Genomic DNA, 44307 nt, shown 5'->3' on the forward strand with positions numbered 1-44307 from the left:
CGTTTACGGTGCTGCTAGCTTTCATCCCCTGCCTGAAGTACGAAATACGCAACTACGTTGCTGTTTCTCAGGGGTTTTCAGCATCTCCCTTATAAATCTCACTACGATGTCCTACTTTAATTACAGTTACTATTAAAACATCGTCATCTAGTTCATAAACAACACGATAATCTCCTACTCGAATACGATATGAGTTATCATCACCTTGCAATTTCTTTACCCCGTTGGGATGCGGTTCTATTGCTAAGTCGTTGATTTTAGTTTGTATGCGCTCTTGTACGTCTAGAGGTAGTTTCCTAAACTGCTTTTTTGCACCCTTTGAAAATTTAACTTCGTAACTCACGCAACATCCTTATTTATGTCATTTCTTATTTCGTTTTGAATTTCATCCCAAGACACAGTACCATTAATGCGTATATCTTCTCTAGCTTCTTTAATGGCTTTTAAGTCTTCGTCATCGTCGATATCATCGATTCTTTTTAAGAGTGCGTGAATTTCATCTAAAGTACTGTCATAAGCTTGAGTTAGCAGTACGTTAATATCTTTAATTAACTGTTCTCTCTGGTGTGCTGATTTCATTTTTAATCATCCGAGCGTGGTTTGACTTTTTTTGTCCCCATCTCTAGTTTCGTCTAAATACTATCTTCTTATCAATAAGACCCACTTTTTAAGTGAGTTAGAGAATCTCTTCTGGGTAAGTTATAAATAGGACTTACGCAAACAAGAGCTAAAACCCCGATTTTTAGGTAGGGGCAATTCATGAATTGCCCCTACAGCGTGTAGTTTTGCGTAAGTCCTAATAAAAAAGGGAGAAGCAGGGAGAAGAGTTTCCCCTCTGCCTCTTTCCCCTCATCTCCTTTTAATACGGCCACTTCCAGTCACGGATTTCCGGTACATCGTCGCCGTATTTCTGAACGTAGTGCTTGTGTTCGATCAGCTTATCCTGCATCTGCTGTTTGACATAAGCAGCCTTAGATCCTAGTTTGGGGACGCGATCGATTACATCAATTACTAAATGGAAGCGATCTAGATCGTTGAGAACAACCATATCAAAGGGAGTAGTGGTAGTTCCCTCTTCCTTGTAGCCACGCACATGGATGTTTTGATGATTAGTGTGGCGGTAGGTTAGGCGATGAATCAGCCAGGGATAGCCATGAAAGGCAAAGATAACGGGTTTGTCGGTGGTGAAAATTGTGTCAAAATCTTTTTCACTCAAACCGTGGGGATGTTCGCTTTTTGGCTGGAGTGTCATCAAATCGACTACGTTCACTACCCGCACTTTTAAATCTGCGAAGTGCTGACGCAGGATGTCTACAGCCGCCAAGGTTTCTAAGGTGGGAACATCCCCAGCACAAGCCAGCACTACATCTGGATCGCCGCCTTCGTCGTTGCTTGCCCATTCCCAAATGCCGATGCCTTTGGTGCAGTGCTTGATGGCTGCATCTATGTTGAGATATTGCAATGCTGGCTGTTTCCCAGCAATGATGACGTTAACATAGTTGCGGCTTTTGAGACAATGGTCTGTTACCGACAGCAGAGTGTTGGCATCGGGGGGCAAATAGACGCGAACAATCTCGGCTTTTTTGTTAAGTACATGGTCGATAAAACCGGGATCTTGGTGAGAGAAGCCGTTATGATCTTGTCGCCAAACGTGAGAGGTGAGTAGGTAATTGAGAGAAGCGATCGGTCTACGCCAAGGAATATGTCTGGTGGTTTTCAACCATTTGGCGTGTTGGTTGAACATGGAATCAATGATGTGGATGAATGCCTCGTAACAAGTGAAGAATCCGTGACGACCTGTGAGGAGGTAGCCTTCTAACCATCCTTGGCAAGAAGTTTCGCTGAGAACTTCCATCACCCGACCGTCGGGGGAAAGGTGGTCATCTTCGGGGTAAATCTCGGCTTCCCAAACCCGGTCTGTAACTTCTAACACAGGGTCTAGGCGATTCGATGCTAATTCATCGGGGGCGAAGATGCGGAAATTGCGACTTTCTTGGTTAAGCCGCATGATATCCCGCAGGAATTTGCCAGTCACTTTGGTAGCTTCTGCGATCGCCTTCCCCGGTTGAGAAACATCTACAGCATAGTCTCGAAAGTCCGGCATCTTCAGGTCATGGAGCAAAATACCGCCGTTGGCGTGGGGATTATCACCCATGCGTCGATGCTTTTTGGGGGCTAATTCTGCTAGTTCAGGAATTAGCTTACCGTTAGCGTCAAAGAGTTCTTCTGGTTTGTAACTCTTCATCCAATCTTCTAGGAGTTTCAGGTGTTCTGGCTGTTTGGCGATGTTGCTTAAGGGGACTTGGTGCGATCGCCAATAACCTTCGGTTTTTTTGCCATCCACTTCTTTTGGCCCTGTCCAACCTTTGGGGGTTCGCATGACAATCATCGGCCACTGGGGACGTTCCGTGAAACCATGTACACGGGCTTCTCTCTGGATACTTTGAATTTCGGCGATCGCTGTTTCTAAAGTCGCCGCCATCTGCTGGTGAACATCTGCGGGATCTTCACCTTCGACAAAGTATGGTTTGTAGCCGTAGCCTACAAATAAACTCTCTAACTCTTCATGGCTAATCCGTGCGAGTACCGTCGGATTAGCAATTTTATACCCATTCAGGTGCAGAATCGGCAATACAGCACCATCACGAACAGGGTTAAGAAACTTGTTGGAATGCCAGCTAGTTGCTAAAGCACCTGTTTCGGCTTCACCGTCACCGACAACAGCAGCAACGATTAAGTCAGGGTTATCAAAGGCAGCACCATAAGCGTGGACGAGGGCATAACCTAATTCCCCCCCTTCATGGATCGAACCAGGAGTTTCCGGTGCTACGTGACTGGGAATACCACCGGGGAAAGAGAATTGTTTGAAGAGTTTCTGGATTCCTTCCGCATCCTGGGAGATGTTATGGTAATACTCAGTGTAAGTACCTTCTAAGTAGGTGTTGGCTACCAGTCCAGGGCCTCCATGACCGGGGCCAGCAATGTAAATTGTATTTAGGTCATATTTTTTGATGAGCCGATTCAGGTGAACATAGATCAAGTTCAGCCCTGGCGTTGTTCCCCAGTGCCCCAAAAGTCTGGGTTTGACGTGTTCTAGCTTGAGGGGTTCTCTGAGTAGCGGATTGTCCAGTAGATATATTTGCCCAACGGAAAGATAGTTAGCTGCACGCCAGTAGGCGTTGAGCTTACCTAATTCTTCATCTGTTAAAGGCTTTGTTTGTGGAGTCGTTGTTAATGTCATGCTCGACACTCCATTCCAAAAGGTTTTTGATGGATTCATCCGTAAGTAATCTTACCTGTTTTCCAGATGATGGCCACCTACCCATGATAGATTTTTACACCCTTCTTAACTAAATTCCTTAGTTTTGGGTACAGGATGGAGTAAGCTGATGTGCAGCTAAATTGTATAATACGAAAACGTAAAATTATTGTAGTGCGGGCAACATGAGCGCATCGCATATACAAATTAAATACGCAACAGCTTATTAATTTTGAATTAAGAGGTTGTTTGAAAAGTGTTTGTTTGTAAGTTTTAGTACTGATTGATACCCCCTAACCCCCCGCTCAATTGGGGGAAGAATCAAAGTCCCCCAATTGAGCGGGGTATTTAGGGGGATCTACAACTTTTTGCTACCGATAAGAGGACTTTTCAAACATCCTCTAAGGGACTTCCAATAAATTATCCAAATAAACGTAGACGCAAAGCGGCTTGCCGCAGGCTACCACAGAGACAATAGAGTTGCCAGTGCATTGGGCGGGTTCCCCGACTTGTACCCCTCCGGGGATCTTGCTACGCGTAGCGTCTCCCCCTGGGAGAAGCAACTGGCGCAACACAGAGAAAGGAGAAATAGAGAGGGTTTTTGGGTCAGTTTTGGGACATTTTTTTTATTTGTCAGTCCCTAATATGAAAGATTACCCGCTTGAAAAATCTGTTGAACAGTTAGATTTAACTCTGGAAATGTTGGGGATTGGATGCGGTTTTTACCACTAAATTTGCTAACTTGATATTCACCTTCATCCAAAGAGCAAACTAAGATAGTAGGTTGTTTTGGTTTACCAATAAACTCCCTACCGCCGAAAGCGGCATAATCAACAATCCAGTATTCAGCAATTCCCATTTCCTCATAATCAGCGTATTTTTTGAGATAATCATCACGCCAATTGGTACTAACAACTTCAACAATTATAGGAATTGATGCGGGTTGACTAACAGTAGATTCTTTTTTCCAAAGAGATTCATTTATCAAATTCGGGCGATTCAACAACAGTACATCTGGCGAGTAACCTGATTCATTTACAAATGGTTTGACTAGAACTGTCTTGGGTATGAAGTCAGGGAGATTTAAACGCATACATTCTCTAGTCAGTTCAAAGGCTAAAAATCCTGTTACCTCTTCATGATCTCCTACAGGTTGAGGCATTTTAACAATTGTTCCATTATGCAATTCATAGCGCTCATTCTCTGGCTTCCATTTGACAAATTCTTCAAAAGTTACGATTTTTCGTAAAGCTTGAGTCACGTCGCTTCCCTCCGAATTAAAAATTAAAAATTCACATTCAATTAATGACCTAATTATTAATTTCCAATAACCCAGGCGGTGGCGTGATTTCAATGCGGTTAGATTTCAAGTCTACTACTGGTGCGATCGCTTCTACAAATGGAATCAAAACAGTTTTTTGTCCTTTGTCATTTGTCATTTGTCCTTTGTCAGTGGTAAAAGATGGGTGTAATTTTACTTCTAACAAATCATTGCCGGCGGGAATGATATCTACCACCGTACCCACGAGTTCGCCAGATGTTTGCATGAAGACTTCCAAACCAATTAAATCGAGGACATGATATTCATCTTCGCCTAATTGGGGGCGATCGCTAGCTGGCACCATTAACGTACAACCGCGCAACGCCTCCGCTTGATCGCAATTTTCTACACCAGCTAATTTAATCACATACAAGTTTTTGTTACTGATATAACGTCCTGTCAATAATTCGATTGGTTGTGGTTCCGTGTCACCTGAACGCAACAACCAACGTTTTCCCGGCACCTCAAATCTTTCGGGAAAGTCTGATACAGGATAAACCCGTAATTCTCCAGACAATCCTTGAGGGGAAACAATTTTACCAATTTCTAGCCAATTATCTGATTTGTCATTAGTCATTAGTCATTAGTCATTAGTCATTAGTCATTAGTCATTAGTCATTGGTTATTGGGCATTGGTTATTCTCCTCATCTCCCTCATTTCCCCATTCCCCATTCCCCACTCCCCTAATCAAGCACTCACAACTGCACGCTGATAGGCTTCTTCAGCCACTTTTGCTAAACGTTGCATCGCAGTGGCAATTTCCTCATTGCTACCGGTGAGGCTGATGCGGAAACATTGGTGTTTGTGCGCCCACTCTTCCTCTAAACCAGGGAAGAAGGTACTTCCAGGGACAATAATCACACCTACTTGCTTTAATTGCTGGTAAAATTCCCAATCACTGATGGGTAAATCCTCTAACCATAACCACGCAAAAATTGCCCCTTCACCGCGATGGAGATACCAAGGTAAATTCTTGGGCATCGCTTGTTCTAAGCTGGTTTCTAAAACGGTAAACTTATTTTGGTAAAAGGGACGGATGACAGTATGAGAAATTTCTACTAAGGCACCAGAATTGATTGCATAAGCTGCGATCGCTTGGCCGTAACGTGAAGAATGGAGACTCATATTTGCCTGAAAACACTCCAGCACTTCAATCCACCTTTCATCCCCAATGGCTATACCAATTCTTTCTCCTGGTAATCCGGCTTTCGATAAACTCATGCAGTGCAGAATGTTATCACCAAACACTGGTGTCATTTCCGTAAAATTTAATGCTGGGAATGGAGGCGCATAAGCGGAGTCAATTAGCACGGGTAGATTGTAAGGCGCAGCTAGGGCAGCAATCTTTTTCACCTCATCATCTGTGAGGACGTTACCAGTGGGATTACAAGGGCGAGAGAAGAGGACACAACCAGTGTTTTCTGTAATCGACAGTTGGCTGAAGTCGGGGCGATATTTAAATCGGTGGGCGGCGGCATCGATATCGAGAGTCGGTTTGTAGGCGATTAGGGCTTTTGGAACTAAGCAGATACCGCCATAACCTGTGTAGTCAGGACTCAGGGGTAAAACGATTTGTTTTAACTCGCCACTGGGGGTGTAGCCACCGAAGCTATTGACAGCGTAGAAGTAGAGGCTTTGACTACCGGGGGTGATGAGGATATTGCGATCGCTTAAGTTTAACCCGTAGCGTTTGTTGAAGTCGTTAGCGATCGCTTCAATTAATGGTGCATAGCCCTGACTTGAACCGTAGCGACAAACTACTTCACCATATTCGGGACTAGCCAAAAGCTGTGCAGTGCAATCCCGCCATAATTGCTCTACCTCTGGCAAAATCAACGGATTACCAGCACTCAAATTAATAAACTGCTGCCCTGCACCCGCTCGTAATGTTTCGATAATATCCTTCATGATTGCTCTTACGCCAGTCAGGTTGGACATTTGAGCGCCAATTTGTGTTAGGGCAGGGTTCATAAGCTGTGACAAAATATATTAATTGAGGAATGGACAAATTATTTGGGGATTGCTGGTGACATCCAGTTTACATTGTTGTTAAAGCAGCTGTTACCACCTTTAACCAATCTAGCTAGAGAATGGTATTTTAACAAAGGTAATATTTATCGTTACAGGGGAGTAGGCAGTGGGGAGTAGATCAGGGACAAGAATTAATAACCAACGCCCAATGCCCAATGCCCCATGCCCACTTGCCCTGAGCGGAGCCGTACCACTTCGTGGAAGCAAGCTACGCGTAGCGTCTCCTAGAGAAGGGATGCCGAATGCCCAATGACAAAACTATACAGGAGCGCTGACATTGCAAGTTAAAGCAGCAGTAGCTTACAGTGCAGGTAAGCCATTGACGATTGAAACCGTTCACCTGTCGGGGCCACAAGCCGGCGAAGTGTTAGTTGAGGTGAAAGCAAGCGGGATTTGTCATACCGACGCCTTTACCTTATCTGGTGATGATCCCGAAGGTTTGTTTCCGGCTATTTTGGGACATGAAGGTGCTGGTGTAGTAGTGGAAGTAGGCCCTGGTGTCACCAGTCTGAAACCAGGGGATCATGTAATTCCCCTCTACACTCCCGAATGCCGTCAATGTGAATATTGTCTAAGTTTCAAAACTAATCTCTGTCAAGCCATTCGCCTAACTCAAGGACGCGGTGTTATGCCCGATGGCACTAGCCGCTTTAGTATCGATGGGCAGATGATTCATCATTACATGGGTACATCCACTTTTGCCAACTATACAGTGCTGCCAGAAATCGCCTTGGCAAAAATTCGGGAAGATGCCCCCTTTGACAAGGTTTGTTACATTGGCTGCGGTGTGACTACTGGTATTGGTGCAGTCATCAATACCGCCAAAGTGGAACCTGGGGCAAATGTCGTAGTTTTTGGTTTGGGTGGTATTGGTTTAAATGTCATCCAAGGGGCGCGGATGGTAGGGGCGAATATGATTGTCGGGGTGGATATTAATCCCAACAAACGCGCCTTGGCAGAAAAGTTTGGGATGACGCACTTTGTCAATCCTCAAGAAGTAGAAGGTGATTTAGTTCCTTATCTGGTTGATTTAACAAAAGGCGGTGCTGATTACAGCTTTGAATGTATCGGTAATGTCAAATTGATGCGTCAAGCATTAGAATGCTGCCACAAAGGTTGGGGTGTCAGTGTGATTATTGGTGTTGCTGGTGCTGGGCAAGAAATCAGTACTCGTCCTTTTCAACTAGTAACTGGGCGCGTTTGGAAAGGTTCGGCGTTCGGTGGTGCTAGAGGGCGTACAGATGTGCCAAAAATTGTTGATTGGTATATGGAAGGTAAGATAAATATTGATGATTTAATTACCCATATAATGCCGATTGAGCAAATTAATGATGCTTTTGAGTTGATGCATAAAGGTGAATCAATTCGCAGTGTGGTGACTTTCTAATTCGTAATTCATAATTTGTAATTAAAAAGGGAGCATCCCAATTTTGCTTAAATCTTTTCCCTCACCCCCAGCCCCTCTCCCAAAGATGGGAGAGGGGAGACATAATTCTAGTTTCCCTTCTCCCAAAGATGGGAGAAGGGGTTAGGGGATAAGGGCTATCAAGGTTTTTGCACATTTAGGATGCTCCCATTAAAAAGGCTTTGTACCTGATGCTTGTGCAGATAGTCTTGTTTCAAATAAGGTTTAAATATCTACCTGAAACATAATTATGAATTATGAATTTTAAAATTATGTAGACTCTACAAACCTGAAAAACGACAAAAAACCTGATGCAAAACTTCTATGAAGCAGACTTGTACAGTTTGACTCAAGAACAGGTTAAGCTTTTGCGTCATCACCAATGGAACCAACTTGACCTACCCAATTTAATTGAGGAAATTGAATCTTTGGCAAGAAAGGAATGCCAAGAATTGAGAAATCGTCTTAGTATTTTAATTGGATATTTGCTCAAATGGGAATATCAACCAAAGCAACTAAGTCGTAGCTGGTGAGCCAGCGCGTTGCGGGGGTTCCCCCCGTTGTAGCGACTGGCGAACCCGAAGGGTTAGCGACAATTAGATTACAACGACGGGAAATTCTCAAGTTGTTGAAGGAAAATCCTAGGCTGAAGCCTGATCTTGAAGAAGCACTCCAGGAATTTTATGAAAATGCTAGGGATTTAGCGTCAGGAGAAACAAATCTGCCCCTCTCAACTTTTCCCAAACAATGTTTATATGCTTGCTTTTGAGAAAATTTTGAGCGATCGCTTTATCCCGGTGAGTCTGCCACAGATGATTTAATGGAATAAAAGCGATGTCTAGGACGGTCTACGCTTAAGTCATCCAACTTTTTCCCATTTGCTCCCACCCCTACTTATTGATCCGATACTTTGGGCGGTATCGGCGAAGGGTACTGTTAGCAATCGAATCAGCCGCAGGGAACCCGATCTATTTACGCAGAAGTCACGAGTGTGCGGCTTGTATAAATCAAAACTGATTAGTCAGCCTTTAGTTTCACTCCTTGGTAGCTGAATTTAAAGGGTGCAATTGGAAGGGGTTGAGTCTTTTGATCTAGTGGACTTTTGTTTAAGTTAAAGAAGTTAAATTTGCCGCTTCCATTTACTGCTCCAGTTCGCGGATTGAAGGTCAATTGATATTCAGTGAGTACAATGTTGCCCGCTAATGACCCTGATGGGAAACTGAAATTTAATGCCTTAGCAACAATTTTGTTATTTTCAGTACATTTCCAGCTACCTTGTATAACACCAAAGGGTTGGTCATTTGGGTTGGATGAACCCGGAACACCACCAGCGTTAGAGTCATTGGCAATGAGATTACCATCTGCGGTAAAAGTTATAATTTCGCGGTATGACGAGGGTTGACCAGAAGTGGAATTTGTTTGAGTACCTGTCGCTAGGTATGTGCCAACGACTCCTTGGCGACATAGGTTTTCCGAATAATCGTTAGCATCTGCTTTGTGCGGATTTATGAAAACCGGAATAGTCAGTGCCAAGAGACTACTAATCATTAAACTGGCAATAGTTCTGCTGTTTTTCATCACAAAACCTTCTGTAAGAGTAAGTATCAATACTAACTATTAGAGAATACACATACATCAACTATATTGTTGATAAATTTTTGATAAGAATGGAACAAAGGTGTAATTGTCATTCAGGGTAACTGAAAGTTTGAGCGATCGCTTTTATCCCGGTGAGTCTGCCACAGATGATTTAATGGGATAAAAGCGATGTCTACGACGGTTATGAACAATTGGATCAACGAAAACGATTAACTGCTGCCAAATTCTCTGAGTTGCTTTTGGATTTGTATTATGAAGACAACAATACCTGATCAACATGAACCAACCTGCTTGCCGATTTTTTCTAGTCAAAACCAGGGTTGGGAAAACATTCTGGTCTAGCAATTCCAATCTCCGCCAATTAAAAAGTAAAAAGTAAAAAGATAATCCCGATAAATAAATTTAGGGGATTTAATAATGACGTATTATATCATGTCCGCATAATTAGTTATGCCAACCACAGTCAATACACCCCACCCCCAGCCCCTAAGAGCTTGCGGGGAGGGGAGACAAAGCATAGCTTTGGCGGGGGTGGGGTTCTTCGGGTTTAATAAGCAATCAAGCGGACATGATATTATTTCTCTCTACGAGACGCAATCATGCGAACGCGCTACGCCACGACGCTCGATGACTCGCTTGCCGCCGGCGCTATCGTTATAAATGTTTTTATTTGATTCCATAAATAAATTTAGTTGCTCTCAAACCATTTTTCTTTTTCTTGATGAGTGCCTTTTTACTTTTTACTTTTGCCTTGTTCGGTGAGGTAAATTTTCGTTATCCCATAAGATAAATACAAATATTATCACTAAGGGGGATCTACTGTGATTACAGTCGCTGTGCCGTTAAGGAGACCGTAGAAATCGTTGTTTTTATTCGGAGCAAGGAAGTTATCTATAATTCCCACAGCCGTGATTTTGGCACTATTCTGGATCAAGTTATTAGGTAAAATCAGTGTCAAGTTTACCAGAGTGTCAACTCCATTTGCAGTCGTGACAGTTAGTTGTTTGCCGATACCCGAATTCACGATGGTAATTTTGTTCGGTGGATAGGTAACACCCTTGTATGTCAAAGAACCATTTGTTATGTATGTAATTCCTTCTTTCGGGAATTGGTAGGAAATTACTACAGAACTTGGCGCGGGAGTAACAACTTGGGCAAATACTCTCGGTGTCAAAACTCCCAGTGGCAGAGCTAAAGTCAATCCCATCCGAATCAGGTCACGGAAAAGGTTATTTATGTTCATACTTGACTCCCTTTATCCATTGTTTAGTTTGGCGACTAAAATTTGAAACTATTGCTGGGCATTGATTACAGAAATTAGATCCGTTTGCCCTGATCGTTAGCATCTGCCTTGTGCGGATTTATGAAAACCAGAATAGTCAGTGCCGACAGACTACTAATCATTAAACTCTACTGTTTTTCATCACAAAATTTCCTGCAATAGTAAGTATTAATTCTGACTATTAAATAATACATCTACATCAACAATATATTTGATAAATTTTTGCTGCCATAAAGTCTGGGGTTTTAGCGTGATTATTGGTGTTGCTGGTGCTGGACAGGAAATAAGTACTCGTCCTTTTTAACTGTTAACTTGATAATACTCCATCAAAGTATCGATCAATTTCTGCTGTCAATATTTCAAAGTCTACAGGCTTGGTTAAGTGACATTTGAAACCAGCCTGAAGCGCAAGCTGTCGATCCTCCTGGCTACCATAGCCGGTAAGCGCAATCAGAATTGAGCGACTAAATTTAGAGTCTTTACTCAATTCCTGTGCAACGGCAAATCCATCCATTTCGGGAAGTCCGATGTCACAAATAATCACATGAGGTTCAAGCTTCCTGGCAATTTCTACCCCTAAAATTCCATTCTTGGCAATGGAAACCTCATGTCCAAAATGCTCAAGTACTGCTTGTAAGGTTACGGCTGAATCCTCGTTATCTTCGATGACTAAAATCTTCAACGATTTTTTAGCCGCCTCTGTAATCTCTAGCTCATTGTCCAAGGCTCTAACTTCTTCGCATACCGGGAGAGTGACTTTGAATTCTGCTCCCAAATTGATCCCTCTACTTGAGGCTTCAACATTACCACCATGAAGTTCCACAAGACTTTTTACTACTGAGAGTCCTAAACCTAGCCCGCCTCTTGAACGGTCTAAACTGCGATCGCTTTGGGTAAATGGCTCGAAGAGTTCTGGTAATATTGTCGGATCTATCCCTATACCTGTGTCTCTTACGGATAAGACCGCCACACTACTTGAGCCATTCTTACCTGCAATAACTGAGAGATCCACCCAAATCATCCCACCTGGTTTTGAAAACTTTAAGGCGTTATCAAGAAGGTTCCCAAGGACTTGGAAGAAACGGGTGGAGTCAACATAAGCCCACACAGGCGTGTTTGGCAGGTCTTGGATGACGGTAAGGTTCAATTTCTTTATTGCTTGTGTATGGTCATTGATACTCTGACGAACCAAATCTACTACATTATACTTTTCCAGGTTTAATGAAATCTTTCCGTAGGTGATGGATGATATGTCGAGTAGCTCATCGATCAATTTCGAGAGGTGCTTAATTTGGTGTTGCATCATTAAAACTGTTTCCCCGACTGCGCCAGTCTCGCCCAGTTTCAACTTGAGTAGCTGAACGCCGTTGGAGATGGGGGCAACGGGATTCCTCAACTCGTGAGCTAGCATCGCAATAAATTTGTCTTTCAGGGCGTTTTGGTTCGTCAGTTTCTGAAAAAGTTGCACATTTGCGATCGCAACTGCGGTAGTGTCGGTCAAAATCTCAAGGAGTCCGATCTCTTGGGGCGTTGCTAGGTGTTGTCTACTCCAGTAGGCTCCGATCGCACCCAGTGGATCAGAAACCCGTATAGGAACCATCACTAAACTCTTGACAAAAGTTACTTTATAGGCATCAATAGGAATTCGCGCATCTTGGTAAATATCTTCAATGATGGCTGCTTGTTTATTGAGCATTGCCCAACCGGAGATGCAAGACTTGAGCGGAAAACGCATACCTTTCCAAAGTGGCCCAATGGCGTTTTCATCGACGTAGTGGCAACATTCACCATCCCGCAATACAAAAGTGACTCCATCAGCATTTGTGAGATCGCGAGCAGCCAAGCGCACAATCTCAATAATTTCCTCAATAGTCCGCACACAAGCCAAATCTTTCACCACCGAAAGCAGCCTGTTGTAAGACGAAATGCTATAGCTCTGATGTGAATTCTGTTCTTGAGAGATGGAGGTTTGTAATATATTTTTCATAAAAGACTCCGAACCAAAGGGATGTCTGTATAAAAACTCAGGGAAAACGGGTAGGTTTCAGCAACCTACTCTATATTAACTTTGATATTGAGATTACAATCTGTTACCGCATTTTTTGTCCTCCTCTTATGGTATAAATATATTACTAGTTGTTACGTAAATATTCGTATTTTACTCATATCTGCTAATAAAACTACTGATGTTTAATGTCCTAAAATTACGTAGTTAGTCAACTCGTTATTTGGCGATCGCTAAATAATACTCAAATCGCTCCCGGAGTTGTTCAACCGTTAAATTCTGAGTCCAGTATTCCACTAGGGCGTGACCAAATGCCCAGGCGTTGCGATCGGGTGAAGCGGAGTTTTCCAGCAATAACGGCCACAGAGATAACAATTCAAAGTTGAGCGAGTTGGGGTTGCTTGTATTCAACAGCGAGAAAAGCTCATATCCCATTTGAAGTTTGCCAATCACAATCGGTAACTGTTCCACGGGAATTTGCTCTGCCAGCATATATGCTAAGGCTGGAGATCCGGTTGAGAGGGTAGAAATAAACTGGAGGACGGGACTTTTGAGCAATGACGTTAGTCCCTGTGTTGTCGCCATTTGGAAGGTGTAGTGGTCGATGATTTTGGCGGCGGCGACGATGCGGGCTTCTAGATTACGCAAAAACCGGGCGAGACGCAGTTGTTTAATAGGTGCGATCGCATCTACTAATCCCAACGATAGCGCCTCCACTCCCCAAGGAACTCGATTTGTTTTGCTATCACCTGTAACCACGGGTAGAACTAGATTACAGAAGTTTCCCAACAATTTGGCGCGATATTCAGTAGCTTCTCGAATGGCAACTTCTTTGGTGCCATCGCCCCATTCCCAATCATAAGGGGGTTGCCATTCACGGATGGGACGCAGACGATCTACTTGAGTGACAATGGCGATCGCCGGCAAATCTGCAACTTCTGCTTTGATGTCTTGCAAAAAGTCCACATCCATTTGCAGAGCCGGATCGAGAGCCGGGGTAGCTAACAGCAGCAAATCTGCGTTGATGGCATAATCAAGCACCAGATTTCGCAGATCGGCACGGTTGACTTGTTCATAACCAGGTGTATCCAAAAGTGTCAGGGTTTCACCGCTTTCAGTCTGCCATTGATAATTCTGAATGCGATCGGTACTAGGTAGAACATCAACGACTGCTAAATCTGCCTGAAATAGCGTATTAATCAGGCTACTTTTTCCCGATCCCGTGCGCCCCACCAGCAGAATATTTACAGGTTTTTGCTCAACTACCTCGACTGGTTGAGCTTGAGTCAAGATTTCTCGGAGTGTTTGGGTTTTTGCCTTAGGTAAAGTTGCTGTAGGTGAGATTGCTGAAACCGGTAATGTGCTACGTCCGTAGAGTGCGATCGCCTGTCGGCATAAGTTTCTCAGGGCGGCTTCGCGGAATAACTGACTTAAATTCCCCAATAATTGCTGAGTTGCTTGGTTACTAGAACCCTGGCTAGCTTGTTTTGCCACCGCCGCCACCGGATTTAAAACCCACTGTGCCCAGTTCCAAACCCGCCAGAATTTCCGAGCCGATGGTTCCAACTTCCGGTAGACTTCATATCCTTGGTATGCTTGTCCAACCGTTACCTGATTGAGGACTGGGGATAACTTTTGCATCCATTGATCCATATCATCCACCGTTCCGCGAATCAGCCCGTAAGCTTGGGGGACGTAAATATTCAGCAGGGGATATTGAATTTGAGGATTGTAAATATGAGCGATCGCTACTACCAAATCTTGGCATCGCGTCCAAAAAGTTTGCCAGTCTTCCCAAATGGGGCGATCGCTTTGTGCAAATTGGAGAATTTCTTGGAGTGCTGTTTCTGCAAGCTTTGTGGTGTCACTTCCCACGGGTACTACAGTATCTTCTACCGTCGATTCCAATTCTTCGCGGACTTGGGCTAATACAGCTTCTACTTGGTTAATAGCAGGTTGAGTCCATTTGACCAATAGCCAACGCCAGCCAACGAATAAAAGGGTAAACACACCCCAAATCCAACTCATACCCCACGCGTGAATTTGCGAACCGGCGGATACCAGTAAGAAAATGATGATAAACGCGATCGGAATTGCTAAAACTACCCACTGCCAGGGTTTTAATCGCACCATTGCCACATACCTGCTTTGAAATATTAGGAAATTCGAGTTGTTGCGAAAATTGCTCTTATAAAAAGTTTATCGTCTCCAATCTAGGCAGGATGTTTAGCTATTACGCCTTAAATGTTAACACCGGACTCAACCGTGCCACAACATCCACCATTTCTGCCTCAACCTGCACATCAATCACAGACTGAATTGGTTTGTAGGCAGCAGGTGCTTCCTCAATTCGGCGTTCTTCACGCAGGGTGATGCAGTCTACCCCAGTTAATCCCAGTTCCGCCTCACTTTGAGATGCACCTCTGCGACTGAGATCGAAGCGAGAACGAATTCTTCCCGCCCCGTGTGAGGCCGAATTACAAAATTCTGGATTGCCTTTACCCACCATCAGATAAGAATAAGCACCCATTGAACCAGGGATAATTACTGGTTGCCCTAGATGGGCAGGACAAGCGCCTTTGCGTGTCACCCATCCCTGACCTTCTGGTAAGGTGATGTTATGGGGCAAGTCATAAACTAGAGGTGCTTCCACATCTTTGTATACTTCCCGCAAACGCAGACGTAGCAATTCCGCTAACAGTAGGCGATTGACAAAGGCATAGTTAGCAGCAGTAGCCTCAGCTTGCAGGTAACTGCCGACTAATTCCGGGTGAGAATGGCTAGAGAGAGGAAAAATCTGAGAATCAGGGTATTTCAAACCTTTTTGCCAAGTCGCCTTAGCTTTATCTCGCCACATTCCTCCAATATACTTACCCACATTTCGAGAACCAGAGTGAATCATCAAAGCTAGCTGTCCCTCGCGCACTCCCCAGGCGTGGGCAAGTGCGCGATTTTCGACTTTATCAACCCGTTGGACTTCGACAAAATGATTGCCACCACCAATGGTTGCCAGTCCGCCATCGCGTACTAGTCCAGCATCGGGAACCAATTCTTCAGGCGCTAGTTTCCAGTCACCATCCATTGAACCACCTAAGAAGATGCGTTCGCTCTCTTGGGCAAGTTGTTGCAAATCAGACTTGATTACACTCCCCGTAGGCTGATCTAGCATGGCATCCAGCCAACCAGGAACACCATACTGAAATAGCGATCGCATTGCTTGAGCAGTCATGGTCACATCACGCGTACCGAAGAAATAATCCCCCTTCATCCGTTCTACAAATTGGTCGCGTTTTGCCAAAAATTCGTCGATTGTCAAATCAACAACATGCAGACGCATCCCACAATTGATGTCAGAACCGACAGCGCCAGGGATGACCTGACCCACAGTTTCTACGACTGAACCAATGGCAACACCTGCATCACCTGGGTGAAAGTCAGGGGTAGCACAGGCACGACAAACACATCCACCTGATGGGTGGCGGACGCTTGCTAAATTCGCTAACTGCTTCAGTGCCTTAGCTTCTACGGGAAAGTCCTCCGGCAGCAACACTTCTGCTACAGGTGCATCAGGAGAATTAACTAGGCGGACAGAATAAGTGCGATTGTTATAAGTTACATCCAAACCCTGCCGCTCTAAAGCACGCAGGAGACGTTTCAAATTTTTTGGCTGCATGAAAACTCCAAATAAAGTCTTAAAAAAGACCCTTTGTTGTGAAGAGATTAGGAGACTTGGGTTCAGCAGCCGCGTCTCAAGTGGTGCGGAGGGTCATTTTCCCAGAATTGTGGGGAAAACAACAGGTCAATTCTGACTAATGTGGTTATATAGCCTTGATAACACACACTTTCATCGCATGACAAGTATTTTGTAGTACGTTGTATTTTTGATGAGAAACGGTGACTCAGCGAAACCAAAGTTATTTCTGACTTTTTATTTCTCAGCACTGGCTCAACCTTAGCTATCCGCTAACATCACCGAGGAGTGTTTTGAATAATGGGACAAATTGTATCCTGATGGTGGTCGCTGATATTCTTCCAGCCTGAAAGTAATTCCTTTATTTCAGTGCGTAAAGTTAACAACTGATCAATTTGGTGATCAATCTGCAAAACCTTCTCTTCAAGTTTTTCTTTGATTTCACCACAGGGAGTTTGTCCTTGGTCATATACCTGAAGAATATTTCCAATCTCTTCTAGCCTAAGACCAAGATTTTGTGCCCTTTTAATGAATGCTAGACGAGTTAGCACATCCAATGAAAACTGACGAAAGCCTCCCTCTGTTCGTCTTGATGAATTGATTAAGCCTAAACTCTCGTAATAACGAATTGTCCTGATGGGGATTCCGCTTAAATCTGTTACCTGACCAATTAAAAGCAGTTTTTTATCTTGAGTTAACACGGTATTTTTTTCCAACCTTTGTAATTATTATTACATATTTCAGTGATGGTTAATTTGTTTGAGAGGTTAGCAAAATATTACATCAGTAGTTGAAATTTTTATCTAATTAGAGATTTTACTAAGTTGTAAATTTTCAAATATCCATTCACAATAGATATTTGAAAATTGAGGTGATATTGAATTGACATAATTTTGACATTTTTAATAATATTTTTTCAACATTTTACCTGCTAATTTCATCCATTTATTGGGTAACTGTTTCTCATAGTACTGAAAGTAACTGTTTTTTTTTAGTTCCCATGTTACTTCTAGATCAACTGCTTCACTTCAAGTGAAACCACAAAAATGAATCTCAACTTGCAGACTTTTAGCTCAACCCGTAAACCTAAAAATTTTAATAATCCAGAGCGTTTTATTGAGGGATGGTATTGGGTAATACCCTCTCAAAATCTACGGGTGGGTGAAGTAAAACCTGTCACGATTTTGGGTAGAGAATTAGTAATTTACCGTGGTAAAGACAAAAGAGTAGTTACCTTTGATGCCTACTGTCCACACATGGGCGCTCATCTTGCTGAAGGCAAAGTTGAGGGTAATGCACTACGTTGTTTTTTCCACCACTGGAAGTTTGATGCTGAAGGGATGTGTATTGATATCCCATGTTTAGATACAACCCTTTCTGTGAAGTTACAAACTTGGCCAACTGCTGAAAAGTACGGGATGATTTGGGTTTGGACTGGAGAAATACCACAACAACCTCTACCTTTTGTTCCAGAGTTGGAACAAAAAGAGTGCGATGTGGCCATCCATTCTCACTTTGTGATGAACTGTCACCCCAATGTGGTGATGATTAATGCGATTGATGCTCAACACCTCAATACAGTTCACAAACTCCCAATAGAAGTTGTTTTTGAAAGGCGGGAACTGAACGAAAATGCTATTATCTTCAACAACATTACACCCATCAAAGAAAATTCGTCTTTCATTAAGCTCATCCGCCTTTTCTACAAAAATACCATAACTTACAGTATTTGCTATTGGTACGGTAGCCTTGAGATTATGACAGTTGGACCTGATTTCTTCCATGTCCATATCATGTTTGCAGTTCGCCTCCATGAAGGGGGAAAAACTGAGGGTCAAATCCTGTTGATGACTAAAAAACGTAAAGGATTTTTTGGTTGGTTATGTAATCGAATTGTGCTATGGCTGACTAAGATTGCAGGTAAGTTTTTTCTCATGGGTGATATCAAGGTTGTCCAAACAATTAAGTTTGATTTAAAAACTCCCATGAAAGCAGATCAGTCAATAATACAATTTATTAACCATCTTGAAAAACAGCAATCCCTAATGTGGGGGACTTGGCAAGAAGCGCGATCGCGCGATGTAGAGAACAAGCCCAAGCGTGAGAGATGGGAAGATACAATGAGTAATGACTAATATCAGGAGTCAGAATTCAGGAGTCAGGAGTAGAAAAAGCCTTTATATCTGGCTTTCAGAATAAAGCATTTTACTTCATTTAGTTGCAAATTGCTGTCATAACTAAATAAAAGTTAAAAGTTCAACGAAATTACTTTTAACTTTTTATTTATTTTTTAGTGGGCTACCAGATCAATAAAAAGAAGTGGCAAAGCCACTTCCTAATTCCCAGGTAGAACCTAAGTCATGAGTATAACGACTACAAAAATTTGAAATAGTATAAACAAACACCAATTAACTGAATATCTCTATTTTTATTGTTTTCTGGGTGGAAAAATCTTGATTTCCATACGCCAAATAACTGTATATTTACATAAATATCATGATTGCAATGCAGACTCAATTTTATCCAGTTCATCGCTAAGATATGCCAGTTTTGCCTCTTCATCAAGAAGCTGCTGTTCTAATTGAAACTTGACTGCCGTACCAGCCTCAATAGCTACAGCTTTTTTCATCTGCTTTAACTTCTCGCTACGGATGTCAAATTCTGCCTGAAGTGCGTCTAGTTTTTGTTGCGATCGCCGTCGTTGTCCAGGAGTTAAGCTAGTAGAAATTGGACTAGTTTCAATAGTTGCTGCTTCACCAGGCAAAAATTTACTTCCACCTGCGTAATAGCAAAGGGAAAAATTATCGCCCAAATCCAGCACTTTCTTTACAAAGGGGTGCTGCGGTCCTGATGCTCTTTTGGGTACTTGGTCAAACAAGTAAACTAAAATATCAAGAAAAAGTGAGAACAATGAACTACCATTTCAAAATGCAGTTCGGTTGGAAGTTTCAGGCATACGTAAGGGCGACAACAGCCGCGTCAAAGCTAGAGTTAAACAGAAACTTGAGCAGGTAAGTCCTACAGATGGTACACTTCCAGCATATATCGTGGTTGTGGAGTTCAGTAACCCTTTAGCATTCATCGTGAAAAAATGAGTCAAATTCAAGAGTTACATCAAGAGGCAATGGATTTGGCAGAGATAGCACAGGTTGCTAAACTTAGAGGTGACTTTAATTCAGCTTTGCAATTATCCAGGCAAGCATTTGAAAAAGAACGATTAGCGGCAGAATTAATCGCAGGTAATCTCGAAGCAGAACCAACCCGTTCAGTGTTGCATCGTAGTGCGGCAACTCTCGGAGTTGAATGTGGTGAAATTCACACAGCAGAGCGTTTAATTGCGATCGCTTTATCAGGAAATCCGCCGACTGAGATTGCCGAAGAACTCAAAGATTTATTTGTGCAAATAAACATTGATCAATATTTTGCACGTCGGGGTCTTACATTTGATGAAGCTAAACTTCAAAGCTTCATGGGGTGATTTATATTTGGTGGATGGTGGGGCGATCGCTATCAATCAGTATATCTCGTATAGCCGTTGCATCTGTGACTGGTAAATCAGCACCTACGCCAATAAGTAATGCATAACCGTTGGTAAAAGTGTTCAGAAGTCTTTTTTGATTTCAGATGTCTGTTTTTATTCTTGCTTGTCTTTTTTTTCTCAATACGATTAGCCAGATTATCGCTCTAGCAATCTGATTTACTATATTTGGTTTTAATGGCTGAAACATTATTGCGACACGAGATGTCACTTATGTTATTTATTCTGTCAGAAATTTACCAGTTACAGACTTAGTATAAGAACGTCGTTTCCATAGTTACTCTACGCCCTAGCAAGCAAACTGATGTTTAGCATACCACTACTCACTTGAATTCAATACAACAATTATTTCTGCTAGCCTAATTCCTAAAGGTTTCCAGTGGGGATTGCTGGAGGAAAAAGTAGCATCCCCAGACACCGCTTGATAGTCATTGGGGAACTTTTTGTAAGCATTAGGTGCAGCATCTACTCGTAAAATCAGTTTGCCCTGATAGCTGGATAATCGGCTACTATCTAACAAAATAGTACCGCCGTAGTCCCACGACAATCCATAGAGTTTAAAATCACCTAACTTCTTACGTAATTCGCTCAAAGGGGTTCCAACACCGATACCTTCGCGGGTTTTCCAAGCCCAAGCCAGGTTACGCACATCTAAAGGTTTGGTACGAGTATTATCACTCCAGACTACTAAGAGCGATCGCCCCTGATTGAGATTTAACTGCGTAGCTGCGAAACTACCTATTCCTTCAGCACCAGAGATGGTTTTATCAACGAGATGGGATGCACCAAAGAGTTTGACTAAATCTTGCTTGGTGGTTGTGCGTGCGATCGGACCGACTCGTTCCCCAGGAACAATTAAAGTGTCTGTTAATGCTTGCGATTTAGCAACAGTAGTTGGATGATCGATTTTCTGCGGTAGTGCAAAGGCTGGGTTTGCTGAATAGTTTAGTAGTAAAGCTAAAGTAGCTGTAGCAATGCCTTTGATTGATGAATTCATAGATTCTATTTTGGATATCAGCTGATGAGTGAGAATATCTCATAGTTTAAGAGGATGTTTGAAAAGTCCTCTTGTTGGTAGCAAAACGTTCTATATCCCCCTAAATCCACGCCACGTGCTTCTCCCAAGGGGAGACGCTGCGCGAACAAGTCTCTTAACCGCAAGGGCGCAGTGGCTCCCCGATAAATTGGGGGACTTTGATTCTTCCCCCTTTTTCAAGGCAGGTTAGGGGGGATCATTAAAGTGCCTAAAATCACAGCCAACCACTTTTCAAACAACCTCTAACTACTACAATTTCCCAACTACATATTCCCGATTCTCCAAAAATTTTATTTCATCGCTCTAGTGGCGTTTAAAATTGCAAGTATTGCTACTCCAACATCAGCAAATACAGCTTCCCACATTGTCGCTATACCTAAAATACCCAATGCAATAAATACAGCTTTAATTGCTAAAGCAAACCCAATATTTTGCCAAACAATTTGCCTTGTTTTTCTAGCAATTTGTATTGCTTCTGCCACTTTTAATGGTGCATCTGTCATGATCACAATATCGGCAGTTTCGATCGCCGCATCTGAGCCTAAGCCACCCATTGCCATACCAACATCGGCTCTAGCAATCACTGGCGCGTCGTTAATGCCATCTCCAATAAAGGCAACTTTACCATGCTTACCGGCTGTGCTGATTAATTTCTCAATGGCATTAACTTTTTCTTCTGGTAATAACTCTGCCTCATAGCTATCTATGCCAAGCTGTTGAGCAATCCGGGAAGCGATCGCTTGATTATCTCCTGTCAACATTACTGTTCTCTCTACACCCATTCGCTTGAGTGTTTGAATAGCAAGTCTTGCATCTTCTTTGAGTTCATCAGAAATTACAATATATCCAGCATAAACATCATCCACTGCTAGATGAATAACTGTTCCCTCTGACTGGCAATTATCATGAGCAATCTGTTCTCTATGTAATAGGCGATCGCTTCCCGCTATGACTACGCTATTTTCAACCTTGGCTCTAATTCCATAACCTGCTATCTCTTCATAATCTCTTACTTCTGATGCATCTATTTTTTCACCATAAGCATTGCGGATAGATTGAGCGATAGGATGATTGGAGTGCGATTCTACTTTGGCAGTTAATTGTAGCAATTCTTGTTCATCATAGCCATTTAATGGTACTATTCTCGCTACTTTAAATACCCCTTGAGTTAAGGTTCCAGTTTTATCAAAAACAACTGTATTGACTGCATTTAACGTATCTAAAAAAGTAGAGCCTTTAACTAAAATACCACGTCTAGCTGCACCTCCCACACCTCCAAAGTAACCTAATGGAATACTGATAACAAGTCCACATGGGCAAGAGATAACTAGTAAAATTAGGGCGCGATAAATCCATTCTGAAGAAGTTGCACCCGAAATGAATAAAGGAGGTAATATTGCAACTGCTAGAGATGTAAAAACTACTATTGGCGTATAATATCGGGCAAACTTAGTAATAAATTTTTCCGTTTCTGCTTTTTTACTTTTGGCATTTTGCACCAAGTCTACAATCTTGGCAATGGAAGATTCATCAAAGAGTTTTGTTACTCTAATGCTGATCGCACCGATTTTATTAATCATTCCAGCCAAAACTGTCTCTCCCAACCTCACCGTTCGTGGCACAGATTCTCCAGTTAACGCAGATGTATCAACTTGTGAATTACCTTCTATAATTTCACCATCTAAGGGAATCTTTTCTCCGGGTTTAACAATGATAATATCCCCAATCTTTACTGTTTCTGGTGATACCTTCTTCAGTTCTCCGTCTATTTTGATATTGGCATAGTCTGGGCGGACTTCCAATAAAGCTTTGATAGAATTACGGGAACGACTGACAGCAATATCTTGGAACAATTCCCCGATTTTATAAAATAACATGACTCCGACAGCTTCGGGTAATTTATGAATTGCGATCGCGCCTAGTGTCGCTACCGTCATCAAAAAGGTTTCATCAAATACTCTACCTCTGAGGATATTACGCCCAGCAGTTTTTAAAACACTCCATCCACTTAATAAATAGGCAGGGATGAAAAGCAGATACTCACCTATTGAATAAAGCGTATTGTGTAATTGATTTTCAAAAATTACACCAGGCGCGTATAAACTTAAAATCGCTACCAAAGGCAATATCTCATTTTTCAGATTGAATTCTCCGTCGTGGTCGTGATTGTGGTCATGGTTATGATTCTCATCATGATTGTGATTATGAGCATGGTTATGATTCTCGTGATGATCATGTTCACAGTTGCAACAACCTGAAGATTCTGAATGTACTTTCTGCTTCATTTTTTCTGTTGAGGCTAGTAAATTACTTGATATATGAGCCTTTTTTCAAATGTAATAAAAAAAAGAATTTTTTACAAGTTGATAATTTAAGAATGAGAATCTATATCAGACTTATTGTTAAATATTCATTCGATATTTTGGTTAAAACTAAGATTTTTAATCTTGTAAAGATAGCTATAGCAGTTCTCAATTCTATGAAATCATCTAAGATATAATTTTTGTTCGTAGTGAGCAATTTATTGCTCTGCATCAGATTTTACATAGCTAGAGTCGCTGACTAAACAGGAAAGTTAGTCGCTCAAGGAAGAACACCACGCTAACTACGAGCTTTAATCTAATTAAGCTCTTATACGTACATCAAGCAAACCATTACCCAAGGCCAGATATCAAGCCTCTTTGACTGCTGGATTCTGCTGTAGCACCTAATTTGCGATCAAACTGGGTAGATATGGAACTTTCTTCTGTAACAAGTGTCTGTCTAGCTATTCTCAGGGAAAATTCACTTGAAGTTTGAAAGTTAATCGAATACCCTAAGCTAGTAGACCATTTTCTCAAGGAAATCTATGAACAAAAAAATTCTTCTGAATTTGCTTTCCACTTCCTCAATTTTTATGTCGATGATGTCTACGCTGGGAGTATTTCATCCTGCCCATGCTAATAGTAGTATTACTCAGCGATTAATGCACACACAAGATGGTCGTACCTGTATCACTAACCCACATGGGCAAAAAGATTTTGTGTGCATTCGAGATTCAGAGAGAATACATCCGTATACCTCTACACGTTCTTCAACCATTGTCACATCAGTATCAGATAAGAATATTGCCATGTTGAACTTTACCGAAGCGGAAAGCGATCGTGCAATTCAGTTATTTGGATGTGACTGTCCATTATGTATAAATTCTTTGCGTCAGTTGCAGGGCACTGGAAACTTGGTGTACTAAGATTGAATAGCGCTTGTAGCGACTATAAACTTCTGTTAGATACAGGTGATTAATCACGTAGAGAAGATATACGAAACCAAAAAAGCATTTTTAACTAAGTACCACTACTATTATTTGGTCAAATGTAAATTCATTGTTGGGGTGGTTTGTAGGGACAATTCATGAATTGCCCCTACAGCGTGTAGTTTTGCGTAAGTCCTGAGAGAAGAAGAGCCACAGAAATTATCAAAGACTCTCTGTGTATAAGAGCCTCCTGTTTATTCAACTACCTCATTCACAGGGAATCTATCAATCAACTGCATCGCACGATGGGCATTACGCTGGAAAGAGTCTGGTAAATGGGGAACGTGGGGTATCTGCGATAATAAATCCAACGTCCGGCGTAAAATTCTCACCACGTCGCCTTCATCCAAGGTGGTATTTTCGCAGAGTTCTGTCCATTCCATTCCCAGCGCCCATTGTTCCACGATCGCAATTAACTCAAATTCTAACCATATAGGTAACGCTACGTTATACCGTCGTTGTAGTTGGAACATTTGGCGGCGAATTCCCCGCAATTTTGCCAAGGCTTCTGCTACTTCATTACTGAGGTCAAAGTTAACCTTGCTATCTGGACGAGGCGTTTCCATCACCAAACCGGCGGCGGCGGCGGCTAAATGGTGCGGATCTAAGTTGTCCAATTCACCACTAGCGAATACTAAACCCAGCCACAATTCATTCTCGCCCCGAATGGCAGCAGCGATTCGCCCTAATACTGTGGGTACTAGGTTATCCAAACCGCCAAAGTGTTGTAGAATTGCAATTAAATTCAGAAACTCTTCCCAATGACGTTGTGAGTGTTGCTCTACTTGCCCTTGCAACTGTTCGAGTTCGGCTTCTAGTTCGACATAGCGGGCCCGGCGCTTGAAAAGCGTTGCAGCATTGCCTGATTGATGTAGGGGATGAGTTTCTAATTGCTCTTGGACGGCGGCTGTGCGACTGAGTTGTTCCGCTACTTCTGGGGCCAGATGCAAAGATTCTATGGGATCGGGAATACGCACTGCGATCGCAAAGCTTTCTTCGTTACCACGGCGCGACTGTCCTGGTTTCAAGGGCATCTCTGGCGGTGGTAGTACATCAGGTGGCACCTCAATTCGCGGCAGTTCGGCATACAAATCGACTACATCCCCTGTGGTTGCCACATACCAACGGTTATCATGCCCCAAGCATACCAAGTAAGGAGCTTGACCAGAACCAGACGATTTTCCGACTAACACTGCGGTTATGGGTGAAGACACTGTGATATTTTTGCCCTTGAGACTTAACAGAGTTCCTGACACTGCAAAGTCCAACATCATCCCCAATTCTTCTTGTCTATCTTCTTGGGCTTGCTCTTGCAGGGTTTTCAATATCTGGCGTTCCACTTTTAAACGTTGCCGCAATTTCTCATAAAGAGCCAGTTCATTTTCATCAACTGCGGCGATTTGCTCATGAAGTTGAGCTAATTGTCTTTCTAGTTCGGCAATCTCATCATATTCTGGTCTTAAATGTAAGGTAGCCATGTACTGCCCAAAACTGCGCTCTATCAGTTCCCTGGTTTGATCTAGGGTGTGGGTTTGCAGCAAGTTGAGTACCATGCCATAACTGGGCGTAAACTGGCTAACAAGGGGGTCTGGCTTGGATGTTCCCAAATAGGCGGCTTCTTTGGCTCCTTCAAAGGGAGTTTGGACTGTCACCACATGACCTTGTTTATCCATCCCCCGACGGCCTGCTCGTCCTGCCATTTGGAGGAATTCGGAAGCATTCAATAGGCGGTGTCCGGTGTCAGTCCGCTTGGAAAGGGTAGAAATTACCGTTGTCCGGGCGGGCATATTAATTCCGGCTGCTAGGGTCTCAGTGGCGAATACTACTTTAATCAGCCCTTGCTGAAATAGTTCTTCTACCAGTGCTTTCCAGGCGGGTAAAATTCCCGCGTGGTGGGCAGCAATTCCCCGATATAGAGGTGCAATTTGTCCAGAACGCCCTGCATCGGGATTGCGGGCTAAAAAGTCATCAATCTGTTCCCGCAAAATTTGGGACTCTTCACTATTTACCAGCCATAAATCACCGACTTCTGCCACCGCTTTATCACATCCCCTGCGGCTGAAGATAAAGTAAATCGCCGGTAACATATCCCGTTGCTCTAACTGGCTGAGGAGAAAAATTATGCCAGGAGCCTCCGGTCTACCACTTCTCCCCCTATCCCTTTCTCCCCCTTTCCCCTTCTTCTTCTGAAGGCGGGGGTTGATTTTGGTTTTGCTATCATTCAGTAGGGGAAATAACCCTTTAGGATTACAAAAGTGAAATTCTAAGGGGACTGGGCGAAAATCGGAGTAAATGAGGTCTGTTGGTCCGTGGACGCGATTTAGCCAGTCAGTGAGTTGATCGCTATTGGCAACCGTTGCTGAGAGGGCTGCCAGTTGCACTTCGCGGGGACAATAGATGATTGATTCTTCCCAAACTGTACCGCGCTGGCGATCGTTCATGTAGTGGCACTCATCAAGGATCACCGCTTCCACGTCTACTAATGAGATGCCGACTTGCCCAATGGGTGTACCATAGAGCATATTTCGGAAAATTTCTGTGGTCATCACCAAAATCGGTGCATCCCTGTGAATGGAGGCATCTCCAGTTAACAGTCCGACTTGATCAAACCCGAATTTTTCTCGAAAGTCACGTAATTTTTGATTCGACAGCGCTTTTAGAGGAGTTGTGTAAAATACACGTTTTCCTCGTGCGAGGGCGCGATAAATGGCGTATTCCCCGACTAATGTTTTGCCCGAACCTGTGGGCGCACATACGACTACGGAGCGTCCGGCGTTTAGGGACGCGATCGCTTCTTTTTGAAACTGATCCAGATCAAAGGGAAATATAGACCCTAAGTCAAGTTCTGGAGACGGTGCAGGATAATTCACTCAATCACATTTGCAACCAGATTGTTTACTATACTAACGAGTCTTTTGTCAACTTCGTTAATAGTCATTGTTCATTTGTCATTTGTCATTAGTTTTTCACAAATGACCAATGACTAATGACTAATGACTCTTTATTATTTTCCCAGCTCTTGCGATCGCTCGGTGGCAGCTTTGACTGCTTCAATTAAAGCTGAACGAAATCCTGCCTGTTCTAGTTTGGCAATCCCCGCAATGGTTGTACCACCGGGACTGGTAACACGATCTTTGAGTTCGGCTGGGTGCATTTTGGTTTCCTGCAATAGTTTCGCTGTTCCCAGTACGGTTTGCAAGGCTAGTTGATTGGCAATTGCTCTAGGTAAACCTGCGGCTACTCCGCCATCAGCAAGTGCTTCTACTAAGAGCGCCACGTAAGCCGGTCCGCTACCAGATAGCCCTGTGACTGCATCCATCAGCGCTTCTGGCACTTCCACCACTTCGCCCACAGCCGAAAAAACTTGCTGTGCTATTTGGTGGTGCTTGGGGCTGGTATATGCACCTGCACAAATGGCGGTAACTCCCGCTCCCACCGTTGCTGGGGTGTTGGGCATTGCTCTAATCACTGGCACTTGCACAAATGCAGCTTCTAGCTGACTTAAAGGCACACCCGCCAAGATGGAAATGATCAGGGGTGAATGTTCTCTATTAAGAATATCAATATCTGCTAATTCTTGAGCGATCGCGCTAAATACCTGCGGCTTCACTGCCAAAAAGACAACTTCTTTTGCTTCGGTGAAAACCTGCCTGTTATCTGTGGTCACAGCAACATCATATTGCTGTTTTAAAAAATCTAGGCGTGAAGATAGCGGTTCGCTAACTATGACTTCTGATGATTGATAAATTCCCAATGCAATAAGGCGGGATAAGAGCGCTTCTCCCATTACCCCACCACCAATTAAGCCAAATTTTATAGTCATTAGTCATTAGTCATTGGTCATTAGTCATTAGTCATTAGTCATTAGTCATTAGTCATTGAACCAACAAAGGACAAATGACAACGGACAAAGGACTAACAACTAATTTAGCTTTATTGTTGTGCCATCCGGTTAGTTTCGTTGCCCCAGGTTTGATTTGAAGAACCTGTAGGACGAGATGGGCGGGCTGGGGGTTGTGGTACTTCATGAAGAACGCCACCTTGGGTGCTAACTTGGACACAGCTTGGCGTAAACAAAAAGATGCTCTCACCGATGCGCTCTTGATGTCCATCTAGGGCGTAAGTACCACCTGCAACAAAATCTACTGCTCGTTGAGCTTGATCTGGGTCCATGATTGTCAGATTTAATACCACTGACTTGCGTTCTCGCAACGCTTGAATTGCCTGGGGCATTTCTTCAAAGGTGCGTGGTTCGAGGACTAAAACTTCTGAAATTCCGTTAATGGCTCCTGGCATACCAATCACATTCCCCATTGGCTTTTGACCTGCTGTTATCTCATCTCCCATTGTAGGCACTGGTTCCCGCCAACGTCGATTTTGAGCTGCTACGCTCTCTTGTGGTGCCGGTTGGGGATTTTCTTGCTGATACAGATTTTGGTAATTTTTATCTGTTTCTGGTTCTTCTTCGTAATATTCGTATTCCACTTGCTCATTTAGACCCACAAAGTCTCTGAGCTTGGAAAATATGTTGTTCATGGTGTGTGTACTCTCCTGGTGCGAATAGCCTGTATTGACTTGACTTAGGATTGATTGAGCTAGGAGCAATCGCTACATTGGTCGATACTTCAGCAAGTGTATTGCTATTTGTAGCCCATACTACGAGTTTTGGCGATGAACTGACACTTATTGGAAAGGTCTGTGCATCGCCTAAACATAATAAGGAGTTAAGATTATATCCTAAGGTTTATCCGAAGGAAACTTCTTTATACCCCATTTTCCCTTGACGATTACTCTTGTCAATACTATATCCTTTGTTTCGGATTGCACCAGTCTCTGACAAAATTCTTGTCAACAAATCCTGAGCTTCTATTAATACCGAAGAGTAAGGTTGATGATTAATCGGCTAAGAGCGATCGCCAAACAATATTGTTCCTAATCGTACCATCGTCGCCCCTGCTTGCACTGCCAGTTCGTAGTCGCCTGACATACCCATAGATAAGTGCTGCATTTTAATCTGCGACCAGTTTTGCTCCTGGATTTCTTTTGCTAGCTCCCGATTGAGATTAAACACACTTAGAATTTCGGAATCGTTTAATCCTGAAGGTGGAATTGTCATCAAACCTTGAATTTGTAAACTTTTGTATTGGTTGAGTGTGGGTAAATCAGCCAAAAGTTCTGACACACTCCAACCAGACTTGTTAGGATCGGGGAGAATTTTCACTTGCAGGCAAACCTGAGGACTCACTCCTAGCTGTTGCGCCAATTGGTCTAAGCGCTGTGCCAGCTTCAAATTATCGACAGAGTGAATCCAGTGGAATTGCTCGATAGCTTTTTTGGCTTTATTGCCTTGCAAATGTCCAATAAAGTGCCAGGTAATATCCGGTAAGTCTTGCAACTCGGCTTGTTTGCTGGCAGTTTCTTGGATACGACTCTCCCCAAAATCACGAATTCCGGCGTTGTATGCAGACCGAATGGCCTGGGCAGAAACTTGCTTACTAACAGCAATCAATCGAACTGAAGTTGGCAGTGAGGAGCGAATGGAAACAATACGTTCGGAAATCGAACTGTTCATTGGAAGGTGCGTTGGAAAACACTCTGAAGCTGATCGTACTCCTGAGATTGTCCACTGCGCCGCAGGGTACGTAAGCGATTTTCCAGCATCATTCTCGCCTCAGTACGTCCTAGAGACTGGAATTTAACACCTTTAACGTCATTTGCCACCAAAAAAAATAAGCGTTGGGCATAAAGTGTGGTGAACAAATCCTGGTTATCATCAACCATACAGATTTTGTAGAGTAAACCCCAAGTTGGATGGTTTATGTAAGTTTCTGCGTTTTCTGAATTCATTTAAAAGTCAAGGTGTAGTCAAGGTGGAAGTATATATATCTTTTCGCAGTGAATTCCAAACATTCAGACGATAATACCAACATTCGCCATGAATATTTGGTTAAAATGCGAAACTGCGGTTACGAAGACCTTGATCTAGTTCCTAATGGGCAGATGAAGCTAGTGGTAGTGAAGCGCAATGGTACAACAGAAGCCGCGAAGCGTAGATTTCAGAGAGTAGAGGCTGGACAAATATCACCATCTGCTTTGGTGACTTCAATTTACGAATCTGTGGGGATAAGGCACAAAATAATCCCGATCCTGTTGTTGAAAATTCGACGTGGCAAGGAAACACACCCTTTGAAGTTTCCAACGGCAACAGCGAATTTTTCAACTTCTTTCCATACTGCCACAAATGTCGCCCAATGGCACAAAATTCTAAGTGGGGAGTGGGGGACACTTTAAAACCTCATTTCCAGCCTCTGGCTGGAAATGCACCTCATTGCGGCTCTGCCGCTAGTCTTGAGGCGGAGCCTCTCATCATGCATTCCCAGTCTCTGACTGGGAACGAGAGAAAAATATCCCAAAACTGACGCAAAAATCCTCTCTATTTCTCTGCGTCTCTGTGTTCTCTGCGTCTGGAGTGGTAGCCGGCGGCAAGCCGCTATCGCGTCTACGTTTCTTTGGATAATTTATTTCTTGGAAATGCCTAAACCTGAGTTCCGATAGCTAGTCGTATTCCCCAGAATAAGATTAAAGTTGCAATAGCAAGCCAGTCATGCCCTTTTAATCGTAAGTCGTGCCACTGGACTCGATGTTCGTTGGGACTGGTAAAACCTCGCACCATCATTGCATTTGCCATTTGATCGGCTCGTAAGAGGAGATTTTCCAAAAGTCTCTCTGCGACTGTCATCCAAAGCTTGAATGCTCCTTTTAATCCCAGCTTTTTCCAATTAATTGCCCTTGTCATCACGGAGCGAAATAAGTTTTGGACTTCTTCTAAAACCAGGGGAATAAAGCGTAAGGACAAAGTTAAAGTTAAAGTAATTTCTGTGACAGGCAATTTGAAGCGTCGGAAGGGTTGCATTAAACTTTCTATACCAGATGTGATTTCTTCTGGTGCGGTTGTCAATAGATATAGGTTGGTGCTATAAATCACGGTGAATATCAGTGTACTCAGGCGTACTGCCAAACTCAAGGAGTAGCGAGTCACTTTGACTGGGCCTTCGTGAAATAGCACGTAGCTGTATTCTTTTTTCTCAACTGCTGGTTTGGGAACAGGATTTTTGGAGAATGCTTGCTGAGTTAATATTTGTTCGTTTGCTGGCAGTCGTGGCTGATTATCTATACCTAGTCCATCAGGACTGATGGCTGCGATCGCTAAGACAAAAAACGCTAGCATTAATAGCCAACCCATTTGCTGCTGCCATACTCGTCGCGGTATTCTAGCAATTAAGGTGGCAATAATTAATGCTACTACCAGTAATATACGCCAAAGGTTGTTCGCCAAAACATAGCTTGTTAAAAAGCTCATTAACCAGGCGAACTTGACTCGCGGATCGATTTTATGTAGCCAAGTTTGGGGTTCTTCTAAATAAAGTCCAAGTGGTAGCGATCGCAATAAATCCATTTTAGAGTTAGGAGTGAGGAATGAGGAGTTAGGAGTTTTGACTTTAACTCATAACTTTTACCTTGTACCCCCATCAAACTTAAGTCGATAGGGTTCTTTCAATTAGCAATTTTGGCTTTAACTCATAACTCCTGTACAGACGCGATTAATCGCGTCTCTCTTAACTGATTTTGACGCGAGTTGCTCTATTCACATTACCACTTTCGGCATCACGGACTTTTTTGCTCCGCCACAGCAAAATAATTGGCGTGCCTTTAAATCCTAGCTGTTGCCGGAATTGCCGTTCAATGTAGCGGCGGTAGTTGTCGTTGAAGCGTTTGGAATCATTGACAAATAGGGCGATCGTTGGCGGTTGGCTACTTACTTGTGTACCATAATAAATCTTGCCCTGACGCCCACCACGAGATGCTGGCGGTGAATGCCAACTAACGGCATCTGTTAAGACTTCGTTAATTACTGATGTGCTGACACGGCGTTTGTGTGATTCCGCCGCCGTTTTCACCAATTCGAGAATCTTTTCTACCCGTTGCCCTGACAAGGCACTCACAAAGATTGTTTCTGCCCATTCGGTAAAATGTAACCGTGATTGCAGAGTTTTTTCGTAGTCGTAGATTGTATAGGAGTCTTTTTCGACGGCATCCCACTTATTAACGACGATGATACAAGCTCTGCCTTCCTCAATAATTCGCCCCGCTAATTTTTGATCTTGCTCGGTGACTCCATCTACGGCATCGATTACTAATAAAACCACGTCAGCGCGGCGAATCGCTTTAAAAGCACGGTTAATACTAAAGAATTCTGTGCCGTATTCGATGTGTTTCTTTTTGCGAATGCCGGCGGTGTCAATCAAGCGATAGGTTTGTCCTTGGCGTTCAATGACGGTATCAATAGCATCGCGGGTAGTGCCGGAAATGGGGCTGACAATTGCCCTCTCTTCCCCGACAAAAGAATTGAGTAGGCTCGATTTGCCCACATTCGGACGGCCCACAATTGCTACTTTGATTTCATTCGTGTCTGGGATGTCTTCAACAGCAGGGATGTGATTCATCAAGTCGTCGAGCAACTCGCCTGTGCCACTGCCATGAATGGCGGAAATGGGGTAAGGTTCGCCCAATCCCAATTCCCAAAATTCGGCAGCTTGCATTAAGCCTTGTTCTGGGGATTCACATTTATTTACAGCTAGTAGCACAGGTACGCGTTGTTGGCGCATCCATTCGGCGATTTCTAAATCTGCCGATGTGGGACCTGTTTGACCATCGACAACAAAAATAGCACCACAGGCTTCTGCAAGGGCTGTCATTGCCTGTTGGCGAATCAGTGGTAAAAATTCGGTATCATCATTAAAAACTAACCCACCAGTGTCTACCACTAAAAATTCGCGCCCATTCCAAAAAGCTGGTAGATAAGTGCGATCGCGTGTCACTCCCGGTTCATCATGGACAATCGCCGTTTGCTCCCCGGCGAGTCGATTAACCAGGGTGGATTTGCCCACATTTGGGCGTCCGATAATTGCAACAATTGGCAGTGCCATAAAACCAGGGTAAGTGAGAGGTGTAGTATATCACGTCCTTACATTTTACTCACTTTAAACTGGAAGTTTTAATTTAATTTTTGGGGATTGGGGACTGGGGACTGGGAAATAAAAAATGAGCAACATTTGGTTGGGTTCCAATGCCCAATGCCCACCTATTCAGTGATGCCATACCTTTAAAAATAAAAAAGGTAGGAAGTCCTACCTTTTACCCAAAAAAAGCATTTTGTAACCAAATACCAAATTAAATATCGCACAGGCTTTTGACGTATCTATTGCAAAACTATGACGAGGGTGTGACGTTTAATTTGTAATTGATTTTGCGATTACTCCCAGTTGTAACCCAGGTGGATAGCTACCTTCTTCCTTGATGCGCTTAATTTCAGCATCCGTGATCTGCAAATTTAACTTTTGTGCTAGCGATCGCACAATATCTCCCCGATCAATTACCCCAGCGACAGCGCCCGCCGGAGAAAGTACGGTAATTCGAGGTAACTGCTCATTTTCTAGCTTGTTAATTACCTCAGCTATGGATGTTGATTCGGTAACGGTAGGTATTTCTGTCAACGGATGCACAATGCTATGTAAGGTTTGGGTTTCCCATTCACCTCTTTGGGTTAAACGGAAATCGTCAATGGAAACTAAACCCCGGTAACGTCCATCAGAAGCGGCAAAATAAACCTGTGAGGTAGAGGTTTCCAAGAGGTATAAATCGGCAAAGGAACGCAATGTCTGATCGGCATCAATGACGCGAAAATCACGAGTCATGGCATCGCCTGCTGTCACCTTGAGTAAGCTTTCTTGCAATGTAGTGATATTGTCATAGTTACTGGCGTTGCGGACAGCAAACCAACCTAAGAGCGCAATCCACAAACCAGTTACTAACTCCCTTGTCAAGAAATCTACAACAAATCCGAAAGCGATCGCCCCATAACCCAATATTTGCCCAGCCTTTGCAGCCCAGTGTACGGCTTGAAAACGATTACCTGTGATTTGCCACAGTGCTGCTTTTAACACTTGCCCTCCATCTAGAGGTAAGCCAGGAATCAGGTTAAATAGCGCCACCACCAGGTTAATTCTCGCTAAATCCCCAACCATCGCACTGAGTGGACTGGTGTCAGGTATGATAATAGTTGCCAGACTGAGCAAGAAAAATAGGATGATACTGACTAAAGGCCCAGCGATCGCTACTTGAAAGGCTTTGAAAGGAGTTTTAGATTCTTCTTCAATGGCAGCGACTCCGCCAAACATAAATAGGGTAATTGAATTAACTTTAATGCCTTGCGATCGGGCTACCAAGCTATGACCCAACTCATGCAACAACACCGAAGCAAATAGCAGCAGTGCCATAACTATTCCAGCACTCCAAGCTGTAACAGTCCCCCATTCCTGATAAGCTACCCCAAAATTGAGGGTTGCCAAGCCTAAAATCACAAACCATAACGGGTCTAAAAACAGGGGAATTCCAAATAATGACCCAATTCTCCAATTTGTTTGCATTACATTGTCCTAAAACTAGATATCGCCAGTAGTTTTTATACCGAGATACTACACATAGTCCTATACACATTTATATTGAGCATCAATTCGGTAGTGTCGAGTGACGAAATGCTCTGATCTCTACAATAGACAATTAATGCCTGTGAGCAAAACTCTGAAATTGGGAATTGGGCATGGGGCATAAGTTATTTCTTCCCTACTCCCCCTGCCCAAAATCGGTTTTAGGAATTTTGTATTGATAGCGGCGTTACCATTAACACCTCTGTGATCACAAAATTACAAACGACCGATATTAGTCAGTCCTAAAACGATGCCAATGCCAACAATATGACCAAAAGCCATCGCTGCAACGAATGTTGGAATACTAATGGGCAGAATGGGGAACTTGGGGCCAACTAGGGGTTTTTCGATTTTAGTACTTAGTAAAACCACTACTAAGCTGCTGATGCTGATGATGATCCCTACGGTGGGATTCCATACAGGGGTTGCAGGAACAGATGCAGCTGCTGCTAGTAAAATAGAGGAAATCAAGCTTTTGTCTCCTAAATGGAAAAGTTAATCTAGACCTACAAGATTATAAAATTACTAGGCCCAAAAGTTTTTTAGATAGTTTAGAGTTTTCTGATGATTATTTTAAATTTGTTAGATATTTATGCGCGTTAAGATTTGCGGCATTACCCAACCACAGCAGTCTATAGCGATCGCCTCTCTGGGCGCAACAGCACTAGGATTTATTTGTGTACCAAACTCAAATCGCTACGTTACCGCATTGCAAATTCGGGCTGCGGTAGCAGAACTCCCGGCAAATATTGACACAATTGGTGTTTTTGCCAACGCCAGCATCCCTGAAATCTGCCAAATAGTTGCTGATTCTGGCTTGACTGGTGTCCAGTTACACGGAGATGAATCACCAGATTTCTGCTACCAATTACGTCAAGCTTTACCCAATATCGAAATTATTAGAGCATTAAGAATTCGCAGTCTTGAGTATCTTGACACAGCAGATGATTACACAGAATACGTAGATACTTTACTACTTGACGCTTACCATCCCCAACAACTGGGTGGTACAGGCAAAACCTTAGATTGGACAATGCTAGAACAATTTAGCCCTAGTTGCCCTTGGTTTTTAGCTGGGGGATTAACACCAGACAATATTGTAGAAGCCCTGAATCAGGTTAATTCTAGCGGCATTGATTTATCTAGTGGCGTAGAACGCTCACCTGGAGATAAGGATTTAGATAAAGTAGCCAAGTTGTTTGAGAAATTAGGGAGTAGAGAGTGGGGCGAGATGAGGGAGCAGGGGAGGCAGGGGGAGCAGGGGGAGCAGGGGAGCAGGGGGAGCAGGGGAGCAGGGGGAGCAGGGGAGCAGGGGGAGCAGGGGGAGCAGGGGAGCAGGGGATGCAGGAGAAGAATAACAAACAATGCCCAATGTCCAATGCCCAATGCCCCATTCCTTAAAAGAACGCCCCTTGGTGGCGAATCAAGTTAAAAAATTCTTCGCGGGTTTTGTGGTCTTCTTGGAACACACCAACCATTGCGCTAGTGACAGTCCAAGAACCTGGTTTCTGAACGCCCCGCATCACCATACACATGTGGCTAGCTTCCATCACTACGGCAACGCCTTGAGGTTCTAGAATGGTCTGAATTGCTTCGGCAATTTGGCGGGTTAACCTCTCCTGTACTTGCAAACGACGGGAATACATCTCAACAATGCGGGCTAGCTTACTCAGTCCCACAACTTTTTGATTGGGGATATAAGCAACGTGTGCCCTACCCATAAATGGCAGTATATGGTGTTCGCACATACTAAAGAAATTAATGTCTCTAACTAGTACCATCTCGTTATGCCCTTCATCAAAGATGGCATCGTTAACGAGTTCTTCAAGGGATTGGTTGTAGCCACTGGTAAGAAACCGCATGGACTCGGCCACTCGCTTGGGTGTTTTGAGGAGTCCTTCGCGTTCGGGATCTTCACCAATGCCCAATATTAGTGTCCGTACTGCATTCTGCATTTCTTCCAGATGTTCCTCTGTTGGCGGTAACACATCCGCTTGTCGCCCGTTATGAGTATTGCGATCTGGTCTAGGAATTATGGCTTCTGCTAAGTCGGGAATCAGGGGCGATTGAGAGCTATTGGAACCGTTGGAACTAGCAATAGTCATGATTCAGTCTTGGTTATGGTTTTAATTTAGTTATGAGTTAGGAGTTATGAGTTAGGAGTTAAAAATTATAATTTCTAACTCCTAACTTCGCAATTAGAGTGCGCCAGCGCTGGGCATCAGGGTCAATTCATCAATAACTGCCTGTTGTGGTAACAGAACTGTGTAAAGAATTGACTGAGCCACAATTTCCGGGGTTAACATTTTGGAACGGTCTAATTTAATATGGACTGTTTCTGTATCCCAAAGTTCGGTATTGACTGCGCCGGGACAGATAGCTGTGACACGAATGCCGTGGGTGCGTTCTTCTTGTGCCAAGGTTTGAGAGAGGGCTATCAAAGCAGCTTTGCTGACACTGTATGCTCCCCAACCAGGAAAGGGTTGCTTGGCGGCAATTGAGGCGACGTTGATAATTGTGCCTGTGCCCCGATCGCGCATTGAAGGCAAAATCCCCACAATGCACTGAAACACGCTGGTAAGATTCAAATCAATTACCTGCTGCCAGTCTTCTAGGGGAGTTTCGCTCAAAGTGGCTGTATAGGCGATGCCAGCATTGTTTACCAGAATGTCTATGTCACCAAAGTCAAGAGCGATCGCTTGGATCTTTTCTTTTACTTCACACAGCCGCGCTAAATCTACAGCGTAAGCTTTTGCTTCCACCCCAGTATGCTGTAGAGCTTCTGCAACGGCCTCCAACTTATCCAAAGAACGGCTGACTAAGGCGACATCTATTCCCGCCTTTGCAAAAGCTAAAGCCGTTGCTTTTCCAATTCCACTACTTGCCCCAGTGATCAGGGCGCGTCGTTTTTGCTCAACACTCATGGTGTCTCCCAATTTTTTGGCAGTTCCCAAAGCCTATTAACATCCAATTATTCACACTTCTCGGTTTCGATATATTAAAGGAATCTAAAAATCTGATGATTTTCATTAAGCAAATGCTATAATCCAATGCAATAATAGGCATATTGTGGGTTTTGCCAGTGAAGACAACAAATCATCGCCTGGAAAACCACGCCTTACCTCAAGTTGGATTACTCGTAAATACAAAACCAACTCAATCAAATTGAGTAGATTTACCAAAAATGCAAATGCCTATGGCTAGATTGTTAAAAATCTTTAAGCACATAGGCAATTATAGCATTGCTAATCAATCATTATGAAGTGCTGTTAGTGGGCAACTTCTGTAAAAACACCAATTTTGCGGAATTTTTCATAGCGCAGTTGGCGGCGTTCTGGAGCGGTTAAACGATTGAGTTCGTCCAAATTTTCTAGCAGCACTTGCTTGAGAGTGGTAGCGGCTTTTAAAGGGTCGGAATGAGCGCCACCAGTGGGTTCAGGCAGTATTTGGTCGATAATTCCCAATTTTTTCAGGTCGTGGGAAATAATTTTGAGAGCAACGGCGGCTTGGGGAGCTTTCCCAGCATCTTTCCACAAAATGGCGGCACAGGCTTCGGGAGTGGCGACAGTGTAAACGGAGTGTTCAAACATGAGTAGGCGATCGCCTACGCCAATACCGAGTGCGCCACCAGAACCACCTTCACCGATGACTGTGCAGATAATTGGCACATCTAAGCAAAACATTTCCCGTAAGTTGTAAGCGATCGCTTCTCCTTGACCTTGGTGTTCTGCCTCTACCCCAGACCAAGCTCCTGGTGTGTCGATAAAAGTTAGTATCGGCATACTAAACTTGTTGGCGTGTTCCATCAACCGCATCGCTTTGCGGTAGCCACCAGGGTAAGGCATTCCAAAGTTACGGGCAATATTGTCTTTAGTATCGCGGCCTTTTTGATGACCCAACATCACCACAGGTTGCCCACTCAGACGACCAACACCACCAACTAAAGCTGGATCGTCTCCGCCACAGCGATCGCCATGCAATTCCATCCATTCATCACTAATAGCCTGAATATAATCGAGAGTACTGGGGCGACGTGGATGACGAGCCACTTGCAATCGCTGAGATGGGGATAGACTAGTGAAAATTTCCTCACGTAGTTGCATAGCGCGTGCTTCTAGTTGACGAATTTGACCAGAAACATCGACACCATTTTCTTCAGCAAGTTGCCGAATTTGATCAATTCGGGTTGCGAGTTCTGCTAGGGGTTTTTCAAAATCTAACAGTAGCGGTTTACGCTCGGTAGTTGCCATCGTAGGGGTTATAAGTTACGAGTTATAAGTTATCTATCCTTTGTCCTTTGTCCTTTGTCAGTTGTCCTTAGTGAGCTAGTGCGGTCTTCTCCCAAGGGGAGACGCTAAGAGCGATAGGGGTTCCCCCCATAAGCAACTAGCGAACCCGAAGGGTCATTTGCAAATAACAAATGACTAATGACTAATGACTAATGACTAAACCAGCAGTGGTCTAAATCCATGTTTTACTGATACTCGACCAATCTGCTCCATTTTGTCTACGGTAATCTGATTCCGTCCCCACGAAAAGTTCGTGTATAACTTCTCAAATTCCAGCAGCATTGATTCGGCAAAACAAGCAAACAACTGGCGGCCTGGTACGTCCATATTGACGATTTTCATAATTTTCCAGTCAATATCCAGGGAATGCTCTACAATCCCACCATTTAACACGTATACACCAGGATGCTGAACTTTTGTCGCTAAGTTTTTCGGATAGCCACCATCAATCAACAAACAGGGTTGTTTCAAAGTGGTAGGGTCAATTTCCACGCCTTTGGGCATACTGGCAACCCAAACTACAATATCAGCTTGGGGCAGTGCTTCTGTCAAACCCATGATTTTTCCCCGTCCTATTTCGTCTTGCAATTCTTTCAGACGTTCTTGATTACGGGCGATCAGCAGTAGTTCTTTGACATCTGTTTTCGCATCTAGCCAGCGTGTAACTGCACTACCAATATCTCCAGTTGCCCCACATATAGCAACAGTCGCCTTTGACATTTCAATTCCCAGTTGTTTTGATGCTTCTTCCACCTGCTTACAAATAATGTAGGCAGTATGTGTGTTTCCGGTGGTGAAGCGCTCAAACTCTAGTTTAATGTTGCGGACTTGGCTAAACTGCTCTAACTTAAAGTTTTCAAAAATAATTGAGGAAAATCCGCCTAAAGCTGTGATGTTAATGCCATGCTTTTGTGCATGGGCCATGGCGTTAAGGACTTTGCGCGTTGCGGCTTTGATGCGCCTACTAGCCAGCATCTCCGGCAAAAAGCAAGATTCTACATACCTCCCTTCAATTTTTTGTCCAGTTACACTGGTGACAATAATAGTATCAACAATTTGCGGCGGGGCGCTGCACCAAAAGTCTAGCCCTTGATCGGCATATTCTGGGTATCCCAATTCTTGAGCTACCGCTTGAGCGTGTTCTAAACTAGTCAGATGTCCAATTAGACCAAACATGTAGTGATTATTAGGCTTATGCTGTCTTGAGCGCGTGGAATTTTCGGAGAGTTGGGAGTTAGGAGTTAGGAGTTAAGAGTACGGCTCATAATTTCTCACTCCTAACTGTTTTAAGCGGCTATGAGTCCGTAGGCTGATAAGCGCATAATATCGCGAGTCGTAAAACCAATGTTACTCAATGCTTCACCGTACTGAATCATAAAGTCTTCTACCAAAGCATCTTTTTCCATTGCCATTGTGTGGGCATCACCCTCTACTTTGTTGAGCATTTTCCAGACTATGGGTAGGTTCTGGCGATTTGCAAGTTCAAGTTCAGCTTTGGATTCTGTAAAGTGTTCTTTCAACCACACTTCTCCAAAGTTGAGGTGACTATATTCTTCTTTTACTACTCCTTCCGTAATTTTGCGGGCGAAATCGTCGGCGACGGGGATGTAAATGTTATATGCTGCGATCGCAAAACATTCAATAATCAAAGACTGAATCAACAGACAAGTAACTACCTTGCCTTCTGCTGCGGCTGTTTGGAAATTTTGGTGTAGTCCAGAGAAAAACTCTTTGGCAAATTCCAAATCTGGGGTGACTTTCAAATTGCGCCCACAAGCTTCAAATCCTTTCTTGTGGCGGCTTTCCATTTTGGAGAGGCGAATTAATTCATCATGAGATTCTGGCAGCAGTTGGCCTAGTGTGATGTAATTCTCATAGGCTTCTTGTTCCCCTTCAATCACGATGGCATTAATCCGGCTGTAAGCATCTTTGTACGTTTCGCTCTGGAAATCTAATTCTTTAACTTCGTCTGTAAGCTGCGGCATGGTATGTTTACTCCTGTAAAGGAAGAATTATTTGACACTAGGATTCAATTTACCCTATGAACTGAGGGTAACAATCACTGTGGTTTAATTGAACTTAACAAGTAATTATATTTATAGATTAACTGTTGGTGGGGGCGATGCTCTAGTACTAGCGAAACAAATGCTTTGCAGCTTAAGTTATGTCTAAACCAAACCCGAATCTGAAATTTGGCGATTTTTTGAGCCTAGTAGTCTTACTGCTAGGGGCATTTATCGTTCTACTACCCTTGTTTGTGGTGTTTCTTACCTCCTTTGCACCAACCGCCGCCAGCCCAGAAAGTTTGTTCAAAAATAACTGGTCTTTAGCTAATTACCGCGTTGCATGGCAACAGGGAAAGTTTTTGCTGGCGTTTGCTAATTCTACCTTGGTAGCGATCGCGGTGACGGCGTTTCAGATTGTCACTTCGGCTTTGGCGGGTTACGCCCTAGCACGGCTGAAGTTTCGCGGACGCCAAGCACTGCTATTAGTCGTTTTAGCAACCTTAGTGATTCCCTTTCAGTTATTGGTGATTCCCGTCTTTTTGGTTTTGAAGTGGGGACACCTGATAAATACATACTGGGCGCTCATTTTACCCACTGCGGTTAACGGATTTGGGATTTTCTTGTTACGTCAGTATTTCCAGACAATTCCCGTAGAGTTAGAGGAAGCCGCAGCTATAGATGGGGCGAACCGACTGCAAATTTTGTGGCGGGTGATGTTACCTTTAGCGCGTCCAGCCTTAGTGACGCTGTTTTTATTTACCTTCATCGGCGAGTGGAATGATTTGTTTAAGCCTTTGGTGTTTACCACCCGACCGGAATTAAGGACAGTACAACTGGCGTTGGCTGAGTTTCAAGAACAATTTACGAATAATTGGCCTTTGATGATGGCGGCGGTGACTATAACAACAGTTCCAGTGATGGTATTATTTCTCATCGGTCAGCGTCAGTTTATTCAGGGTATTGCGGCGACGGGAATTAAGAATTAGTATCGCTGATTTGCTATGAACTTCAAACAAACTCTTACATAAATCAAAAATAAAGAACCCCACCCCGCATTTGAGTAAAGCAAACGCTCCCCTCCCCGCAAGCTCTTAGGGGTTGGGGGTGGGGTGTTAAGGACTTTTGCAAGAGGTCTATACAAGCGATCGCTCCTTGTAATCTAAGCCTTGTCCGTTTTGAAACCTGGAGTAGTGCGGGCATCTTGCCCGCTACTACCAGTAGGTAGCAAGATGCTCCCAGTACTTTTAAAAACTATGGTTCTCAAAATAGATGTGGTTTATAAGGAAATCCAGCATAAATATATGAAGTTTTGTTACACAATGCGTAATTATAACTAGCCAAGCTGAAGTGATAATTATGGGAGTTCGCAAGAGCTTTAGAAACCTAATGCTGTCGTGCCACCCTCAATTCTATATCCTTGATTCCTTAGTTACCAAACTGTACTAATGGAAGTTAGCTGAAATTAGTACATCACCGAACAAGGCAAAAGTAAAAAGTAAAAAGGCAAAAGAAAGAAAAAGAAAAATGGTTGTGAGCCGCCTAAATTTATTTATGGAATGAAATAAAAACATTTATTTCTCGCGCAGCGCGTTCGCCTTTGGCGTCTCGGAGAGAGAAATAAGGTGTCATTATTAAATCACCTCAATTTATTTATGGGGATTATCTTTTTACTTTCTACTTGTTACTTTTTACTTCTTAAAAGATAAGTTCACACATTTACCAGTCTCCAAGGAGAGCAAAATTCATGGAATCTCAAACAGTACAGCCAACAGTTATAGATGCTCAAACATTACAACAGTTAGAAGACGAGATTAAGAACGAATTGACTAACATCCTCAATAACTCTAATTTCGGCGAACTACTCAAAAAACACGGGATATCAGGACAAAATATTTTAAAAGTTCAGTGCTTACTCGATTTAACTCAAATCGAAGTTAGTGATGCTGATGATAATCAGCAAGCCAAGAATTTTTTGCAACCAATTCAAGAAGAAAAAACAACGTTTATAACACTTTCAGCAAGTGTTTTTTGTAACCCTTGCCCAGTACCTGGTTATCCTGGTGGCTGCTGGGTAAATTAGATATAACTAACTCCCATCTAGGGATGCTGGTGAGGGTAAGCAAGGCAAAGAATTTTCTTGAAGAAGGCAGAAGGCAGAGGGCAGAGGGCAGAAGGTTCAATTTAGAAGGGGATTCAAACCCCTCCTAAATTGAGGCCACCAAATTGAAAATTTGGTGGGGGTCTTAAACCCTTGTTCCCAACTCTTGGAGACGCTGCGCGAACGGTCACGAGCTTCTTGACACGAGTCAGAATTCCCTTCTGCCTCCTGCCCTCTGCCTTTCCCGATAAACAATTTTCCAACATTAAATAATGCTAGTGAAATTGTGACAGTGAAGCCCTTGCCTGCTACCTCACTATCTTCAATACTTATATCACTCATCCTCCTAGCAAAGCTTCTCTAAGTAAGTCGGTGAGAATAAATCAACTAAATTAAGTAATGTAAAAAAAATCTTGAGATTAGTTCGTAGTGTTCGCGTAGCGTCTCGTAGAGACGCTACGCGAACACTACAAACCTTGAATTATTTACGCCGCTCTACTTAGTGAGTATGAAAATGCTAATTATTCACTTATTAGCTAGGCTATAGAGTTCACGTTGCCCGATCATTGGTTTTAATAATTTAGATTTACGCACTGTACAAATTAATGATGATTTGCTTTGATCAAAGTAGATCGTTTCCGGCTTTGATTCATCATTACTTTGATAGTAAATATATCCGCGTTGTAGGGGTTTAGCATTGCTAAACCCCTACAACGCAGATAGGGTCTTTTACATCCCACATATTTAATATTTTCTGTCAATGCCTAAGTCTTATAATTAATCAACAGTATTTTACTACTAAACCATTCTTTCTAATACCAATTTAATATGAAGCTGCATATAAAAGGGCTTCTAGGATAAAGTTATAAGAAGAGACAGACATCACTTGTTCAAGCGTGAGTTGGTC

39 protein-coding genes and 1 pseudogene are annotated in these 44307 nt (G+C 43.2%); 10 read left to right on the plus strand and 30 right to left on the minus strand.

Features of this window, described 5'->3' with window-relative positions:
* Positions 1–67: 67 nt before the first annotated feature.
* The 6 genes from V7K97_RS24190 to V7K97_RS24215 form a co-directional block, all read right to left on the minus strand.
* Positions 68–343 (minus strand): type II toxin-antitoxin system RelE family toxin, encoded by a 276-nt coding sequence (locus V7K97_RS24190; RefSeq protein ID WP_334803525.1) that lies wholly within the window; start codon positions 341–343, stop codon positions 68–70.
* A complete protein-coding gene (locus tag V7K97_RS24195; protein WP_334803527.1) occupies positions 340–579 on the minus strand; it encodes a hypothetical protein in 240 nt (79 codons plus the stop codon). Before V7K97_RS24195 ends, V7K97_RS24190 begins: the two co-directional genes overlap by 4 nt.
* Before the next feature lie 280 nt (positions 580–859).
* Positions 860–3241: a phosphoketolase family protein gene (locus V7K97_RS24200; protein WP_334803528.1), complete on the minus strand. Its 2382-nt coding sequence runs from the start codon at positions 3239–3241 to the stop codon at positions 860–862.
* A 658-nt stretch (positions 3242–3899) separates the two neighbouring features.
* Positions 3900–4520 carry a Uma2 family endonuclease gene (locus tag V7K97_RS24205; RefSeq protein WP_334803529.1) on the minus strand — a complete coding sequence of 207 codons (621 nt, stop codon included), beginning with the start codon at positions 4518–4520 and terminating at the stop codon, positions 3900–3902.
* Positions 4521–4569: 49 nt separating this feature from the next.
* The gene (rimM, locus tag V7K97_RS24210; RefSeq protein ID WP_334803530.1) at positions 4570–5157 is read right to left on the minus strand and encodes a ribosome maturation factor RimM; all 588 of its coding nucleotides are present in this window, start codon (positions 5155–5157) and stop codon (positions 4570–4572) included.
* A 111-nt stretch (positions 5158–5268) separates the two neighbouring features.
* Positions 5269–6552 carry a valine--pyruvate transaminase gene (locus V7K97_RS24215; RefSeq protein WP_334803531.1) on the minus strand — a complete coding sequence of 428 codons (1284 nt, stop codon included), beginning with the start codon at positions 6550–6552 and terminating at the stop codon, positions 5269–5271.
* A 337-nt stretch (positions 6553–6889) separates the two neighbouring features.
* Here V7K97_RS24215 and V7K97_RS24220 point away from each other — a divergent pair, with 337 nt between their 5' ends.
* From V7K97_RS24220 to V7K97_RS24230, 3 genes are all read left to right on the plus strand, one after another.
* On the plus strand, positions 6890–7999 hold the full coding sequence (locus V7K97_RS24220; protein ID WP_334803532.1) for an S-(hydroxymethyl)glutathione dehydrogenase/class III alcohol dehydrogenase: 1110 nt from the start codon (positions 6890–6892) through the stop codon (positions 7997–7999).
* Between the two features lie 329 nt (positions 8000–8328).
* Positions 8329–8550, plus strand: a complete 222-nt coding sequence (locus V7K97_RS24225) for a DUF29 domain-containing protein (protein WP_334803533.1) — start codon at positions 8329–8331, stop codon at positions 8548–8550.
* The gene (locus V7K97_RS24230; RefSeq protein ID WP_334803534.1) at positions 8547–8786 is read left to right on the plus strand and encodes a DUF29 family protein; all 240 of its coding nucleotides are present in this window, start codon (positions 8547–8549) and stop codon (positions 8784–8786) included. The genes V7K97_RS24225 and V7K97_RS24230 overlap by 4 nt, the downstream gene beginning before the upstream one ends.
* A 248-nt stretch (positions 8787–9034) precedes the next feature.
* Here V7K97_RS24230 and V7K97_RS24235 read toward each other — a convergent pair whose 3' ends face one another.
* From V7K97_RS24235 to V7K97_RS24265, 7 genes are all read right to left on the minus strand, one after another.
* The gene (locus V7K97_RS24235) at positions 9035–9595 is read right to left on the minus strand and encodes a hypothetical protein (RefSeq protein WP_334803535.1); all 561 of its coding nucleotides are present in this window, start codon (positions 9593–9595) and stop codon (positions 9035–9037) included.
* A gap of 144 nt (positions 9596–9739) precedes the next feature.
* A complete protein-coding gene (locus tag V7K97_RS24240; RefSeq protein WP_334803536.1) occupies positions 9740–9928 on the minus strand; it encodes a hypothetical protein in 189 nt (62 codons plus the stop codon).
* 493 nt (positions 9929–10421) lie between these two features.
* Complete coding sequence (locus V7K97_RS24245; RefSeq protein ID WP_334803537.1) at positions 10422–10859, minus strand: hypothetical protein; 438 nt, start codon at positions 10857–10859, stop codon at positions 10422–10424.
* A gap of 346 nt (positions 10860–11205) precedes the next feature.
* Positions 11206–12885 (minus strand): hybrid sensor histidine kinase/response regulator, encoded by a 1680-nt coding sequence (locus V7K97_RS24250; RefSeq protein ID WP_334803538.1) that lies wholly within the window; start codon positions 12883–12885, stop codon positions 11206–11208.
* Between the two features lie 237 nt (positions 12886–13122).
* Positions 13123–15036: a GTPase family protein gene (locus tag V7K97_RS24255; RefSeq protein ID WP_334803539.1), complete on the minus strand. Its 1914-nt coding sequence runs from the start codon at positions 15034–15036 to the stop codon at positions 13123–13125.
* Positions 15037–15136: 100 nt separating this feature from the next.
* Positions 15137–16576, minus strand: a complete 1440-nt coding sequence (locus V7K97_RS24260) for an RtcB family protein (RefSeq protein ID WP_334803541.1) — start codon at positions 16574–16576, stop codon at positions 15137–15139.
* A 296-nt stretch (positions 16577–16872) separates the two neighbouring features.
* Positions 16873–17295: a heavy metal-responsive transcriptional regulator gene (locus V7K97_RS24265; RefSeq protein WP_334803543.1), complete on the minus strand. Its 423-nt coding sequence runs from the start codon at positions 17293–17295 to the stop codon at positions 16873–16875.
* A gap of 345 nt (positions 17296–17640) precedes the next feature.
* On the opposite strand from V7K97_RS24265, the gene V7K97_RS24270 reads away from it, so the two are divergent.
* Positions 17641–18729, plus strand: a complete 1089-nt coding sequence (locus tag V7K97_RS24270; protein ID WP_334803544.1) for an aromatic ring-hydroxylating dioxygenase subunit alpha — start codon at positions 17641–17643, stop codon at positions 18727–18729.
* 359 nt (positions 18730–19088) lie between these two features.
* Here the strand turns inward: V7K97_RS24270 and V7K97_RS24275 are convergent, their stop codons facing one another.
* Positions 19089–19415, minus strand: coding sequence for a hypothetical protein (locus tag V7K97_RS24275; RefSeq protein WP_334803545.1), 327 nt, complete (start codon positions 19413–19415; stop codon positions 19089–19091).
* A 270-nt stretch (positions 19416–19685) separates the two neighbouring features.
* Between V7K97_RS24275 and V7K97_RS24280 the strand changes: the two genes are divergently transcribed.
* Complete coding sequence (locus V7K97_RS24280; protein WP_334803546.1) at positions 19686–20072, plus strand: hypothetical protein; 387 nt, start codon at positions 19686–19688, stop codon at positions 20070–20072.
* 379 nt (positions 20073–20451) lie between these two features.
* Here V7K97_RS24280 and V7K97_RS24285 read toward each other — a convergent pair whose 3' ends face one another.
* Positions 20452–21129 (minus strand): hypothetical protein, encoded by a 678-nt coding sequence (locus V7K97_RS24285; protein ID WP_334803547.1) that lies wholly within the window; start codon positions 21127–21129, stop codon positions 20452–20454.
* A gap of 329 nt (positions 21130–21458) precedes the next feature.
* Positions 21459–23453, minus strand: a complete 1995-nt coding sequence (locus tag V7K97_RS24290; RefSeq protein WP_334803548.1) for a heavy metal translocating P-type ATPase — start codon at positions 23451–23453, stop codon at positions 21459–21461.
* A gap of 563 nt (positions 23454–24016) precedes the next feature.
* On the opposite strand from V7K97_RS24290, the gene V7K97_RS24295 reads away from it, so the two are divergent.
* Complete coding sequence (locus V7K97_RS24295; RefSeq protein ID WP_334803549.1) at positions 24017–24397, plus strand: hypothetical protein; 381 nt, start codon at positions 24017–24019, stop codon at positions 24395–24397.
* 257 nt (positions 24398–24654) lie between these two features.
* Here the strand turns inward: V7K97_RS24295 and V7K97_RS24300 are convergent, their stop codons facing one another.
* From V7K97_RS24300 to pipX, 5 genes are all read right to left on the minus strand, one after another.
* On the minus strand, positions 24655–27330 hold the full coding sequence (locus V7K97_RS24300; protein WP_334803550.1) for a DEAD/DEAH box helicase: 2676 nt from the start codon (positions 27328–27330) through the stop codon (positions 24655–24657).
* A 134-nt stretch (positions 27331–27464) separates the two neighbouring features.
* On the minus strand, positions 27465–28283 hold the full coding sequence (proC, locus tag V7K97_RS24305; protein ID WP_334803551.1) for a pyrroline-5-carboxylate reductase: 819 nt from the start codon (positions 28281–28283) through the stop codon (positions 27465–27467).
* 110 nt (positions 28284–28393) lie between these two features.
* Positions 28394–28996 carry a cell division protein SepF gene (locus V7K97_RS24310; RefSeq protein WP_334803552.1) on the minus strand — a complete coding sequence of 201 codons (603 nt, stop codon included), beginning with the start codon at positions 28994–28996 and terminating at the stop codon, positions 28394–28396.
* 367 nt (positions 28997–29363) lie between these two features.
* Positions 29364–30032 carry a YggS family pyridoxal phosphate-dependent enzyme gene (locus V7K97_RS24315; protein WP_334803554.1) on the minus strand — a complete coding sequence of 223 codons (669 nt, stop codon included), beginning with the start codon at positions 30030–30032 and terminating at the stop codon, positions 29364–29366.
* Positions 30029–30307, minus strand: a complete 279-nt coding sequence (gene pipX, locus V7K97_RS24320) for a transcriptional coactivator PipX (RefSeq protein ID WP_334803556.1) — start codon at positions 30305–30307, stop codon at positions 30029–30031. Before pipX ends, V7K97_RS24315 begins: the two co-directional genes overlap by 4 nt.
* A 48-nt stretch (positions 30308–30355) precedes the next feature.
* Here pipX and V7K97_RS24325 point away from each other — a divergent pair, with 48 nt between their 5' ends.
* Entirely contained in the window at positions 30356–30751 is a 396-nt protein-coding gene (locus V7K97_RS24325) for a hypothetical protein (protein WP_334803557.1), read from the plus strand.
* Positions 30752–30995: 244 nt separating this feature from the next.
* On the opposite strand, the gene V7K97_RS24330 is transcribed toward V7K97_RS24325, so the two are convergent.
* The 4 genes from V7K97_RS24330 to psaK all read right to left on the minus strand — a co-directional run bounded on the left by V7K97_RS24330 (position 30996) and on the right by psaK (position 35478).
* Positions 30996–31916 (minus strand): energy-coupling factor transporter transmembrane component T family protein, encoded by a 921-nt coding sequence (locus V7K97_RS24330; protein WP_334803558.1) that lies wholly within the window; start codon positions 31914–31916, stop codon positions 30996–30998.
* A gap of 160 nt (positions 31917–32076) precedes the next feature.
* On the minus strand, positions 32077–33447 hold the full coding sequence (gene der / locus V7K97_RS24335; RefSeq protein ID WP_334803559.1) for a ribosome biogenesis GTPase Der: 1371 nt from the start codon (positions 33445–33447) through the stop codon (positions 32077–32079).
* 303 nt (positions 33448–33750) lie between these two features.
* Complete coding sequence (locus tag V7K97_RS24340) at positions 33751–34947, minus strand: site-2 protease family protein (protein WP_334803560.1); 1197 nt, start codon at positions 34945–34947, stop codon at positions 33751–33753.
* Between the two features lie 276 nt (positions 34948–35223).
* Entirely contained in the window at positions 35224–35478 is a 255-nt protein-coding gene (gene psaK, locus V7K97_RS24345; RefSeq protein ID WP_334803561.1) for a photosystem I reaction center subunit PsaK, read from the minus strand.
* Positions 35479–35599: 121 nt separating this feature from the next.
* Here psaK and V7K97_RS24350 point away from each other — a divergent pair.
* Positions 35600–36226 (plus strand): annotated as a pseudogene (locus V7K97_RS24350) (phosphoribosylanthranilate isomerase); the annotation flags it as partial.
* A 178-nt stretch (positions 36227–36404) separates the two neighbouring features.
* Here the strand turns inward: V7K97_RS24350 and folE are convergent.
* From folE to V7K97_RS24375, 5 genes are all read right to left on the minus strand, one after another.
* Positions 36405–37112: a GTP cyclohydrolase I FolE gene (folE, locus tag V7K97_RS24355; RefSeq protein WP_334803562.1), complete on the minus strand. Its 708-nt coding sequence runs from the start codon at positions 37110–37112 to the stop codon at positions 36405–36407.
* A 93-nt stretch (positions 37113–37205) separates the two neighbouring features.
* Positions 37206–37931 carry an SDR family oxidoreductase gene (locus V7K97_RS24360; protein WP_334803568.1) on the minus strand — a complete coding sequence of 242 codons (726 nt, stop codon included), beginning with the start codon at positions 37929–37931 and terminating at the stop codon, positions 37206–37208.
* A gap of 345 nt (positions 37932–38276) precedes the next feature.
* A complete protein-coding gene (locus V7K97_RS24365; protein WP_185586002.1) occupies positions 38277–39257 on the minus strand; it encodes an acetyl-CoA carboxylase carboxyltransferase subunit alpha in 981 nt (326 codons plus the stop codon).
* A 195-nt stretch (positions 39258–39452) separates the two neighbouring features.
* On the minus strand, positions 39453–40472 hold the full coding sequence (locus tag V7K97_RS24370) for a long-chain acyl-[acyl-carrier-protein] reductase (RefSeq protein WP_334803563.1): 1020 nt from the start codon (positions 40470–40472) through the stop codon (positions 39453–39455).
* Positions 40473–40582: 110 nt separating this feature from the next.
* Positions 40583–41281: an aldehyde oxygenase (deformylating) gene (locus tag V7K97_RS24375; protein WP_334803565.1), complete on the minus strand. Its 699-nt coding sequence runs from the start codon at positions 41279–41281 to the stop codon at positions 40583–40585.
* A 179-nt stretch (positions 41282–41460) separates the two neighbouring features.
* On the opposite strand from V7K97_RS24375, the gene V7K97_RS24380 reads away from it, so the two are divergent.
* Positions 41461–42288: a carbohydrate ABC transporter permease gene (locus tag V7K97_RS24380; RefSeq protein WP_334803566.1), complete on the plus strand. Its 828-nt coding sequence runs from the start codon at positions 41461–41463 to the stop codon at positions 42286–42288.
* A 758-nt stretch (positions 42289–43046) separates the two neighbouring features.
* Positions 43047–43382 carry a hypothetical protein gene (locus tag V7K97_RS24385; RefSeq protein WP_334803567.1) on the plus strand — a complete coding sequence of 112 codons (336 nt, stop codon included), beginning with the start codon at positions 43047–43049 and terminating at the stop codon, positions 43380–43382.
* Positions 43383–44307 lie beyond the last annotated feature (925 nt).

Origin of the sequence: Nostoc sp. (genome assembly GCF_036917815.1) — a bacterium.
Taxonomy (GTDB): Bacteria; Cyanobacteriota; Cyanobacteriia; order Cyanobacteriales; family Nostocaceae; genus Nostoc.

Excerpts from the sequence above, each read along its gene's own strand:
- rimM (WP_334803530.1), bottom strand. The coding sequence starts at position 5,157 with ATGACTAATGACAAATCAGATAATTGGCTAGAAATTGGTAAAATTGTT.
- pipX (WP_334803556.1), bottom strand. The coding sequence starts at position 30,307 with ATGAATTCAGAAAACGCAGAAACTTACATAAACCATCCAACTTGGGGT.
- V7K97_RS24340 (WP_334803560.1), bottom strand. The coding sequence starts at position 34,947 with ATGCAAACAAATTGGAGAATTGGGTCATTATTTGGAATTCCCCTGTTT.
- V7K97_RS24195 (WP_334803527.1), bottom strand. The coding sequence starts at position 579 with ATGAAATCAGCACACCAGAGAGAACAGTTAATTAAAGATATTAACGTA.
- V7K97_RS24310 (WP_334803552.1), bottom strand. The coding sequence starts at position 28,996 with ATGAACAACATATTTTCCAAGCTCAGAGACTTTGTGGGTCTAAATGAG.
- V7K97_RS24285 (WP_334803547.1), bottom strand. The coding sequence starts at position 21,129 with ATGAATTCATCAATCAAAGGCATTGCTACAGCTACTTTAGCTTTACTA.
- V7K97_RS24245 (WP_334803537.1), bottom strand. The coding sequence starts at position 10,859 with ATGAACATAAATAACCTTTTCCGTGACCTGATTCGGATGGGATTGACT.
- V7K97_RS24255 (WP_334803539.1), bottom strand. The coding sequence starts at position 15,036 with ATGGTGCGATTAAAACCCTGGCAGTGGGTAGTTTTAGCAATTCCGATC.
- V7K97_RS24270 (WP_334803544.1), top strand. The coding sequence starts at position 17,641 with ATGAATCTCAACTTGCAGACTTTTAGCTCAACCCGTAAACCTAAAAAT.
- V7K97_RS24260 (WP_334803541.1), bottom strand. The coding sequence starts at position 16,576 with ATGCAGCCAAAAAATTTGAAACGTCTCCTGCGTGCTTTAGAGCGGCAG.
- V7K97_RS24280 (WP_334803546.1), top strand. The coding sequence starts at position 19,686 with ATGAGTCAAATTCAAGAGTTACATCAAGAGGCAATGGATTTGGCAGAG.
- der (WP_334803559.1), bottom strand. The coding sequence starts at position 33,447 with ATGGCACTGCCAATTGTTGCAATTATCGGACGCCCAAATGTGGGCAAA.
- folE (WP_334803562.1), bottom strand. The coding sequence starts at position 37,112 with ATGACTATTGCTAGTTCCAACGGTTCCAATAGCTCTCAATCGCCCCTG.
- V7K97_RS24380 (WP_334803566.1), top strand. The coding sequence starts at position 41,461 with ATGTCTAAACCAAACCCGAATCTGAAATTTGGCGATTTTTTGAGCCTA.
- V7K97_RS24315 (WP_334803554.1), bottom strand. The coding sequence starts at position 30,032 with ATGAACAGTTCGATTTCCGAACGTATTGTTTCCATTCGCTCCTCACTG.
- V7K97_RS24330 (WP_334803558.1), bottom strand. The coding sequence starts at position 31,916 with ATGGATTTATTGCGATCGCTACCACTTGGACTTTATTTAGAAGAACCC.
- V7K97_RS24385 (WP_334803567.1), top strand. The coding sequence starts at position 43,047 with ATGGAATCTCAAACAGTACAGCCAACAGTTATAGATGCTCAAACATTA.
- V7K97_RS24290 (WP_334803548.1), bottom strand. The coding sequence starts at position 23,453 with ATGAAGCAGAAAGTACATTCAGAATCTTCAGGTTGTTGCAACTGTGAA.
- V7K97_RS24225 (WP_334803533.1), top strand. The coding sequence starts at position 8,329 with ATGCAAAACTTCTATGAAGCAGACTTGTACAGTTTGACTCAAGAACAG.
- V7K97_RS24250 (WP_334803538.1), bottom strand. The coding sequence starts at position 12,885 with ATGAAAAATATATTACAAACCTCCATCTCTCAAGAACAGAATTCACAT.
- V7K97_RS24375 (WP_334803565.1), bottom strand. The coding sequence starts at position 41,281 with ATGCCGCAGCTTACAGACGAAGTTAAAGAATTAGATTTCCAGAGCGAA.
- V7K97_RS24365 (WP_185586002.1), bottom strand. The coding sequence starts at position 39,257 with ATGGCAACTACCGAGCGTAAACCGCTACTGTTAGATTTTGAAAAACCC.
- V7K97_RS24200 (WP_334803528.1), bottom strand. The coding sequence starts at position 3,241 with ATGACATTAACAACGACTCCACAAACAAAGCCTTTAACAGATGAAGAA.
- V7K97_RS24215 (WP_334803531.1), bottom strand. The coding sequence starts at position 6,552 with ATGAACCCTGCCCTAACACAAATTGGCGCTCAAATGTCCAACCTGACT.
- V7K97_RS24370 (WP_334803563.1), bottom strand. The coding sequence starts at position 40,472 with ATGTTTGGTCTAATTGGACATCTGACTAGTTTAGAACACGCTCAAGCG.
- V7K97_RS24360 (WP_334803568.1), bottom strand. The coding sequence starts at position 37,931 with ATGAGTGTTGAGCAAAAACGACGCGCCCTGATCACTGGGGCAAGTAGT.
- V7K97_RS24235 (WP_334803535.1), bottom strand. The coding sequence starts at position 9,595 with ATGAAAAACAGCAGAACTATTGCCAGTTTAATGATTAGTAGTCTCTTG.
- proC (WP_334803551.1), bottom strand. The coding sequence starts at position 28,283 with ATGACTATAAAATTTGGCTTAATTGGTGGTGGGGTAATGGGAGAAGCG.
- V7K97_RS24295 (WP_334803549.1), top strand. The coding sequence starts at position 24,017 with ATGAACAAAAAAATTCTTCTGAATTTGCTTTCCACTTCCTCAATTTTT.